Below are 57,671 nucleotides of genomic sequence, written 5' to 3' on the forward strand. Positions count from 1 at the left end.
TGGGGCTGACAAACAGCGCGGATGAGATCATCCGCGACCGGCCCATGCTAAACCGGGAGCGAAATCACAACCTCCGGGTGCGGTACTACATCATCGGGAAGATTCTCTCACTCTCGACCTTCTCACTCATCCAGTGCGTGATCTATCTGCTCATTGGCAATGCGGTGTTGGAGCTCCGGGAGATGTTTGTCGTTCACTTGTTCTGGATGTTCATGACTTCCCTCACTGGGGTCTGCCTGGGGCTGCTTGTCTCCACCCTCGTGCACGACATCCGCACGGCGCTGAACATCATCCCTCTGCTGCTCATCCCCCAGATCATTCTCGGCGGGGCATTGATCAAGTACGAGGAAATGAACCGCAACCTGGATTTCGTGTACTCCATCCGCCAATGGTCGGCCAAGGGTGAGGACAAGGACACCTCCGAGGCCAGCAAACTCAAGGTTCCGCTGATCTGCCAGATCATGCCCCTGCGCTGGTCGTATGAGAGCGCGATCATCTCCCAGGCCAGGCTCAATCCGCTCAGCCGCGCCCAGTCCATGCTGGAGGACAGAATTCAGGGCCTCATCAACCTGCCCCGGCACATCCCTATGACCGAGGAGCAGCGGGCGGATCTGGATTTAACAAAGCAGGCTCTGGCCGTAGTCTCAGGATTGCAGGATGTGGACGCCTCTGGAGTCAGCAGCCGGCTGCGACGCATCCAGGAAAGCGTCTCGAGAGGCCACCTCTCTCCCGAAGACATGAAGCTGAAGAAAGGCGTCAGCGCGGAAGAGATCTACGTAAACCGCAAGGTGCTGGATCTGGTGACCAAGGCGGAAATGGAACGTGAAGACTACCGCCGCACCGCCAGCCCCAACGTGTTTTTCGGCACTGTAAAGACCTACCCCCTCTTCGAACCCTCGGCCGCAGCCCCAGGATCGGAGGAAGAAGAACGGGCCACAGGCACCGTCCTGGGTGAATCCCGGGTGAGCAGCGCCACCGCAACCACTGGCAACAACAGTCGCAAGGTAAAGCCCTGGTGGCAGGAGTTGCGGGTCCCCACTCTCTGGATGAACTTCATCGTCATGATGGTCACCCTTGTCATGGTGATTGCCGTGCTGGACGTTTCCCTACGACGCCAGCTCTCCCGGGTATGATGACCGGCTGATCCCCATGGCTTCAGGCCATTTTGCAGCTTGTCAGTGACAACCCCGGCATCCTTCTGTATTTCCTCGGGCTGACAGATGCCTTCCTTGTCACCCTATCAAGATGCCATTCCCTTTCTCTGGCTGGGCGGATTCGCGCTCTGCCTGGGACTGCATCTCTTTCTTCACCCCCTCGCAAAGGTGTTTCGCCAGGCACTTCATTGGCTGGGCAGACACCCCGCCCCGTTGCTGTGGCTCACCGCGAGCCTCACCTTTTCCCGCTTCTGGGAACATCGGCTGGGCATGCAGGGAGAAACCATCGAGGCAACTTCGGAAGGGTGGACCATGGAAATGGCCCCCTGGCCCCACATTTTTCTGCATGGCCTGGCCAACGCATGGCAGCAGTTTGGCCTCCTATTCCACCGGGTGCTGGCGTTCCCCTCCTTTTGGCCAGGCCATTGGGCAGATGCGACCCTGCAGGCGTTGATTTGCGCCTTTACCCAGGTGTGGTTTGGCTGCTACCTCATCAACACCCGCAATATTTTCACCGAAGAGGGCCTCTCCCTTCGTCAGACCTTGATCCGGTGGCCAAATGTGATTGCGCTTGCCGCCTGTCAGTGGCCTTGGTGGTGGATCCAAAAACAACCCGGACCGGAGTGGAACTTTGCCAAACAATGGCTCCTTCCCGAGTACCTGCTCTTCCTGGCTCCCCTACCCCTGGCCATAGCCACCTTGCGCGGCAGCTTCTTCCATGTAGGAGAACTAACCCTCCAATGGTGGCTGCAACGCGGGAAGTTGCTGGCATCGTTTTCCGTCACCGCGCTTCCCATCCTCGCCCTTCTCCACTTTTGTTTAGGGGTTCTTCCTGATCAGATTTTGGGAAACTGGCTTATGGCAAGATTTCTCATGGAAGCGGTTCTCGTCGCCACCATCCATTTGTGGCTTTTCGTCAGCGCTGCCTTGCTTCTCCTGTGGGGTGGGTATGTTGATGATGCTCCCGTTTCCCTCGAAGAAGCATGACCCCTGGCGAGTCCGTCACCAACCAGATCGCACGACGCAGCAAGTCGAACCTCGCGTTCGCCCTGTCAACGTTGTCACGGACCCGGAAGCGGGACATGATGACCTTCTATGCATTCTGCCGGGTGGTGGATGACATTGGAGACGAAGACACTGCTGGAGTGGAAGTGCGGCGGCAATTGCTTCAGGAATGGCGTGACGGCCTGACGCAAGGGTTCCCCCATCCTGACGACCTCCAGAGCGAGATCGCAGAACTGCCCAAGCGTTATCCGATCGATCGCGCCATGATGGCAGAAATCATCGACGGGGTGGCCAGCGATCTGGACCATCGGTTCTATGAAACCCATGAGGAGGTCCTGGCCTACTGCTACAAGGTGGCCTGTGTGGTGGGTCTGGTGAGCATCGAAATTTTTGGCTACACGAACCCTGCGTGCAAAAACTACGCTGTGGCGCTGGGTTATGCCCTGCAACTCACCAACATCATCCGCGATGTCGGCGAGGACGCCCGCAACGGCCGCATTTACCTCCCTTTGGAAGACTTGAGACGCTTCAAAGTCACAGAGCGCCAGATTCTGGAAGGACGTCCTCCGGCGAGTTTTGAAGCGCTCATGGAGCATCAGTACCAAAAGGCAATGCACTTCTACGCGGAAGCCGAGAGGCTCCTTCCGGAGGAGGACCGGCACCGCATGCTCGCCGCAGAAATGATGGCCCAGGTGTACAGCGAGATTCTCCAGAAGATCCGCAAACACCGGTTTCAGGTCTTTGGTCGCCGCATTGGATTGAGCAAGCTTCGCAAGTTCGCCATTTTGGGTGCCTACACGGCCCGTGGCTTTATGCGAGCAGTCTGAGTCACCCCTTTCGGGGCTGGAGCTCAGATGTGCTGGTGAATAGACCTTGGGAATATCTCGTCAGAAGCGTCCCCCCAATCTTGGATTTGCACTGACCAGCCCCCGCCTTGGCGGAAACTTCGGATTCCCAAAGCACTTGCAACTCCGTCGATTTGAACCACCTTTTTTCGTCATGAAAACGCCCACTCAGCCCGGTCTCACCCCCCTTTTTGTGGCCGCGGCCCTTCTCATCACACCTGTCAGCCAAAGCCTCGCGGCAGACCGCGCCCCCTCCCAACCGCCCGAGAAACTCGGTTCCCGAATCGTCAATTTTTTCAAGGGTTTGGTGGACCGTGACGAGTCACCGCCCACCTACAACGAGTATCCGCCCACCCGCCCCCCCTATCCACCGCAAGGACAAGGTCGGCAGCCCCGGCGTTACAATTTGGATGCTCCACCGCCAATCCCAGGTGGCTCCGGCGAATATGAGCGGGAAAACTACAGCCAGCCAGAACGCCCGACGCCTCGCCCTCGCACCAATGCCGCCCCTACCCCTGATGAAGAGTATGATCCGCCGATGAGCCGGCAGGGCCCCAGCTCAGGCCCGCGGACGCAACAGGATCTTCCCTACGAGTCCCCACCGTCAGAACCTGCAACGCCTACACGGCAGAAGCCGGCGGAGCCACCGTCCCGCCGCCAGGAGCCTTCTCCATCGCTGGGTAAAACGCAGGCACCCAAGAACAACGCGCCCACAGGTCAAAAACCAAATGAGAGCCCTTCGAAGCCTGCTAGCGGCAATCACTCTCCAGTCACCACGACTTCCAACTCGCCCGTGATGACTCCAGACAGCACGCCAACGCCAGAGCCACGCCGCCAGGAGCCCGTCGCAGACGAGCCGAACACCACCGCAAACTTGAAACCCTCCACGCCAAGCCCGGCCGCCTCAGGCGCACCGCTGGTGGGATCCAAGACCGCCAAGCCAGGTCGCGTGAAGAGCCCTTACCCGCCTTACAATGAGTTGGACGTGACTGGCCTCTCCAGCGGATCACTGGCAATGGACCCCACGACTCAGAAGGTGTTTCGCGTGCCCTGAGTCGTAGTTCCTACAACTGCTGCACTGACCTGATCAATTGTGGTGGCTCTTATTTTTGGATGCCCGCCTTTGGCAGGAGGATGCCGCAGGCCAGCTATGAAAGCCCCGCAATACACCGCCGGTTTGTAGGGATTTGTCCAATCAGGCCCTCAAACAAGCAAACCTTTGCACGGCGTAACTTGCCTGCTAAGACAGCGCGATGCCAGAACGCTCCCGTACCCACCTTCTACTAATCCCCTCCTTCAACACGGGCCCAAAGCTCGTGGAGACGGTGAAGGGAGCGTTGGAAGAATGGTCACCAGTGTGGGTGGTGGTGGATGGCAGCACCGACGACAGTGAGAAGGCGGTGGAGGCGCTCCTGCCCGAGCACGAAGGCGACCTCAGGATTCTCAAACTGCCGGTAAACTCCGGCAAAGGATCGGCCGTGTTGCAGGGCACGACAGAGGCAGTGGCCCAAGGCTACACCCATGTGCTGACCATGGATGCCGACGGGCAGCATGCCTCCGGCTCGATCAGGAAATTCATGGAGGCTTCCCAGAGCAAGCCGGAGACGGTCGTGTTGGGCTTGCCCCAGTTCGACAGCAGCGCCCCCCTCATCCGCCTGCGTGGCCGGCGGATCGCGAACTGGTGGGCCCGACTGGAGACGATGTCAGATTTGGGTGACTGCCTCTTCGGATTTCGCGTGTATCCTGCAGCACCGCTCATACAGGTCATGCAAAAGACCCGCTGGGCCCGCCGCTTTGACTTCGACCCGGAGGTGGCCATGCGCCTAATTTGGAGAGGTCACCCTCCGCTCAATGTCCCCGCTCCGTGCCGATATTTCACCAAAGCCGAAGGCGGAGTGTCCCACTTCAACTACTACCGGGACAACGTGCTGCTCACCTGGATGTTCACCCGGCTCTTCTTAGGCTTTCTGTTAAGACTTCCAAAGTTGCTTGGAAGGAAGCTCCGTAGTAATTAGTTCTTATGAGATTTCCCGCGACGCTGCTTAGATTCTATATGGGTGCCGGTATGGCGCTGATCCTCGCCGCCTGCTCTTCGACGCCGGTCAGCCTGGACTACCAGCCAGGACTGAGCCAAGGCCCCGTCGGACCTCGTCGCGTGGCTGCTGGCCGCTTCGCCGACTTGCGCAACGATCACCCCTACTATTTGGGAACCGTCAAAACGCCAATTGGGACACCGATCGAAAACATCATGGCCAATGTGCCGGTGGCAGAACTGGTGAGGAACGCTTTCGCGCACGGTTTGAGCGCACGTAAAATGTTGGTTTCCCACACCACCGCACCGTACATGATCACCGGGGAGATCCTCGAATTGCGCTGCGATCAGGTCGTCAGACCTGCAGCATATGTGAAGATCCGCGTGAACGTGGTGCGGTCTGGGGGCGGTCAGGTGCTTTTCAGCCGTGTCTACTCGGGTGAGCGGGAAATGGGGGCCTACATGCCCGGCAGCGGTTCCCCAATTCCTGTGTTGCGGGAGTTGATGTCCCGTGCCCTGCAGGATGTGATTGACCGGGCACTGGATGACAGCGCCCTGCGGTCACGGCTCAAGTCCCCAGCGTCAGGCAGCTACGGTACTGATCTGCTATAATCGCCCCTCGTTGACCCCGCTTCCTCCAGCCCCGGCTCCAGCGCCTCCCCCCCTTGTGGCGAGGCGGCCGGATGCTCATCCACTTAAGGTGGTCGCCCGGAACATTTCAGGGCGATATGGCACACCGTTCGACCGTCACTTTGCCTACTGGAAGGTGCAGATGGATCCGCTCTACCAAGGGGTCGGCGGGCTGCTTGCAGGCTCGTCATTGCCTGTATTGGACGTGGGTTGCGGAACCGGTCTGCTTTGCTTTTATCTCCTCGAACGCGGTGCGCTGGGTCCGCTGCATGGGTTGGACTTCGATCCTCACAAGATCGCTGCGGCGAGGAAGGCCGCCGAGGCCTTGCCCAACCCCCCTGTGTTCCATCAGGGGGATGCTCGGGATCCCTGGCCCGACATCTCCGGTCACGTCTGTCTCCTGGATGTACTGCACTACCTGCCCGCCGATGCTCAGGCCCCCTTGCTTACCTCCGCAGCCCGTCATGTGGCCTCCAATGGGCGACTGGTGATTCGTACGGGCTTAAAGGCAGACCACTGGCGCTACCGCGTCACCCTCATGACAGACAGGCTCATGAACCGCCTGAATCTCATGAAATCACCGCCCCTCTCCTATCCAGAGCAAGGGCAGTTGGAAGCAGTGCTGCATGAAGCAGGCCTACAATTGATCTCGGCGAGATCCCTCCACGAGGGCACCCCCTTCAACAACCACTTGCTCATCTTTGGGCGGAACCCGCAGGAGAGCAGTGCGGCCTAGCGGCGTTGGCGGACATTCTTCCCGCCCCCCTGGCTGACCAGATTCCCTTCGCGGTCCAGAACGGATTGTGTCCACTCCATGACACCATCCCGGGGAAACACTGCACGGGTCACCATGCTGTACCCCGTAAGATCATTGGTGGCAGTCCAGATAAAAGTCTTCGTCGCGGCGTCGTAGGTTCCCTCTGCCACGCTTGGCGAGTCCGTGTCCTTCGCCACGATCTGGGAATGAAACTTAGCCGTCAGCTCATCAAACTTCATGATCATGGAGCTGTACACCGGTGACTGCGTGGCGGAATCGATCGTGACGCTGCTGTCACGCATCAATTGGGTGCGTGACGAATTCCAGTTGCAGATCATTTTCACTCGAGAGTTGGCCTGGCCGTTGATTGTGCCTGACCACTCTCCGACATAGAGGTCCAGCGGCCCTTGGGCACTCGCCCGGGGCGCAGCAGTCACAGCAGGGGGTGACACCGGGACCGCAACAGCGGTTTTGGCAGGTCTGGCAACAGCATCCTCAGTCACCGCAAGGGCTTTCACCGGAACAATCTCGCCTCCCGTGAAAGTTGCGCGGAAAGCCATCAGCCTCGTCTCTTCGCCAACGGGCCGGGCAAACAAAATCCAGCGACTTTGATGGGATTCGCAGTGACGGACGAGTGGCTCACCGCTCGTCGCAGCATCAGAGAGTGGATCTTCTATTTCCACGGTGAAGGCCGCGCTTGGCAGAGGCATTTGCCACTTCCAGCGCACAACCATGGCACCACCCACCACGCGCTGGGGCTCCGGTGTGGCCGCCAATGGCAAAGTCGGCAGGCTGGAAAAGGTACCGCCCGCTTCTTGCATGGTTTTGACCAGCAGTCCCCACTTTTCGTCTGGCCAGTAGAGATCCAAGACCCGACCCACATAGGCGGGAGGTCGGGAGAGATCCGGACGCACATGGTTCACCACCCGCCAGAAGAGCGAGCTGGGCACGCGCCCCTCCACCACCTGCAGGCTCCCACCCTGAAAACGAACCGGCTGCCCAGGCTGAGCGACCAAAGAAGGGCGGCTGGCAACCGGCAGGATGAAAACCGAGTGGTGCAGTCGCCCCCCTGCCCCCTGTAGCAAATGGCCCGACACCGCCGTGGCTTGTTGCAGGCCCGTCTCCCACTGGTGCTCCAGTTCCTTGCCTGCCTGACTCCCTTGCAGACTCGCCAGCACTCCGGCTGTCCGTCCTTCCATGGGGGCGCGAAGCAATCGCGTCAAGGTAAGCCCCTCCTTCAGCGACTTTCCGGGCGGGCACCAAGCTCCCAATGCCGCAGCGATCTGGAACTTCGCCCCATGCGCCTGAGCCACCATTCGCAACGTCAACCCCGGCTCCCTCACGCCGCCCCCCGCAGGCATCGGCACCACCTGCCCACCGGCGGAATCAAAATGAGGGCTCACCGTCCCAGCGCCGACTGGCAGCAAAAAACCTTCGTCCACGATCACTTCGCCACCGCCCGTGGATCGCCAGCGCTCCAGTTCCTGGTTGAAAGCGGGTTCACTAAACTGCGCACCTTTCTCCACCAGTTGGGTAGCACTTTCCACCACCACAAGGCGGCAGACCAACACAGGGACATCGTCATAAGAGGGAGGTCCCGCAGGAGCCATTGCCGCAGTTACCGGCTCCTGGACTTGCAAGCCCCCCCATACCGCCGCCAAGATTGCACCTTTAAGGACCGGCCAGCGATGGGAGTGAGTGACGCGACACGGAGAAATCATGGAAGTTATGGATAAGCTACAGTTAACACAGAACGGGTTCCCGTTCCTGTCGTCAAATGCAAAGCGCAATGCCGCAAGGACGTGTTCTGCCACCACTCCATCGCACCTGCTGAGCCGTTAGCGCTTGATCCGCACACTCCGCCCACCCTCGTTGATCGCCTCTTCACCACTTGAGTGGGTGAGAACCTGACGCCACTCCATCACCCCCTCCAGAGGGAACATGGCTGTAGTGACCATGCGGCTGCCGGTGCGCTTGTCCACTGAGCTCCACGTGAAGGTCCGCTTGATGGCATCCCATTCACCATCGGCGATCGCCGGAGGCGTCCTGGTGGTGGGCACCATGCGTGACTTGAAGGCCCCGGTCACCGGATCACGGCTCAAGATCGTGGTGTTCAGGATGGGCCGGGAATAGCCTGGCTCCATGTCGATCTTGGTATCACGGGTCAGTTCCTGCCGCTTTTCATCCCACATGCAGCTGAGGCGCATGCGAGCGTTGGGGCGACCATAGATCGTGCCCTGCCACTCTCCTACATAGAGCTGGAGCGCTTGAGCGGCTGGCACCGGAGCCATGGGAGGAGCCTCAGGAAGCGGGGGGGGACCTTTGGGCTCGGGCAGCGGGGCCACGGGTGCCGGAGCGGGGATTGCTGGGGCGGTGGACATGCCCGCGGGCGGAGCATCTGCAACCGCAACAGCACGGGAAGGTTCAACATTTGCCGCTTCCTCAAACTGTGGTCGAAATGCAAGCAGATAGGTCACGTTGCCAGCCAGTCGGGCGAAGACTGTCCACCGATGTTGATGAGATTCACACAATGCCGGAAGTGAGATGCCAAACTGGTCTCCAGTGACCTTCGTGCCGCCGCTCTCAGAGGTCATGGTGGGGCAGTCCAACTTCAGCAAATAGCCTTGCGACGGCAGCTCGCTGGCGAGGGAAATACTGACGTTCATCTGCGGGGAGTTCAGCTTGATGGAAGGTTTTTCCGCCGAGAGCCGGGCATCCGGCAGGTTGGCCCAAGCGGTGCCCGCCTGCTTGGTCAGATCCGTGAAGGTCTGCCATTCGGCATCGCTCCAAAAAAGCTCCAGGATACCTCCCCCCATCACCTTGGGACGGATGATGTCCGGCCGGGTGTTCTTGATATAGCTCCAGAAAGTGCTTGAGGGCACCGCTCCCCCGACCATCCGCAAGTCGGCTGACTTGTACTGCTTGGGCAATCCGGGCTGATCGATCCATGATGGCCGGGAGGAAATGGGATTCAGGAAGACTGTACAGTAGCGCCCTGACCCTGCACCTGACTGGCACACCAGGGCCGTCACCGTCTGCAACGCACTATTCCAGGCATGCTGCACTTCTGGACCCTGCTGGCAGGGCACTTCGGTGAGTTTGGGCCCCAAGCTGCTCACAGGAGCCGAGCCGGCCACCATCGCGGGATTGTCCAATGTGGCGAGGCTGTCCTTGAGTGAATGGCCCGACATCGCCCAAATGCTGAGCTTCACCTCGGAATGGAATCCATCTGCCGAACGGCTGGACTTTAGGCGGATCGCCGGGCCAGGAGACCGGTTGTCCTGGGTTCCCATCATGAGAGCCCGCCCGCCCGCACCACTGAAATTCGGATCTATGGCTTGGGCGCCTTCAGGAAGGATGAACCCCTTGTCCACCACCACATCGACAGAGCCCCCCGTACGCCACTGCTGCAACCGGGTGGAAAAATCTGCTTCAGAAAGCTGCGCGCCATGTTCGACAAGCGGACGCCGGCTCTCCAGGATGACCATGCGGTAGATGATGACCGGGATGTCATCGAAGGACGGCCCCGTCTGGGTGCCTCCTCGATAGGCCTGGGCCTGCAACATTCCGCCCCCGGAAAGCAACACCAACCCCAGACACAATACAACACGGCGGAGAAACTCCCCGGAGGCGAATCTTCCTAGGGCAAGAGATCGGGTCAGCTTCATGCAAGAAACGACCGCAAATGAGCGATGCCAGACCCTGCCGTCAAACGCTATTCAGTACAATCGGCACCGCCCGCAGGTAATCTGAGCCTGAGCCCCACCGCTGCCCACCCTGTGAATAGTCAGGCAGCTTCTCGCCAGGCCGTCTGGCCCGCTCCATTCAATCGCTCAGCAATGACGGAGATGCTCTGTCGCACAAACCACAGCTTCCCCACCACCGGGCCATTGAGCACGAAGGGATAGGAATTGGGGTGCCCCAGCGCTCGAGACATCTCGTTGGTCAGCAGACTGAGCTTCACCCACGCATTGATATCCTCCAGGAAGAAGCGCGCCTCCCGCTTGGGCACTCGCGTGCCCAGTACCTTGAGATCAAATTTCTGAATCGCGAACGGCAACTGTCCGCCTTCCAGCCCATAAGTGCGCGCCACATGCACGCCTTCATGGAGGTGGAGGAAATGCGCAAAGGTCTCCGCCCAGTCTTCCCAGGGGTGCGCGGATGCATAGGGGGTGATGCAATCCTGGTTCCAGTCGAGCCTCGCCCCGCCTCCGTAGTACTCAGTGAGACTGCCACCGTAGTCCACTTGCTCGTCTCCGAAGCGCTCCCTGAACCCAGCCAGCCACGTGGGGTCTGAAGCCAGCACGTCCCAGTAGTAGTGGGCCAGTTCATGGCGCATGTGTCCCGCCAAAGTCCGAAACTCCTCCCCCAACTGCTGCCTGACCCGTTCGCGAGAAGCGGCGTCGGCCTCATCCACGTTCAAGGTGATGACGCCGTTCTCATGCCCGGTGATGACGGGGGCCTCGCCAGGGGCCGTTTGCAGAAAATCGAAGCACACCCCTTCTGGAGCCACCAACTGGGACACCAGAGGTATGCCCAACCGCTGCAGCTGCGAAGCCACCCGCCGCTTGGCGGCCTCCGCCTGGGCCCATTTGGCATCATTACCGGAGATGTTGATGTCTGGGTAGGTGCGGGTAAGCAAGCAAGACTGGCATTGGTTGACCGATTCCCCGGCAGGAATCATCCAGTTGCAGCCGAGAACACCGCCGCGGTGCTCGCAAGCGCGGTAGCGCCGCTGTTTCAGCGCAGCGTCGCCGCTCCGGTAGTTTCCTGAAGAAGCATCTTGCGTGAACGAATGGACCCTCCCCGTCTCCGGCACATACCCCAGCAACCGTCCGCATCCGACACAAACGGTGTTCTCGAAAAAGACGATGGTGCCACACTCACAAGTGGAGGGAACCGCAGCAGGCCGCTTGGGGAAATTGAAGAAAAGCATGCCAGCCCAAGGGCACAGGACATACCAACACCCCGCCACAAAATCCCATCGCTCAGCGTGAAGCGATTGTGAGAAAGGGCTCGCTACCGCTCAAAACAAAAAACATGCAGAATGCACTTTCCTCACCTCCCACAGCAGGAAAATCGCACGAGGCGAATGAACTCTGATGGAACCAGCGAAAAGTCTTACCTGTACCACAGGGATTTACCCGCCAGAGACGGCGCAAGCTCTGACGGGCAAAAATCCTGGACGGATAACTAATAAGCCGACTGTTGTGGCAGGCTCCCGGCACCAAGCGCGATTCCGCCAATGAAGAAGGGAATCGCAAGCAATGACTTGAGGAAGGGACCCTTGGCCTCAGCCCAATGCATGATCACAAACACCAAGCCCACAAACGGGATAAAGATGGAGCCCAACCCCCAGAGCACGGATTTCTGAAAGGCCAAGATGAGCAGTTTAATACCGTAGATGACGGAGATGATGAACCCGATACCGATGAGAACGAAGCTGACGATTTCCATGGTGGATAGACTGAAGGTTGAGATTGCTAGAGAATGACGCCAACCGTCACCCTGTCGCCAAACTGCGACGCAACACCTTAGAATAACCTCTCACGAGTGAGCAAGCGGGATGTGGAAAAATCTGGCGGACGGCTACTCCTCGCTCACATCGTCGCCCTGACGTTGCACTCCACTTTCATAAACACCATGGAATCTCCAGCTGCTAAACCAAAACCGCAAGATTCACCTGCCCGTTTCGTTCTGGGGCGAATGAAATTTTCTGCTTCGCTTGTCATCCTTTTCTGTGCAGCCACTGTCGCCGCGTCAGCGGCAGACAAGCCGCGCAACGTGCTCCTCATCATGGCGGACGACTTAAACACTTCGCTGGGATGCTATGGGCATCCTCTGGTGAAATCCCCCAACATTGACCGGCTGGCCAAACAGGGCGTCCGATTCGAGACGACGTATTGCCAGTTTCCCCTGTGCAGCCCGAGCCGGACTTCCCTGCTCACCGGGCGAAAGCCCACCGCCACCGGCGTCCTGATCAATCCGGGGAGAAAGGCGAATACAGATGAACCCAACGTGCATCCTCACTTCCGGGACAAGTTTCCTGACACGGTGACACTGCCTCAATTGTTCAAAAACGCTGGCTTCTTTACCGCCCGGGTGGGCAAGCTATACCACTACGGCGTACCCGGCGAGATCGGCACCAGTGGGCTGGACGATCCACCATCCTGGCAGCAAGTCATCAATCCCCGTGGGGTGGACAAGGAGGTGGAAGACGAGATTCACACCATCGCGCCCCCCAACGCCAAGGGTTCGGGTCGATTCGGGGGCACCTTGAGCTGGCTCTCCGTCGCGAACGACCGGGGAGAACACACCGATGGCATTGGGGCGGCAGAAGGCATCAAACTTCTGGAGGCCCACAAGGACAAGCCATTCTTCCTGGCCGTGGGCTTCTACCGCCCCCATACGCCCTATGTGGCACCGAAGAAATACTTCGACCTGTATCCCCTGGACCAGATCCCCCTACCCTCCACCCCGGCAGGGTTCGCGGAACAAACTCCCAAGCCAGCCATCACCACGAAGAAGAATGAACAGGAGATGACCGACCAGCAACGCCAAGAGGCCATCCAGGCGTACTATGCCGCCACCAGCTACATGGATGCCCAGGTGGGGCGGCTGCTGGACGCAGTGGAACGCCTGGACCTGGCCAAGAACACCGTCATCGTGTTCACCAGCGACCACGGCTACCACTTGGGAGAATACGGGATGTGGCAAAAGCAAAGCCTCTTTGAGCAGTCTGCCCGGGTGCCTTTCATCATCTCCGCACCAGGCGCAGCCCGCAATGGCACAGCGATCGAGACGCCCACGGAACTGCTCGACCTCTATCCCACGCTGGCAGATCTGTTTGCGCTCCAAGCCCCCGCTTACCTTGATGGCAAAAGCCTTGCTCCCCTGCTGGACGGCACGGCGGTTTCCGTCAAGTCTGCCGCCTTCACAGAAGTGCGGCGGGGCAAAATGACCGGCTACGCCGTGCGAACCTTTATGTACCGCTATATCGAGTGGGGCAAAAATGGGGCGGATGGCGTGCAACTGTATGACATGGAAGGCGACCCCCAACAGACTCGTAATCTGGCAGGTGATCCAAAATACTCTGAAGCCAGGGCTGAGATGCATGGTATGATCCAGGAGAACTGGCCTGAGTAGGCTCCTCTTTGACCATCTTAACGCTGCCAAACACCCCAGAGCCCGGACGGGACCTCCGCTCGCTGGCAATCCGCGTCTCAGAGTCAACGGGTAACGAAAGCGACACTTTCGCCATCTTGCCTGTTGCTCCAGACGAGGCACAAATTTTGCTACCATGAGTTCGGCGTCTTTCCCTTCAGCATGATGTCGTTTCCCCCTCCTCTCTGGACACCATTGCGGTTGTGGTTGCGTCAGCATCGCTCGTTTTTCCTCTGGCTGGCCCTCGTGGGATTCATGGCAGGATTCTTCGTGTTCCGTTACGGAGAGCTACAGATTGCCTGGTTCGCAGCGCTTGGCGTGCTACCCCTCTTGGTATCTTACCGGAAGCGGGTGGGCCACATCCTGGTCTCCCAGCCCCTTCCTGCGGTGGTGTTGGGGGGAGCCGCAGTCATGCTCGTGACCTCCATCCTCATGCTGGATGATCCCCTTCCAGATCGCTGGCAGGTTCTGGCCGCGCTTTTGAATCTGGTGCTGCTCGCGGCATTCTTTGCCATCCCGACACTGGCCATCGCCCGCCGCAAGTTCCGCCTCTCCCGCATGCTCAAGACCGTGGTTGTAGTGGCCGCCGCCGCCACGCTTTTGAGCTTCATCGTGCACTATGGCATCCGGCAGGCCGTTTTCCCGGTCGAGCGGTTCAAGAACGTGCTGGTGTACTCGGACGGGTTAAACCCCGTGCTCACAGGGCTTTCCTGCGGCTTCGCCGGTGTGTTGTCATTGGGCTTGGCCCGGCGTGCAGAAACAAAAAGGGGCTTCTGGGTCTGGTGGGCCACCTCGCTCATTCTTATGGCCGGGGTCTTCTATTCTGCCAGCCGCAGCGCCATGATCGCAACCGTGGGGGGAACGCTGGTCATGGTCCTTACTGGCCCAAAATACAAACGCTGGCTTCTGGCTGCGCCCCTCATCTTGGTGGCGATGTTCTACGGCACGGGTCTGATTGGGGCAAGCACGGGCCCCCTCGGCCCAGTGGTGGACCTCGTCAAACGGGGTGACTCTGGCCGCATGGCCATCTACAGCGCCATCAGCAAGCGCATGGTGGAGCCGGCCCATGTGTTTCTTGGACATGGTCTCTGGGCTGCCGAATCTCTCCCCCCAGAAGAGGCCGGTTCGCTGGCCTTCCACGCGCACAGCATGTATGCCTCCACGTTTTACCACAGCGGTCTTCTGGGGGCTGTCTGGCTCTTTGCGGTGCTGGGACTGGGGCTGGAACGGGCGTGGTCCGTCTGGTGGCGCTCTGGCGATGCCGTCTGGCTGGCTTTGCTGGCATTCGGCATGGTGGGGCTCATCTGTGATGGCACCATGCCGTTTCGGGTCATGACCATCACTCGCATTGAACCCGTATTGATCCTTTTCCCCCTCGCTGTCTCCAGCGCCATGGCCACCACCCTGGAGCGGAACCGACGGCGGGAAGAGTACCGGCAGACTCCGCCAGTGGCCGTGTCATCGCTGGTGGATGAAGCTGTGCCCATTCCGGTGCGTATCCAGGTGGATCGGAAGGGCTGAGCCTTTCGCCCACTTCGCTCACGTCACACCTGTCGAGACCGCCCAGACCCGGCACTCATTCATCATCCGCCAAGCGGTCTCGACAGACTGGAAAAAGGCATCTAAAATGGGAGGCCGCTCATGCCTCCCCCAACCTCCTTGTCCCCCGAGGTCATCGCGAGCCTGCCACCGCCGGTATGGCTCGTGTCCACGGATGCTCCCACTGCGATCAGGGACACTCTCTTGAGCTTGCAGCATCATTTCTGCGTCCAGGACCTCCCCGTTTTGATCCAGCAAGTGCTTAACCGGGAAGCACGATCCTCCACTGCCACGGAAGCGGGGGTGGCATTCCCTCACGCTCGCACCACCACGGTCACGGCCCCTGTGCTCGCAGCCGGTCTGTCGCTACAGGGCATTCCCTTCGGGAACGGCATGTTGGTGCACCTCATTTTGGCCGTGGCTATCCCGCCAGATCATACCAAGGAGTATCTGGACTTGATCGCCCATCTGGTCAGGCAGGTCCGGCTGCATACGATGGAGGAATTGCTCCGTATCCGTACCGCATCCGAATTCCGGCAGGTGCTGGCGCTGTAACGGTGGTCGGCCGCAAGCCCCGCCCCATCAATGAACCCGTGTCGATGTCAGCAAAGCATCCTTCAGCCGTGAGCCGGGCAGAGCGGTCGCTGCTCCGACTCCGCTGGTTCTTGGGAAGATCACAGCACGTCCTCAGACAGGCCCCTCCCTTGATTGCAGCGGTCCTCGTTGGCATTTTGGCGGCCGTTATTTCAATAGGGTTCCGCCATGCGATAACCTGGCTGAATCATCTGACCACCGGGCATGGAGGGTCGATCATGGAAGCGATGTCGGCACTGCCGTCGTGGCAGCGCCTGCTGCTGCTGACCATGGGGGGACTGATGGCCGGCTTCGTCCTTCAGTGGGGCACTCGGTGGAAACGCCAGGAATCTACCACAGACTACATGGAGGCGATCGCGTTGGGCGACGGGAACATCCCCATCCGCGCCAGTTTGATGAAATCACTTTCCGCACTGGTTTCAATCGCGTCCGGTGCCTCCATAGGCCGGGAAGGGCCTCTGGTCCAGCTGGCTGCCATGGCGGCGTCCACTCTGGGCCGCCTTTGGAAGTCTGGCATGGCACAACGCCGGCTTCTGGTGGCATGCGGAGCAGCCGCGGGCATCGCTTCCGCTTACAATGCCCCTCTGACAGGCGCAATGTTCGTCGCAGAGGTGGTGCTGGGGACCCTGGCATTTGAAACGCTGGGCCCGCTGCTGTTCTCCTCCGTGGTGGCCACCGCGACCGTGCGGCACGTCTTTGGCGAGGCAGCCCTTTACCAGGTGGAGGTGCTCAATGCTGGTGGAGCCACAGCCCTTCCGGCGCACCTTGGGGTGGGGATCGCAGCAGGGGCAGTCGGACCGTTGTTTCTCGTTGTCCTGCGCTGGGGCACCCGCTTGTTTGTGATCGCAGAGTGGCCCGTTCCTCTGCGTCTTGCCGTCGGAGGATTCATGGTGGGCCTTCTGGCAGCCTGGCATCCCCAAGTGTGCGGGAATGGGTCTCATCTACTCAATGACATGCTGCACGCCCCACCAGAGCTGGGGTTGCTGGTCGTTTACGCGCTGCTCAAACTCACGGCAACAGTCACTACATTCTCCTCAGGGGCCGTGGGAGGCGTGTTTACCCCCACCTTGTTTCTTGGTGCGGCGCTGGGCCAGATTTGTCACGTCGCTATCCATGCCGCTTTTCCTGGGCTGGCCGTTCCTGCCGGTGCCTTGGCCATCGTGGGCATGGGAGCGTTTCTCGCTGCCACCACACATGCACCTGTGACCGCCATATTGATGGTGTTTGAGATGACCTTGGACTATCCCTTGGTGCTCCCTCTCATGCTCGCCTGCGTTGTGGCTCACGGCATCAGTTGCAGTTTGAATCCGGTTTCCATTTATAGTGATTCTCTGGCTCGGAAGGCCGCACAGTCGTCCCTCCCGCCATGGCACCGGATCAACATCGGGCAACTGGTGAGGACCCACCAGATGGAGGTCATGGAAAGCACCCCTTTCGCCCAGGTCGTCCGATGCTTTTCCCGGTCCAGCATCACGGAATTGCCAGTCCTGAATCTGTCCCGTCAGATACGGGGCATCATCCGGCTGCACGATCTCAAGAATCACCTGAACAGCCCGGAACTGGAATCTTTGATTCTGGCAGAGGATATCTGTACTCCGCCTGCACGGGTACTCGACGCTCACGACTCCCTCACCGTTGCACTGGAGGCATTCGCCCGGCACGATGGCGAATGCCTGCCGGTCGAAGGTGATGGGCCTGCAGGCAGGGAATATCTCGGACTGCTGACAAAGACCGATGTGCTCCTGGCCCTGGCCGAGCGAACCTCCGGCGCTGAGCATGCGCGACAGCTAAGCTGAGACCGAGATGAAATGACGAGGGGAGGAAACGGCCGCTGCCATCTCCTCCCCTGGTGCGCGATCGACTGATCGACCTGATTTACTTCACCGGAGGCGCCGCCGGCATGGTGGCCATTGGCAGATGAGGCACGGGATTGGCCTGAAGATAGCCTTCTACATCACCCGTTACCACCACCTGGCCCCACATGATCATGGCATGGCCAGGGAAGGTGCAAACGAACTCATAGTTGCCCTCCTTGTCAGGAGCCTTGAGTTGTAGCTTCTCCTTCTGGCCAGGTTCCAGCATGTGAGTGGCGTCCAGGATTTTGAAGTTCTTGGGCAGATAAGCGCGTCCCTTCTTGTCTTTGTCGTTCGGGGACATCGTCATGGCAGCCATGCCGATGTTCAGATGCTGATCCGGCTCCACCACCACCAGGTTGTGGGGCATCACGTCCGTGTTCTCAAAGAGAATCTCGAACGGCTTGCCCTTCTCCACGACGATGCGCTGGGTGTCGAAGCGCAGCTGCTCATGCACCGTCTTGATGACGAAGACACTCACACCGAGACTGCGCAATTCTTTGCGCAAGCCGCTGTTCCCTGCGAGCGAAGCAAGCTCCATGCCGAGCTGGTTCAGCTCCACAAAGTCCTGATCTGCGCGCCGTTTGGCATCCACCGATTTTGCATAGTTCAGCACCCCTTGGGCGAGATCCCCGGCGGAAGCCTTGTCCCAACTGGTCCGGGGCAGTTGCATCATCGCCCCCGCCACGGCCGCCCGCTCACGACCTTCCTTCAACTCGTTCGCCAGCACCTTGAAGCTCGCCTCAGCATTCTGAGCCCCCGTCAATGGGAGGGCCAGGATGGCGGCTTTACGCACCGGGCCTTTAGTTTTGACATCGGCCAGCAAGGCCGTGAGTTGAGGATAGAAGGCGGCACGCACTGCCGGATCCGTCACCAGAGCAAGCCCTGAGACCACCGCGAGGCGTGACTTCCCGTCAGCCGAGGCTGCCCAGACATCATCTGCTTTGCGATCCTTCATGATCAGAGTCGCCCACGCTGCACGACTCACGGCAGGCATGCGTGCGTTTTTAGCAAGCTCCGTGACCTGCGGGATCACCTTTTCCAACCGGGCCGCCGGGGTGGCCACCAGCATCTTGCCGAGTTCAGTCGCGACTGCCGCGTCTGCACCATCCTTGCCATCCAGCGTCTTGATCGCTGTGACGAGTTCCGCCACCGGATCCGAATTGCGAAGGCGGGCCAGCTCTTTCAGGAACCGGTCACGCTTGGCAAGGTCGTAACTCTTGCGCTGAAGCTTCGCCACCAACACCGCTTCCACCTCCGGCTGAGCTTCGAGTTCCTTGTCATCCATGCGCGTGATGAGGGCCGCAAGCACCGCAGGCTCTGCTGGCAACACCTTCTCCTTGGAGAGCGACTGTAGCTGACGGAGGGTCTCCTTCACACAGTAGTCGAGGTAGTAGTCAGTATCATGCTTGAGGACGTCATAGGCAACTTCAAGCGCCTTGGGAACATCTGGACCATTGAAGAAGCTGGCAGCGCGCACCGCTTCCAGCCGCACACGGGGGCTGGGATCGTTGGCGGCAGCCTTCAGTAGTGCCAGAGCGTTCGGAATGCGATCACGCTGGTAGCACACCACACGCACAGCCTGGGCTCGCGCACGGGGTTCTGGTGACTTCAAAACGGTGGCGATCAATTCTGGGTTCACCACATTGTGCCACTGGTGCACCCACAGACCTTCGAGAATGTGGTGGGCATCCTCCACTTTGTTTGGGTCGAACTGCTTCACCCACTTCTGGGTCGCAGCGATGACCTCTGCCGTGGCGTGTTTGTGCAGCTCGATCTTGGTGCGGGTCCGCACGTCGTTCTCCGGCTCTTTGAGGAGGTCGAGCAGCTTCTCCACCGGCTCGCCATCGATCTTCTTGGGCTCCAGCAGCGGACGGCCTTCGTAAGTCACCCGGTAAATGCGGCCATGGATGTTGTCGCGGTTGGGGTCACGCAGGTGGTGCTGCATGTGACCGATGATCGAGTTGCTCCAATCACTGAAGAACAGGGAGCCATCGGGTGCCACAGCCGCCGCACTCGGGCGGAACTTCTCATTGTCCTTCGGAGAGGTCTCCACCAGCGTGGTGAGCTTCTCGCCGTTCCAGTCATACTCGATGTTCTCGCCCTTCAACCCGGAGCCTTCCTCAGTCACCTTCACACGGAAGATGCCCTGAATGCTGATAACATTGAGGTTCAGGAAATTATCCTTGAACCCCTCTGGGAAATGGCGGCTGCTCAGGATGGTCGTGCCAGCGCAGGGGCGGGACGGGCGGTTCCAGAACTGCTGGTAGTTGGAGTGTTTGCCTTCGCTCAGGAATCCGCTGAAACCAGGGCCGTAGTAGTTGGCATTCCCGGTGGCATCCGTGATGATGTCGTTGCCCCAGTAGTCGAACACGCGACCATGTGGGTTGGCGAAGCCGTAGGCGGCGTAGCGCTCGAACTTCCCAGTCTGGGGTTCGTAACGATAGATGGCCCCATCTGAGTTGCGCACCGGACCGGCTGCGGTCTCCAGTTGGGTGCGGTGGAACACCCCATCTGAACAATACACAGCACCGCCGGGCTCATAGCACATGGAGTTGGTTTCGTGGTGCGAGTCGGAGGCGCAGAGGCCAGTGAGCACACGCTCCGTCTTGTCGCCGCGGCCGTCACCGTCCGTGTCACGGACGAAGAGCAGATCCGGAGACTTCATCACCAGCACGCCGTCCTTGTAAAACTGGAACCCCGTGGGGCAATTCAGATTGTCCAGGAAGGGGGTGCACTTGTCCGCCTTGCCATCATGGTTGGTGTCTTCAAAGACAAGCAGGCTGTCTCCCTTTGGGCTGGTGGGCGTCCGCTCAGGGTAATTCGGCCAGACGGCCACCCAGAGGCGGCCCTTGGTGTCGAAGGCCATCTGCACGGGCTTGACCAGCTCCGGGAACATTTTTTCATCCGCAAAGAGCTGAACCTTGATGCCCGGAGGCATCTTCATCTTGCTGATTGATTCCTCACCGCTCAGGAAGGTGTGCTTGCCGTCCGGCAGATCACCGGGCTTGTTGGTCGTCACTGGCGTCACAGACGGCAGGTTGGAGTCGTCCACCTTTGCGTCCTGGCCCTTGGCGAGCGCCCAGATGACCTTGTCCCGGTTCGCGGTCATCACGTCACGCACACTCATCTCCTCCTGCATCACCTTGTAGTTGGAGACGTAAGGGGCAGGAGCGTTGCGATCACTGATGAACCCTCCTTTGCCCGGCTGGTAGGCGAGGGCAGAACGGCCACCATACACATTGTAGCCGTCCACCGTGCGGTAGCGATTGTGCCAGGCTTCGTTGCGGTCCACCACGGCTGCACGCAGCTTTTCCAATCCATCCAGAGCTGGTGCTTTTTCTCCAAAGAGCGCCTCAAAGAACGCAGGAGCGAGCGCCCTGTAACCCTCGTCCTTCAGGTGGATGCCGTTGAACGTGAGCGGGCTCTTGGACTCCGCATAAAGCTTCTGGGAGATCTTGTAGAGATCCACGAACTGGACGCCTTCCGCAGCCGCCACTTCAGACATGGCTGCCGTGTAGTTCTGGATGTTCGTGTTGTTCTCACCCGGATCGGGCACGTTGGGATCAGCCTGCTTCTCCGCAGCGATGGGAGATACCAGCACAATCCGAGGCGATCCCTTGCCACTGTAGTTCTGAGCCTTGGCATCCTTGAGGAACTTTTCCAGGTTCTTCTTGAATGCGTCGATGCCTTCATACCCTTTAAACGACTCGTTGAAGCCGTAGAAAGCCAGGATCACATCCGTACCCGTCTTGCCCAGCCACTCATCCCGTGTGCCAAAGTTGTCCACGCGGTGCCAGGTGTTCACCTCATCACCGCCGAACGAGAGGTTGCGCATCACAAGATTGTCCTCTTTGAACCGGCTGTAAATCAGTGTCTCCAGCCAGCCAAAGTGCTGCATGCGATCTGCGAGCGTATTGCCTAGGATGCTGATGTGATCGCCGGGCTTGAGTTCCAGCCGGGCGGGTGCCTGGGCATGCAGCCCTCCGGCCATCGCCAGGGTGAGCAGTGTGGTGAACAACGTGGGTTTCATGAACTTGAGTAAGGAAGACTCCGGCACTTGCCGGACACATTTTACGGATTTCGCAGCACTATTAGTTCAGTAGATTCCAAAGAGACAACATAGCCGCCCGGCCCCATCCTAAACGAGGCTGCTCGGGAATGGAGCGGACGACGGTTCTGGGACTGGAATTTCCTGCGCACATGGAGGGAATGGCTCTGAAGGAGAACACGCCCCCGGCTCTTTTCCCAACCCGGTTCGCGGGCATGAAAAAGGGCGACGAGAGCTTTAATGGCACCCGTCGCCCGGATTGGGACAAGAATCTTGCCGTCGGGGGCTACCCCCCAAAGAGACGGCGGTCAGGCAGGATCAGTTTGCCGCGGCTTCAAGAACCTCACTTTCGTAGGGCTCGTCTAGGTTCACGTCTTCCACCGCATGACTGGGGTCCACATTGCCACTGCGGAACTGCAGGTGATAGAGGCGCTGGTAGAGCTCGCAGCGCTGGAGCAGGTCGTGATGCGGCCCAACATCCAACACGTAACCTTTGTCCATGACCACGATCTTGTCGGCCTCCAGCACGGTGGAGAGACGGTGGGCGATGGCGATAACGGTCTTCCCCTTGGCCAGGGTCTCAATGGCCTCCTGGATGATCTTCTCGCTCTCGGTATCCAGCGCCGCCGTGGCCTCATCCAAAAGGAGAATCGGGGCATTGCGCAGGATGGCGCGAGCGATGGAGATGCGCTGTTTCTGACCACCGGAAAGCTTGTTCCCGCTGTCACCCACGATCGTGTGGTAGCCATGCTCCTGATCCTGCACAAAGTCGTGCACGTGGGCCTTCTTGGCCGCCTCAATGATCTCGGTGTCGGTGGCGTTCAGACGGCCATAGCGGATGTTGGCCTCAATGGTGTCGTGGAAGAGGAAGGTGTCCTGGCTCACCACACTGACGTTGTTGCGCAGGGATTCCTGAGTCACCGAGCGCAGGTCGTGGCCATCCAGGCAGATGGACCCGGTGTCGGGATCATAGAAGCGCAAAAGCAGGGAGAACAACGTGCTCTTGCCAGCGCCACTGGGACCGACCAGGGCATAGAACTGACCGGGCTCCAACTCGAGATTGACTCCCTGCACGGCAGGCTGGAGTTCCCCCTCCTTGACCTTGTGAAGCTTGGTCTTCTTCTTCTTTTTCTTCTTTTCGACCTCCTCGGGTGTCGGCACGTAGGCGTACGGAGAAGCCTTCTTCTCCTGGGCCCGATAGGTGAAGGAGACGTCGTGGAAACTCAGGGCACCCTTGGCGTTCTTGAGCTTTTTGGCATCGGGAGCGTCCTTGATATCCGGCTCTCTCTCCATGATCTCGAAGAGACTGCTCGTAGCCACTACCGTTTTCTGCATGAGGAGCTGGATGCGGCTGAGGGCCTTGGCATGCGGATAAATCTGGGTCAGCGCCATCGCGATGACGAGGAACTCCTTGGCCCCCATGCCACGCTGGGAGGCATAAACCAGGCCCGCAGCAAGCCCCAGGGAGGCGGTCGTCTCCACAATGGGGCCCACGATTTCCAGCGCCTTCGTCCAACGGATGATCAGTTCCTGCATGCGCAGGGCCGCACGCTTGAACTTGGACATCTCATAGTCTTCACGGGCATGGGACTTCACCACGCGGATGCCAGCAAAGGTCTCATGCATGGTAACCATGAGCATGCCAGCCTCCTCCTCTTCCTTGGCACCCGCCTTGCGCACCTTGCGCCCGACCGCCATCACCGGCCCGATGCAGAGAGGAAACACGATGAGGGAGGCGACTGTGAAGAACCAGTCGTAGTAAAGCAATGCGGCGAAAATGGCGAGGATGGCCGCAGGACGCTGCACCAGGTCCTGCGAGAGCGTCACAACGTTCTGCTGGGCCACGCGGGCCTGGTTGAACACCACCTGAATGAGGTCACCCACTTTCGCATGGGTGTAGAAACTCAAAGACTGCCGGAGCAGCGAGGCAAACACCTCGTTTCGCAGATCGTAGAGCACCCGGTTTCCCACCCACATCAGACAGTAGTTGGAGAAGTAGGTCAGCATGCCCCGTATAAAAATGAGCAGCGGGATGAGTGCGGCGAAGAAGACGATCAGGGGGATCTCCTGGGGCTGCTCTTCCGGCACACCCACCATGATGGGGAGGCCCGTGGCAGCCAGCATCTCTATATTGGGCTGGGAACCGTCCACCTTGTCTGGGAACCAGTGACTGACCCACTTTGCAGGATCCACCTGGCCCATGAAGGGAATATGAGGCTTCTCCATCGCCTCTCCGGGGAGCACCACAGAGAAGATGATTTGGAACCCAATAATCATCACGGCGTTGAACAAGCCAGAGATGATCCCGAAGAATGCTCCCGCCAGGAACCTCCCTCGGTAGGGCTTCATGTAACTGAAAAGCTTGCCGTAGGCCTTGGTCGCAACGCGAATCACTTCGCGTGTGCTCATTTGGGAAAGCTGTTTGCGGCTGATCTTGTGAGAATCGGACATCGGGGAAGTTGCAGTCTCACTGCCTCCGGGGAGCCAGGGAGTTGAGCATCGCCCCTCCCTCCGCGTAATCAAGAGATAAGCGTATCCACCGCCTGAAGCACCGCCCGGGCGGAAATTGCAGCCATTTCTCCCCCTTTAGCCTTGGGCTTGAACACCTTTTGAGGCAACTCCCCAGCTGGAGTGAGCACCACAGAGTGCTCATGGCGCGCGCGCCAGTGGAAGGGATTGGTGGGACCGAACAGGGCCACTTGGGGCCGGTGCTGCAAGGCAGAGAGGTGCATGGCCATGCTGTCCACACCCACAATCACCTGGCTTCCGGCGATGAGTGCTGCCGTTTCCAGAAGCGAGCAACTGCCGGTGAGGTCAACCACGGGCGTGCGGAGGGCAGTTTTTAAACGAGCCAAGTGGCTCTTTTCCAGGCCGTCACCCGAACCGGTCAGCAGCACATGCAAACCGTGTCCGTCATGCAAATGGGCAGCCACTTCTGCCCAGCGGTCATCCAGCCAGAACTTTTCTTCCCGGGCGGTTCCTGGGTGAATGATGGCGTAGCGGGCGTCGCGTGGCACGCCCAGATCTGCCAGCCTGCTCCGCATGCTTTCCCGCAGGGCATGAGCAGTGATCAGGGCGGGGCCAGGTTCCGGATGCGTCGCCGGGTCAGGGGCATGCTCGCCCAGCTGGCCCAGGAGTTCATTCACCAGCGCCAGATGAAAGTCCACGGTATGGAGGTCCCTTACTGAAGCCTCGCTCAGGTGCGTGTAGGCCATGCGACGCAGCCGATGACCCGCGAACTTCGCATACCCGAGGCGATGAACAGCCCGGGAGAGCTGAACGATCAGCGCAGCGCGATCAGTGCCTGTGAAATCCAGCACCGCCTCCCACTCCCCGGCCAGAGCAGAGCCCCAAGTCTCCAGATTCGCCCTTCCTGACCGGTAGGGGATGATCCTGTCAACCCCCGGCACACATTCAGCGAGGGCCGTAACCTGCATGGGCACGAGCAGCACGATCTCCGCATGAGGGCGGGCCGCCCGCAACGCCTGCACAGCTGGCGCGGTGAGGATGAAGTCACCGATGCGCTTGAGCTGGATCAAAAGATATCGTGCGGAAGACATGTGAGCGCGTGGCGAATGCGCAAAACACCATAGAAGCGGGTTGGGAGAATTTCAGTTTCAACTTTCAAGTTTTCAGCACCAGAACGTGATCCCCATTCCGGCTCCTCATTGCTACCTGCCGCCCACCAGGGTGGCGGGCTCCAGCGTTTTTGACCATCGAGAGCACGAAATGGCTCAACCAGAACTCCAATCTGTTGAACTGTGCCCCGGGGGGGGTCAGCGGTGGATTTCCCCTGCGGTCTCTTGCGTGTGGAGGAACGCTTGCACGACCGATGAAGAAAGGGTGGCCCCAGAGGCAAGGGATCGCGGAACGATCATCGTCGAGTTAATGACCCGGGTCGCTCCGGGGTTGGGCGTTAAAATGCGAGCCCCGTGCAGCACCCCAGGGGTGTGGCAAGGATCGCCGGGAGCGGTCGAACAGTTGTTTACCACAACGATGCGGGGCCGATGTTCCTGCCAGTCTTCCAGAAGGGTGAGATCGTCGGCGAGCAGCTTCTCCTGGCCAGACATCATCGGGTTGTGCTCCGCCAGAAATTCCTGCGGCGTGAGTCCCCTGCCCTCGGCACAACGGCTGTAGTCGGCGATGCAAAACTCGCTCCGCACAGAGGTTGGCTCATAACCCAGCATCAAGAACGAGCGGGCTGGTGCTCCATCCAGATGCAGCCGCGTGGTGTTCTGCTGGTCAAACCGTCCCATGGAGACATACTCCAGCGGCTCGCCAAACTGTTGCCCGTAAAGGCGTGAAAGAGCCTCCTTCAAGGTGACCATGTGTTGGCGCAGCCCCAAAGATTCAGTGCATTGCGGAAAAACCACCACACAGAATCCCGGTTCACGGAAATCTCTCCTGAAAACCCGGTCCGCCACCGACTGCGCGACATCTGGTGTGATGGCGGAGTCTTCCTGATCGATCCAATAGGAAAGGGAAAGCGGAGACATCATGCTCAAGCCTGGCCTGAGGCAGCCGCTTCCGCCCCGCTACTTCCTTTTTCTTCAACCCGGGCGATAAGCCACAGCACATCTGAGAGACGGTTCAGGTAGCGCACAATGTCCGCATTCGGCACGGCCTCAGGGGTGCCCTCCAGCAGCACCACACAGCGTTCTGCCCGCCTACAGACCGTGCGGGCCACATCCGCGTGAGCTCCCCCCAACGATCCTGCGGCCCCGGGCAGCGCCCAGCCATGGAACTTCAACGCCCCGGCCATTTCCAGATCGCTGACCAGCACATCCAGATAGTCCACGGAATCTGCGTTCACCCGCTGAGGATGGCTGGCCGCATAGCGCTCTTCTTCCCCGGGGGGAGTTGCCAGTTCGCCCATCAGAGCGATGAGTGTGAGCTGGATCTTGTGCACCTCACGGGTCGAATAGTCCGTCTTCCCCGTCACTCGTACCAGCCCCAAAGCCGCATTCAGTTCATCGACACACCCGATCACATCAATGCGTGGATAGCTCTTTTTTACACGACATCCAAAGAGAAGGTCGGTTTCTCCGGAGTCTCCCCGGCGGGTGGTGATGGACATGGGAAGTGGCGGGGTGGACGATTCGGGACACCTTGGGCGCTCTCGATGAACTCAAGTCGCGAGGAAGTGAAAAGTAAAAGAGTGAAAAGTGAAAAGTCCAGCGCGAGCTGCCCTACACTTTTCACTTTTCACTCTCAACTTTTCACTTCACACCAACACCTCCCGAATCACCCGGCCATGCACATCTGTGAGCCGGTAGTCGCGACCGCCGAAGCGGTAGCGAAGTTTTTCGTGATCAAAGCCGGCGAGGTGGAGAACCGTCGCCCACAGGTCGTACACGCTGGTGACGTTTTCGACGGCGTGATAGCCAAGTTCATCAGTTGCTCCATAGATCGTGCCGCCTCTGACCCCACCACCTGCAAGCCAGATGCTGAAGCCGTACGGATTGTGATCCCGGCCATCGCTGCCCTGGGAAAACGGTGTGCGGCCGAACTCGCCTGCCCAGATGATGAGCGTTTCATCGAACAGCCCTCGCGATTTGAGGTCCTTGATGAGGCCGGCCAGAGGCTGGTCCACTTGATAGGCCATGGCCCCGTGACCTTCAAAGATCTTGCCGTGCTGATCCCAGGGGTTGGGTGCGTTGCCCGCGCCAATGCCCTTGTTGAGGCAGGTAAGTTCGATGAACCTCACGCCGCGCTCCACCAGACGGCGGGCGAGCAGGCACTGCTTGGCATAGCCGGATTTTTCCTTGTCGGCAGAATCCAGACCGTATAATTTCTTCGTCGCTTCGGACTCATCGGAAAGGTCGCACAGCCCTGGCACCGCACTCTGCATGCGATAGGCCATCTCGTAGTTGCGGATGGCCGCCTCCACCTGCGCATCCTGCTGGGTCGTTTCCAGGAACCGGTGGTCCAGCTTGCTGATGAGGCCAAGGCGACGGCGCTGGGCGGCGTCCAGTTCCCGGGGTTTGATGTTGCTGAGCGGCTCATCCGCATCGGGATTGATAAAGGAGGCCTGGTTCACCGCAGGCAGGAATCCGCTGCCAAACAGGCCCACGCCACCATGGGGCACATTGCCATGGCTGAGGACCACAAATCCCGGCAGGTCGTTGGCTTCACTGCCCAGACCGTAGGTGAACCACGCCCCTGCACTGGGGAATCCGCTGAAAGGCTGGGTGCAATGGAAGAAATAGTTGCCCTGGGCGTGCTCGTTGACCTTGCTGGTCATGGAGCGGATCACCGCCAGATCATCCGCACACTCCCCGATGCAGGGGAACATGCTGCTCACAGGAATGCCGCTCTGGCCATAGCGCTTGAACTCAAACGGGCTTGCCATGATGTTCCCGTTGTTGTTGAACATCGTAGGCTTCACCGGCACCGGCATGGGCTGGCCATGACGCTTGGCGAGCTCCGGCTTCGGATCAAAGGAGTCCACATGCGAGACCCCGCCGCTCATGTAGGCAAAGATGATGCTCTTCACCTTGGGCCGGTAGCCGGAAGGGCGGGCGGCAAAGGGATCCGCCAGCCCCGCGTAACTGCGTTCCGCCATGAGCGCCGAGAGAGCCGTCATGCCAAACCCCGTCGAGGCACGGGCGAGCATCTGACGACGGGAGAAGAGTTGTGGGGACATCAGGGGTTAGAGGAGATGAAGGTTAAACCACAGAGGCACAGAGGAATGAATGAGTTGCCGGGCTATCTCAGATAAATGAACTCCTTCAGAGCAAAGACCGCCTGCAGGTAGTCCTTCCACACCGCTTCAGTGTCCTCTCCAGCGAAGTAATCTTTCGCCACCCACTGTTCCTCCTGCGTGGGCGGGCGCCCCAGGGCGGTGTTGTACACAGCGGTGACCTTGGCTTCCAGGGTTGCTCCGGCTTCGGGTCGGGCCATCTGACGGGACCAGACGAGGGCCAGATCGATGACGAAGCGGTCGTTCATCATGGTCAGACTCTGGGCGGGGATGTTGGTGGCATCGCGCTGACCGCGCGTGGTGGTGGGCTTGGGCCGGTCAAACACCTCCAGGAAGGCATGGGGAGCGGTCCGGCGTTCGCGCAGGTAGAGGCTGCGACGCTTTTGGGCATCGCCCACCGGCTCGCCGTAAAGGGTTTCATTCAATGCTCCGGAAACCCGGAGCATGGCATCGCGGATCATCTCCGCCTCCAGACGACGAACCCTGGCGCGGCTGAACCACTGGTTTGCAGCGTCTCGTTTCACGGTTTCCGCCGGGGCCTCGCTGCTCTGCTGCCAGGTCTGCGAGGCGAGGAGGAAGCGGATCATTTGTTTGACCGAACCGCCCTCTTCCTCGAACCGTGTCGCCAGATAGTCCAGCAGTTCCGGATGAGTCGGCTTGTCGCCGAGGCGGCCGAAATTGTCCACCGTCCCCACGAGCCCCTGGCCGAAGAGCCAGTACCAGATGCGGTTGACCATAACGCGGTCAAGCAGCGGGTTCTCCTGATGAGTCATGGCCGCGGCGAGGTGACGGCGACCGCTTCCCGGCTCCTCACAATTCGCGCCGCCCAGGGCGCTCAAAAACCCGCGCGGCACCGGATCTGCCAGTTTGAGGTGATCTCCACGAACCATCAACGCTGCATTGTAGCCATCTGCCTCTACCGGCCCCGGGGCACGCTGAGGAACGGGCACCTCCGCCTCCAGCTTGCGATACTGCCGCACCAGCTCCGCCAGTTTGGGAGATGCCTCGACCGTCACCGGTAACAGGCCCCGGCGCACAAAGTCATTCAGATAGGCCATCTGCTCGGGACTGATGCGATCCTCTTTCCAGGCGACGACTGCGTCTTCCAGAGATCTGCCCATGAGTTGAGCCAGCCCATGAGCATCTGCGGGAGCGGGCTGCCCAAAGATGCCCGTCAAAGCCAGCGGCAGTTCCCTGGGCGGATCATTCACCCCCGGTTTGTTGAGGACGATGCCCGCCACGCCGAACCATGAACGTCCGTCGTGCTCTTTTAGCTTTTGACCTTTCTTGGGAGCCTGGGTGGTCGGGGGTTGCGGGCGGGTTGAGTCATCCCGCGTGCCGAGTTCCACGTACGCCTGCGCCCCCTTCCGGTAGCTGGTGTCCAGCTTGAGCCAGCGCAGGGGCTCAGCAGCCGGACGATACTGCGGGTAGGTGTTATTGTTTCCTAGAGGGTAGTTGTCCACCATGACGCGCACACCGCCCCCTTCATCACCCGTGAGCTGCAGACTGAGGGCCTCCGCATCCATCTTGAAGAAAGGAGACACCAGCAGGCCCGCGTGGCGGGCGGACGACAGGGAACTATATACCCCGGCAGGCAGCAACCCGTTCACCACCGCATCCCCATCGACCTGCACCATGAACTCCCCTGCCCGCGCAGGCTGGGTCGGCAGGCCTGTCCCTTTCCGGAACCAGCGGGAGTAGTCATCCCCTTGGGACACGTCCCAGAGGGCAGTGAAATTCTCCGCATTGAAGCGGCGGCGCTCATCCAGATCCTGGGACCAGGCAGCGGCCAGGTCGCTCCAGACCTTGTTAAATGACTTTCCTTGGCGGTCCTTCAGCTTTGACAAGGGATAGAGGGCGTCGCTCGCATTCTTCGCCGCACTGGAGAGCGCATCCCTCCAAGCATTGCGGGTTGGGTTCTCCTCATCCTCCTTCTCTGCGAGCTTGAGGGCCTTCCTAAGCCTCTCGAACTCCGACCTCTCCTCATCCGACATGGCTGCCTGGAGTTCTTCTTCAGGCACGGCAATGGTGCCAGCCAGGAAAGAAGCGGCCACTTCTGCGGGCGACAACGCCCGATCATAGAGGCGGGCTTCGTCGATCTCCCCAGCCAGCAGAGAGTTCCCACCTCCCAGATGCCGCTTGCCCAGCAGAAGGTGAGCGCCACCGGGACCATAAGTCTGAATCTCCGCTTCTGCCTTGTAGGGCTGGCCGTAGGGCACACCGTTGCGGTAAAGCGTCACGAGATTGTCGGCACCGTACGTGATCGCGAGGTGCACGAACTGGTCCTTGGGAGCCATCTCCACAGGACCGCCCACATCCTTCGTGCGGCGGTGGAAATCACTTCCCGAGATCCATTCCCGGGGCTCTTTCTCACCGAAGACGATCCCATCAAACACATCTCCTCTTTCGGATTCGATCGAGACCACCCCCCCGCCTCGCTGTTCGGTGTTGTCGAGACGGACCCAGGCCTCCAGCGATCTGGCCCGGATGGCTTTTCCCAGCGGGGCCGTTCTGACATAAGCGTCCTGTCCGTTGAGCACGAGCCGGCCATTGCGCACCACCGCACCGCCCACCAGTTCCCCATCCAGTCCGCCGATCTGGTCGTGGGCATCCCCTTCAAAGTTCCAACAGGCCATCGGGTCCGGAACTCGGGAATCCTTCACCACGCTCCCTTTTCGTGCCAGGGCAACGGCGCGGGCACGTGATCTTAGATCCGCGAGCGCGGCCTCTATTTCTCCTCGAGCTCCAGCATTGCCTTCCAGACCGGCCGGATTGAGCAACTGGGCCGGCAGCGTCTCTGCGGACTTCAGCCACAACTCCGCCAGCTCAGCCTTGATCTGGCCCTTCAGCCGGGTCAGCTCCTCACGGTGCACATCGAGCTTGGCAGGAGGATCCAGCACGACCTGCGCCGGGCGCGTGCTGGCGAGGATGCCGTACAGAGCGTAAAAGTCCTTCTGGCTGATGGCATCAAACTTGTGATCGTGGCAGCGCGCACAACTCACCGTCAATCCCAGAAAGGTCTTGGAGAGCACATCGATCTGGTTGTCCACCGTCTTCACCTGTTCATCCAACGAGTCCACCGGCTGGAAACCGTGCTCCATGAGCCGGAGATTGGCGGCACCCAGCAGCGCCTCATTTACGCCCTGCGCTTCATTCCAGCGGGGTTCTAGAAGATCACCCGCAATGTGCTCCTGCACGAGCCGGCGGTAGGGCAGGTCCGAGTTGAAGGCACGAACCAGATAGTCCCGGTACATCCAGGCACCCGGGATGGCCGGATCCCCCTCACTGCCGTGGGTCTCGGCATAGCGCATGAGGTCCATCCAGTGACGCGCCCAAGTTTCACCGAAAGAGGGCAGCTCAAGGTAATAATCGATCAGTCGCCCCCAGGCATCCGGCGAGGTGTCAGCCACAAACTTCTCCACCTCCTCCGGCTTGGGAGGCAGTCCCGTGAGGGCAAAGCTGAGGCGACGGATCAACAGGCGGCGGTCCGCGGTCGGCGCTGGCTGCAGGCCATGCTCTGCGAGCCGGGCCTGAATGAACCGGTCCACCGGATGCCCGGCCGCCCCTGCCGGGGGCACCACGTGGCGGTTGACTGGCTGAAAACTCCACCATTGCTTACGCAGAGCAAAGATCTGCTCCCACGACACCGGTTGAGCCCCTTCCGCCACCGCGGGCTTCTCACGGGGATCCGGCGCGCCCATGTTCACCCATTCCACAAAGTGTTTGAGGGCAGACGCATCCAGCTTTGCGCCGTCTTTGGGCATGTGCAGGTCCGGATCCTTGTGAGTGTGCGCCAGCGTCTGAATCAGCAGGCTGTTTTGAGCATCACCGGGGATCAACGACGGGCCGTTCTCCCCGCCCTTGTGAAGACCCTCCCGGGAGTCCACCACCAGCCCGCCCTTCTTCTTGCTGCCCGCATGGCAGTCATAGCACTCCGCTACCAGCACCGGGCGAATATGCGCTTCAAAATAGTCGCGCCCTTCCGGGGTGATCTCGGCAGCCCGGGCAGAGGCTGACCCCGGCCAGAGGGGAAGAGAGGTCGCAAGAAGGACGGAGGCGATGGAAGTGACCTTGTTCATGGTTCTCCAGGTGAAGTACAGACTCCGGCTCAACCAAAATAGTTCAGTGCCGCCTCACGGGCGGCCTCCATCATGACGGCTCCAAACTCTGCGAACCGATGCGTTGGAATTCGGGCGGAAGGACCTGCAATCGTAATCGCAGCCACCGGGTAGCCATGGCGGTCCTTCACCGATGCCGCCACGCAGTGGATGCCCTCAAAGTGCTCCCCCTCGTCCACTGCATAACCCGCAGCCTGAATTCGCCTGCACTCATCCAGCAGCCCCTTCTTGGTGGTGATGCTGCGGGCCGTGTGTCTCTCGAGTTTCAGTTCCTGGATGATCTTTGCCTGCTCCCCTGTCGGGAGACTCGCCAGCAGGGCCTTGCCGGGCGCGCAACAGTGCAAGGGCGGGCGGGACCCGAGATCCACGATGTACTTGAACGGATGCGTGGAGGGCAACTGCTCCACCATGACGCTCTCGTTTCCGGCCAGACAACACAACTGCACCGTCTCACCCGTACGGCGAAGCACCTCACGCATCGGGGCCAGACAGCACTCCACCAAGGCCCGCCCCTCGTGCTTGGGCTGGGCAAGAAGGAGCAGTTTTCGCGTCAAACTGAAGCGACGCGACGGCTCCTCTCGCCGCACATAGCCGGACTCTTCCAGGACTCCGGTCAGACGGAAAATGGAGGCGGGAGAGAGACTGAGCGCGCTGCTAAGTTCTGAGAGAGTGGCCCCTTCCTCCCGGCAGGCCAGAAATTCCAGAATATTCAACCCTCGCTGGAGCGCAGGAGCTTGAGATTCGGATCCTGCAGGCTCAAGGGCCACACCCGGCACCTGGGGAGAGTCCTGCGCCCCCGCTCTGGTGGAAGCGCGGGAGGCAGACGCAGTAGAGCGAGATCCGTTTTTCATAGACGTAAATCATTACGCAGATGAAAAACACTTCTTGCAAGCTTTAAGCGCCGCCACCGAATTGCCGCACATGGCGCTTTGAAATCGCTGGCGACGTGGCATTTTGCATTCCCCTATCCAAAAAACCCTGGAAAAAGCCATGGACCACCTTGAAGTGACGGTCACCCCGAACTATCTCGCGCCATCGGAAGTCGGCGAATTGCTTCATGCACTGACGAACCAGATCATCTGGGACGAGCGCATGAAGTCCCGCAAGACAGCCTGCTTTGGCCAGACCTACGACGACTCCGGGATTGCCTATGAAGAGGTGCCTATGCACGCTCTCCTCGCACCCCTCTGCCAGAAGCTCACCGCCACACTCGGTTTCGCCCCGACGAACTGTCTCATCAATTACTACGAGAATGGACGCTCCAGCATGGGGTTTCACTCTGACGCCACCTACAATCTCGCCGACGACACCGGCGTCGCCATCATCTCACTTGGAGCGGAACGAGTCCTGACCTTCCGGAGCAAATCGACACCGAATCTGGAGCATGCATTTGCGCTTCCATCTGGCTCACTGCTTTACATGACGCAGGCCACCCAGGCCCACTGGATGCACGCGATCAAGAAGACTGACACCGATGATGCCCGCATCAGCCTGACCTTCCGCCACATCCTGAAGCCCGCTGAGCTGGCAGCGAGGCAAACTGCAGCCAGATAATCAGGAAACAACTACGACCATCTCAATTCACAAAAAATGCCGGCGGACTTCCATCCGCCGACATCCAAGAGGTTTCTCCGGCCAGAACGCTCTACTTTTTGCCGCTCACCAGGCGGAAGCCCAGAAGCAGGATCAAGGAGCCAATGATGGCGATGCCCAGGCTGCGGAAGTCGAAGGCGTTGACGCTGCCCCACCCAAAGAGGGTCGAGCCCAGCCATCCGCCGACAATACCGCCAGCAATGCCCAGAATGGACGTCAGGAAACAGCCGCCCTTTTGGTCGCCCGGCATGATAAGCTTGGCGAGTGCGCCTGCGATGAGGCCGAGAATGATCCAGGAAAGAATGCCCATAGAGGTATGCAGTTGGAGGTTATGCTTGTTTGGTTGGATGTGGTTTCACTGATTGATCCACGCCGCCGGCGCCTGAACCCGTGGGTCTGGAAATGATTGCGCCATGCAACTTCTGATGCCATTTTCCCCCGAATGTTCATTTGTCATTCGAGGCAAGGCTTCAGAGCGTGTTCCTGGGTACGCTGAGAAATGCCGCAGCCGTAAGTACCAAGAAGACAAAGCACAGAATTTTTGCCACCCACGCTGCTGCTCCGGCAATGCCGGCAAAGCCGATGACCGCGGCAACAACCGCGATGATCAGGAAGAGCAGCGCATAGGGTAACATGGGGAAGAGACTGGGTAAGCTGTGTTTCACGGCTGTCCGAGGGAGTGAGAGTTTAAAAATGCGACCTGTTAGCCAGGGACGTCCAGTTTGGTTGAAGAGGTGCCCAGCCCTTCCACGTTGGAGGTTTGGACAGGCTTGATGGCGGGGTCCGCCGCCTCATGGTTGATACCAGGCGTGAACCAGCCGCCGTTGGCAATGTAGCTTAGGTCCTTGTCGTCCTGAAACGCCTGCTCCAACAAATGCTGCAGGACCTCCGCCACTTCACCCAGCTTCAAACAGCGGGCAAAGGCCCGCGCCGTGCCAAATCCCGCAATTTCATAGTGGGCAATGCGTTGCGCATTGGAAATGAGCGAAGCATCAAGCGTTGCGGAGTCACCCCAATCGGAAGCGGTGTCCTTGGCCTCACGAACCAGCCCTTTCATCGCCTCACAGGTCACCCCTGCGGCTGGCACCTCGAGGAGCTGGCAGGCGTGTGTCAGCTCTTCAGCGTTTCGCAGCACCCTGTCGGAAATCTCACTCAACTTGTCTTTCAAATGCGAGGAAGTCGCTTTCGCCACCATCTCCGGAAGTTGCGAACCGTATTGCTTTTCAGCATCGTGCAAATCACGGAGCTGTTCGCACAATAGGTCCTTCAAGTTGAAGAGGGGCCGGGGAATCTGGATGGGAGTCATTACGAGTGGAATCAAAAGGGGTTTGACCCCAAAAGGTGCATTCCTCATGCCACCCACCCGACATGAAACACAACTCACTCACGATGAACCCTTAACACCCTTCATGACCCCCACAACACCCCGCTCCCTCCTGGAAAACATAGACCATTTTGCAAGGTATCCTGCCGTCTGCGATGCTTTTTGCAAGGCGGGGAAAACACCGCTTGCAGAATCAGGGTGGGAGGCGTGACACTGACGCGGGTCTCATGCGGTTTAAAAGACAGCCAACCAAGGGTTTTATCGCCTTCGTCGCGGGTGCGATGGCGGTCACCTCCCTCATCTTCACGGCCGTCACCTGGTCCAAGATGAACGCCAGCATTGATGCCAGCCAGCATGCGATGCTGATGAAGGCGGGCTGGGAACGAACCTTCTCTGCCATCAAAGACGCCGAAACGGGCCAGAGGGGTTTCCAGATCACGGGAGATGAAACTTACCTCGCCCCGTTCCTAAAAAGTGTGGTGGCCGTGCCCAGAGATCTGGATGAACTGATGGCGGCCGACCACACCGAGTCTGTGTCCAGCACAGATGTGACCAGCATTCGACAGTTGGTCGAGGAGATGTTCGCCGAACTGCGCGACGCCATCAGCATCCGCAAGAGAGAAGGCCCCGGACCGGCCCAGGAATTTATCTCCGCTGGCAACGGAAAACGCATCATGGACGAGCTCCGCCAGCGGGTCGAGGCAGTCACGTCCCGACTAGATGGCATCATCATTCAAAAGAATGCTGTGATGAGGTCAGACCAGAAATGGGGCCTGATCAGCGCAACCGCATCCGGCGTCGTAGCCCTGGGAGCGGGAGCTCTGGCCTTGATGCTCTTCCGGGAGTCCCTCAAGCAACTGCGCCGGGAGGAGCGGCTCGCCGCGGCGAAAGTGCGGGCAGAGCAATCCGAAAAGGAGAAGAGCATCTTCCTGGCGACGATGAGCCATGAGATCCGCACCCCAATGAATGCGATCTTGGGGTTCAGCGAACTGCTGGCCAATGAGGCGCAGTCAGAGCAGGAGAAACGCCATGCGGAAACCATCCTGGTCAGCGGAAGGGCTCTGTTGCAGATCATCAACGACATTTTGGACCTCTCCAAGATCGAGGCGGGCATGTTGCAGATTTCCTCGGACCCCTGTGATGTGCGGGACGTGGTGCGCTTCGTGCAGCAGATGTTTGCCCGGCAGGCCATTGAGCGAGGCCTGGAACTGCACGCAGAAATCTCCCCAAGTGTGCCCAACTCCCTGCTGATCGACAGTATCCGGCTCCGGCAGATCCTGGTGAATGTCGTGGGAAACTCGCTCAAGTTCACTGAACGTGGCGGAGTGACCGTGCGCTTGCACGGTGAACGAGGCACCGAACACCGCAGCCGCATGCTTTTGACGGTGGAGGTGGAAGACACCGGCATAGGCATCCCCCGCGAGATGCAGGCGGAAGTTTTCCGGCCCTTTGTTCAAGTGAATGGAGGAACGAAATCCCAAACCCGCGGCACCGGGCTGGGTCTCGCCATCGTGAAACGACTCTCCGACCTCATGGGAGGCCGCATCCTGCTGGACAGCCAGCCAGGTCGCGGCACGCTCTTTCGCTTTGAGTTTCCTCATGTCGAGATCTCGGCGCGCCTCCCAGAAAGCCAGACCAAGGAGCATCTCTCGATTGATTTCAACAAACTCCGGCCCTCCAAGATCCTGGCCGTGGATGACAATCCTACGAACCGCAGTCTGGTGGCCGACATTTTCGCCAGTACTCATCATAAAATCCTCCTCGCCGCCAGCGGGGCAGAGGCCGTCAAGACGGCCGCGGCGGAGAGACCAGACGTGGTGCTGATGGACATCCGCATGCCAGAAATGGACGGTCGGGAGGCCATGCGCCTCATCCGCCAGCAACCTGACCTGGAGTTGCTGCCGCTGGTCGCGGTCACGGCCTCAAGCCTGTCACAAGAAGAGCAGGCACTCCGCCGCTCATTCGACGGCTACATCCGCAAGCCCTTCTCCCATGCAGAGCTTTATCGTGAACTGGCGCAGTTCATTCCGCATCACTCTACCATGGATTCCCTCCTGGGTGTCCCGAAAGTGGCCAAACCTGCCTCCGTCGAGATCGCCGGCCGCTGGCGGGAACTGCTGCCACGCTTGAAGGAGTTGGAAAAGACTGTGTGGCCGGGCGTCGTGCAGGGCATGGTAATGTCTGATGTGCAAAGTTTTTCCAACCAGCTTGCAGGTCTCGCGCGATCCTCCTCATGTCCCCCGCTGGAAGTGTATGCTCAGAAGTTGATAGAAGCCGCCGAGGCCTTTGCCCTGGCTGCGCTGGAAAATCAACTTTCGCAATTTCCGACCCTTACCGCCCAATTGACATCTGCATCCGTATCTGACTCCGACTCCGCCTCTCCAGCATGACTCCCACAGTCTTTAAGGACACCATCCTGATCATCGACGACCAGGAACAAAATCTTCAAATCGTAGGAACCATCCTCTCCATGATGGACTACGACATCATTCCCGCACTGAGTGGGGAGCAAGCTTTCAAGCGCCTGGGCGTACGCAAGCCGGACCTCATCCTGCTGGATGTGATGATGCCGGAAATGGACGGTCTGGAGGTCTGCCGCCGCTTGCAGGCCAACCCTGACTGGTCTGGCATCCCGGTTATTTTCCTCTCCGCCGCCGATGACAAGAACCTCATCGTGCAAGCACTGGAGACCGGCGGAGTGGACTATGTCACAAAGCCCTTTAACCGTGCGGAGCTCCTTTCCCGAGTACGCACCCATCTGGCGCTCAAACACGCCCGGGATGACCTGCGCCTGCTGGCCGAGGACAAGGATGAGCTCCTTGGCATCCTGGCGCATGACTTGAAGAACCACCTTGCGGGCATGAAGCTCAGCACGAAGCTGCTTCAAGACCGTGTGTCTGAACTGCCCCCGCGCAGCGCCCGGCTGGTGGACAACATCCACGACTCCACGGAGCGCATGCTCGTGTTCGTGAAAGAGTTCCTTGCCAACCAACTGGCGGAGAACTTGAAGGTGGATCCGGCCCCGATTGACCTGAAAGAGATCCTCACCTCTGTGGGAGCCCGTCACGAACCCATCGCGGCTGCCAAGCAGATTAACATCGTCCTCGAGCTGGCCTCGCGTCCCGTGACGATCAAAGGCGACCACGAAATGCTGGAGCAAGCCCTGGAGAACGTGGTTTCCAATGCCATCAAGTTCTCGCCAGTGGGCACCACCATCACTCTGCGGGCCAAGACGGGAACCACCGGATTTGCCGTGTGTGAGGTGGCAGATCAGGGACCGGGATTCACAGAGGACGACATGTCCCGAATGTTCCGGCGCTATGGTCGGCTGAGCGCCCGGCCCACGGGCGGCGAGCCTTCCACAGGGCTGGGACTCTCCATCGTAAAACGCCTCATCGAACGCATGGGCGGCACGATCCGGATGGTCAGCGGTCCCGGGGAGGGAGCCGTATTTTCCCTCCAGCTCCCTCTGGCTATTCCCGAAACTCTGGAGCAATCTCCCGAAGCCCAATCTTCCACCGCCAAACTGGCCCGATAATAAGCAGAGAGACAATCACACATGGACATCCTCGTCATTGATGATGAAAAGCTCATCCGCGAAGCCACGATGCAGATTGTGGAGGACGCGGGCCATTATGCGGAAAGTGCCCAGGACAGCGCCACGGCCCTGGAAGCCATTAAGGAGTCCACGTTCGATCTGGTCCTGCTCGATGTGAACTTGGGTCGTGAATACGGCCTGGACATTCTGGACGAGATCCTGAAGCGGAACCCGCAACTGCCCGTGGTCGTCTTCACTGCGGCCGCCAATATCAGTCTGGCTGTGGAAGCCATGCGCCGCGGGGCTCTGGACTTTCTGGAGAAACCCTTTACCGGCACCCAACTGGGCCTGGTGATCACCCGTGCGCAGAAGCACCGCAAACTGGCCGAGCGCGTAGTGGAACTGCAGACCCAGGTGGCGAGCCACAGTCCGGAGCCGGTGTTCGACTCCTCCAATGCAGCAGTGAAGGACACCCTGGACGTGCTATTTCGCGCCGCCCCCACTCCCGCATCCATCCTTATCCTGGGTGAGAGCGGCACGGGCAAAAGCGTAGTGGCTCGGGCGGTGCATCAGCGGAGTGACCGGGCAAACAAACCCTTTATTACCGTGAACTGCCCCAGCCTCTCCAAGGAGTTGCTGGAGAGTGAACTCTTTGGCCATACCCGCGGGTCTTTCACCGGCGCAGTGAAAGACCAGTGGGGCAAGGTGAAGGCCGCAGAAGGCGGAACCCTTTTCCTGGACGAAATCGGTGAACTGCCCCTGGAGATCCAGCCCAAGCTGCTGCGGCTTTTGCAGGATCGCGAGTACGAGCGGCTGGGGGAAAACACCATCCGGCAGGCCAATGTCCGGATCATCGCCGCGACCAACCGTGACCTCGCAAAGGCGGTGGGAGATGGCACCTTCCGTGAAGACCTCTACTATCGCCTGAATGTTATCACCGTCACCATGCCACCGCTGCGCCAGAGACAGCAGGACGTGATGCGATTCTCCGAGGAGTACCTAAAGTTTTTCGCCAAACAGTGTGCCCGCCCCCTTCCGGCCTTTTCAGAGGAGGCGCGTCGGCGGGTCATGGCCTACCCCTGGCCAGGTAATCTCCGTGAACTGCGCAACGTCATTGAACGTGTCGTCATTCTGGCCGCGAGCCGCGAAATCAAAGCCACTGACCTTCCCCCTTCGCTGAATGGCAGCGCCGCTGCGGAATCCTCCGCAGATGGCCCCAACAAAGGCGACTGGGTAAGTCTGGAAGATCTGGAGGCCGCCCACATCAAAGCCATCTTGAGCAGAACTCATAGCCTTGCAGAGGCCGCATCCGTGCTTGGCATCGATCAAGCCACCCTGTATCGCAAGCGCAAGAAGCTAGGGCTGGATTCAGAGTAATCCCGTGGGTAGATTGACAGACACCTCGAACTCCCGCCGCGGATTTCGAGGTTGTTTTCTTTAAGGGGGGAGCCCCTTGGGCTTGATCGTGTGTCGATCAGTCATGCCCCCTTCCGCAGAGAAGAAACCCTGCTCATTACACTGATGGGAGCACCGGATGTTCATGCATTCTGCAAACGAAAAACGGCCTTGGGCGATGCAGGATGCAACCTGAGCAGTGCCCCCCTCGCAAGACTGAAGAACACTTCTCGTTGGAAATCAACGCCTTACACCATGCCAACCGAGGTGGCATATCCCTTGCGACTTGGGGTGTCGCTATGAATACCACTCCTTCTGTCATCAAGTTCCCCTCTCCCACCCCAGTCGTGAAGCGCCCATTCGCAAAAGCTGCGATTCTGATGGGCACCCTAGCAATCGCTGGCGGAATGGTCTCGTGCAACACGATGGCCGGGCTGGGGCGTGACACCCAAAAAGTAGGCAACAAGATCGAGGAGAAGGCTCACGAAGTCGCCCGCTGATCTTGTTTGTACAACGGCCCCCTGGCATCAAAAAAACCCACTTATTGCACCCATGATCCCGGCCCCAGCCCTTGTCCTGTACCCTGACAATATCCGCCGCGACGTACGGCACGCCAGGCATCGACTGACCCGGCTGACCAATCACCGGTTGCTCGATCACATGCGGCCCATCGCCCGAACCATTGCAGCCATCACCCGTGAGACGTTGACTGGAGTGGCCCGCCCGGCTTCATGGGTTTCCTCGCACCCACTCGCCGCAACTGGTCTGGCAGCGGGTGCAGGCTTTCTCGTCGCCGCAGCCATTCGCACGCGGCCTCAACAGACGAACGGCTGATTCCGTTCCAGCATGTCCCCCCTGATGCAGCCCCCCCTAAACTCCGACCCGGAGAAAACTTCCGCGGGCGTGACCGGCACATTGCGGCGCCTCCTCGCTGCAGCCGTGATGTACCTGGAGGCCCGGTTCCGCCTTGCCTGCATGGAGGGCGGAGGAGCATTCAAGCTGCTGGCTGCGGTGATCGTGGCGGCGCTGACCAGTTTGCTCTTCGCGTCCATCGCCTATGTCCTCCTCATGTTTGCCGTGGTGGGCTGGGTGGCCGCTCACTGGTGGCAAGGTGAACTGGCCCCCGCAGCGGCTGTCGTGGCCGCAGCCCATCTCCTGGGAGCAGCAGCACTGGCGCTATGGGCGATTCGGACCCTTTCCACCTCCAGCAAAACGCTCTTCCACGCCACCAGGCATGAATTCCAACAAGACAAATTATGGCTCACCAGCTCCCAGCCGAACTCCAGAAACTAAGGCGTCAACTTGAAGCCAGCCGGTGGGAACTGCGCTGCGCGGTGGACGATCTGGAGCATTCTTTGAACCTCCCGTCCCGCGCCCGCGAAGCCATCGCCTCCCACCCGATGCGATACGCCCTGTATGCCCTCGCAGGAGGAGCGCTGGCCAGCAGGGTGATCCCGATGGTGTTCCGTATGGCCCGGCCCACTATGAGTGCCAAGATGCTGCGCACGATGCTCCAGGCAGTGGTCCCTCTGGCTGCACCTTATGTCCTGCAGAGACTGTCACAGGTGAGCTCCACCCCGTCCCTCCCTGCTCCTGGTGCCCCGGCAGCCAGCAGTTGACGATTGCCGGACGTCAGATTTTCTGCGACACTGGTCCTCCCCTAGCGCCGTGAACCCACCTGAACCGCTTCCCAAGAAGAAACGGCGGCTGCGCCGATTTCTCCTCGGGAGCCTTGTGTTCCTGCTCCTCCTTGCTGGCGGGGTGTGGCTGGGCCGCCAGTGGATTGGTGACATCCTGGCGGCTGAGGCAAACTCGCGTCTGGCAGACGCCGGCGTGTTCATGAGCTGGGAGGATGCCAACTGGGTCCCCGGTCCCGGCGTCAGTCTCACCAACGTGACTCTTTATCGTGACGCAGCCAAAACGGATGCTGCCGTCAAAGTTTCCCACCTCCGTCTTGTGAAAGACAGCCCGGGCTGGCGCAACTGGAACGCGGGAAGGTTCACCACCAGGAAATCCCACCTGGAATTGCTGGAGGGCGAGACACGCATGCAGGTGGAGAACTTCGGCATCGACCTGAACCTGCGACAGGGCAGGGTGGAACTGGTAAATGCCCAAGGCCTCATGGAGGGGTGGGCTGCCCATATCACCGGAGAATATGCCTGGACACCCAAAGCAGAACTTCCCCCGGAGGAGCAGGCCAAACAACCGCCGCGGGAGAAGGGACAGGCTCTGCGGTCTGCCCTGCGATTCCGATGGCTGGCCCCGACCCAGAAATATATCAAGATCGTTTCCGCGAACCAGCCGCCCGTGGCCAGGCTCGACTTCCGCAAAGCCCAGCCCGAAGGCCGGGTCCAGATGAACCTCGAACTTAGCGGTGGCGACTTCACCTGGAGGGGGCTCCACCTTACTGAGGCCGCGGCCAAGATCGATACCGCAGCCGAGGGAGATCCGTGGTCGAGGATCGAGATTCCTCTGCTCAGATTAGCCAGCGGCGGCGGTGCCGCGACCATGTCGGGGCATGTGGATCCAGGTCGGGAGCACATCGTGATCAAGCAGCTAGACTCTTCACTGGACCTGCCTGCGGTGGTTCGTCAGCTCTCCCCGAATGCGGTGCATCTGCAAAAACTTCGCTCTGAGGGCGTCTGGAAGCTAACCGGCACCGGCCTCCTGCCGTTTTCGGATCCCGGTGCCCTGGAGTGGCACGGGCGGCTCGAATTGGAAGGCCATTTGGCGTGGTCATTGGACTCTGGGACCATCCATCTTGACGACTTGCGGTCCAATCTGGAGCTGAAAGATCGCCGGGCCTCGCTCAAGGAGGTAAAGGCCAGGCTCTGGGGAGGGAGCCTTACCACTGACGAACTCGATCTGGACTACTCTCAGCCCGCCACGAGCTTCAAGACCAGCGCCAGGCTGTCAGGAGCAAGCTTGGACGTGGTGATGCGGAGCTTCGGCAGCAACGAACCCCGCCAGGGCTCGGTGACGGGCACTTTTTCAGGCGGGGGGGTGATGACTCCGTCCGGGGTGAACGGTTCTGGCTCCATCGTTATCACTCAGGCACGTTTCTATCAGGTCCCCTTCCTCGGGGCCCTGCACCTGTTGATCAACCCTCTGCAACCCGACTTTGGCAAAGATGTGGCCTCCCGCCTGGACGCCCGCTATCACATGGGTGGAGGGAGCCTGGTCTTCGAGCAACTCGACCTGTCCAGCAGTGCGACCAAAGTGGACGCCAAAGGCTCGATCAATCTGGAGTCCAAGTATGCCCAGTTCGAAGCGCAAGCCCGCCTCAAAGGTCTGGTGCTGAAACTGGCCACTGGTGCCTTCAGCGAACTGCTCACTTTCGAAGGATCGGGCACGCTACCCGACCTCAAATGGCAGCTAAAGTTTGCACCCGGGACTCAGATTGTGAAAGGGACGGTGGACGCCGCCACTGGCATCCTCAAAGAAGGGGCCAAGATGGGGGTCGAAGGGGTGAAGGTAGGCGCGGGTGCCGCTGAAGGCATCCTCGAAGGGACGGGGAAGGCCGCCAAGGAGATCTTTAAACTACCAGGGCGTTTGATCCCCGGCAGGAAGTAGCCTGCATTCACCTCCTCTGGCGCGAGCAGGCCCTACACCTTCACCGAGCCGGGAGTGGCAGACCCCATTTCAAACATGAACCGCTGGCCGCGGGAGATCTGGTCGTGGATGACGTACCACAAAAGGAAGGCCAGCACCAGGGACACCAGCTTCGCCTCCCAGTCGCGGGTGAACCAGAGTTTAACCCTGGCGAACGTGGCTTTGACATCTGCGATGGTCACCCCTTCCTGTTTTCCAGGCTTGGTTTCCTCCTCATCATCGTCGCCAAACATGAGGATCTGCTGAAGTCGCGTGCGGAGTTCATTGGCCTCCAGATCGTGCTCCAGCTTGCCTTTGTAGCAGAGCGACAGGGCACCAGTTTCCTCACTCACGACCAAGGCGATGGCATCCGTTTCCTCAGAGATGCCAATGCCAGCGCGATGCCGGAGGCCGACACTGCGATCGTTCAGATCCTTTTGGGTAACGGGAAATACACAGCCAGCGGCGATGATCCGCCCTTGGTCCACGATCATGCCACCATCATGCAAAGGCGTCTTGGGATGAAAGATCGTCCCCACCAGTTCCAGCGACATCCTGGCATCCATGCCCACGCCGCTCTCAGCATAGGGCTTGAGTTCGATGCCCCGCTGAAGGGCAAACAGCGCCCCACAGCGCTTGTGGGAAAGGCTGACCATGGCCTCGATCAACTGGTCCACACTGGCCTCTTCGGTGGCATTGAATGAGAAAAACCGGTGCGAGCCCAGTTCAGCCAGCACACGCCTCAACTCCGGCTGGAACAGCACCACCAGACCCACCGCCAGGAAAACGGAGAAACGCTCCAGCAGCCAGTTCATCACCTGAAGTTCCAGCAACTGGGAAATCAGTGTGAGCCCCAGAAGCAGGACGAGCAAGCCGGTGAGGATGCGAGCACCACGTGTGGCACGCAGGAACCTGTAGCCATGATAAAGCAGGACGGCGAGAATCAGAATCTCCACCCCGTCTCTCCAGTGATCCTGGATGAAATTCCACATGGTTGGGGGAAACTAACGTGCAGCTCCGCCCGGCGCAAATGATTTGCTGCCAGCGTCCTACGGCAAAACACAGCGGTAGCCATGCTGCCGCAGCCAGGCGAGGAGTTTTGCCAGCACTTGAGGGGCCAGCCGCCCCCCCGCACCATCATCCCGCCCCTCGTGCATAAGCAGAATGGCTCCCGGCTGCACTCCGGAGGTGAGACGACTGAGAATAACCTCCTGATCTTTGATCACCCCGTCCCGCCCCCGCGCACTCCATCCCGCAAGGCGCAGCCCTCTCCTTTCCACCTCGGCCTGCACCAAGGGGTTCTTGAATCCCGCTGGCGCACGGAACCATCGTGGAGAATCACCATCAGACAGTTCGGTCAGTACCTGCTGACACCCCCCCACCTCACTGGCCACGCGTGAGGGGCCGAATGCCCAGAACCAGCACTGCACATGGTGCAGCGTATGATTTCCCACCGTGTGCCCCCGTCGCAGTACCTCCCCCACGAGTTCCGGATGGTTGCGCGCACGGGCACCGATGAAAAAGAACGTGGCCCGGGCCCCATACTGGTCCAGCAAGTCCAGCAAAAGCGGGGTGTCCACGGGATCGGGGCCGTCATCAATGGTCAGCCAGACCTCCTTGGCATCTTCATCATACGGGCGCTCCGGTCGCCCCTGCCGCGCCTCCTTCAGGGTGCAAACTACCTCCCCCAGCCAGTTACAGGCGGGCCAGAGGGTGGGCACCAGCCAGAGGGCATGCGCACTCATCAGGATCGCCAGTGCCAGCCAGCCATACCCCACCAGGAGCATGACCAGCGCCACCACGGGAGCCACTGCGTTCCATAGGATGACGCCCCGTCGGAGCTGACAACGCAAATTCTTCACCACTTCCACCATGCCTCTGGCTGGACAGTGCACAAGCAGCGGCTTGCGCCAAAATTGAACCAAAACAATTCATCGCCATGAACCGCGACCAATGCTAACCATTGCCCATGAGCTTGTTCGTCGTCTATCTGAGCACCCAGGAGCAGCCGAAGATCCTTCGCGCTTTGAAGGCGGTGCCGGAGGAAGATCGTTTTGAGTTCATCGTCGAGGCCGGTGAAAATGTTGTGTTGCCCAAGTCTGACATCATTTGCTGGGAGGAGTACGCCGAGGGACAGACCGCCGCCATTCTATCCCGCGAGGCGATGCTCGCCAAACGGGCACAGGCCATGCGTCACGACGAAGGAGAGAACCCCTAAACACCTGTTTGGACAAGAGCGCCGGGGGTGTTGCAAGACATTTTGACTCTGGACAAGGCGCGAAGAGGTCTTGAATCGAGATTCACCACCGCTGATCAACGCAGTTACCGTCAGCCTACGATTTCTTGGGCTGCTCCTTCACGACCTCTCCACCAGACGGCAGGCAGATTTTGTCACGTACCTGCTCAAATGAGCGCCCTTGACCGGAGGCGTGGATGAAGAGCTTCTGCTGACGACGCTTCAGGTTCTTCAGCACCGCCTCCATCTGCTCATCATCCACCTCATCCTGGAAATCGGAGAACCAATAGAGAGCGTCGGCATCGCGAACTTCACGGATTAGCAGTGAGACCCAGGCATACTTGATCCCCTGACTCTTGATGAAGTAGGTCTCACCCCGGCTGGCCAGCACATCGTAAACTTCCTTTTCTGGGATCGGATCGGGCTCGTTTTTCTTCTTGGGCGGAGGCGGCGGCATGCCCGGCTTTGGCGCGACCTGGTGACTCTTGCGCCAGAAGACCTCGAAGCTGCGCTCCTCGTTCTTGGTGCTGGTGCGGGTGGACATGGCATCATCATCCAGACGTACGCCCTTTTCCGGACTTGCCACCCCACAGCCGACATACAGCACAACACGGCTGCCCGCTGCCACGCGATCGAGCTCCTTGATGACCTTCGTGAGGTGCGGGGTCATGGAGCCCGACACATCCATGATGACGGCGATCTTCCGGGCCTTGATGCTCTGCCCAAACATGATGATTGGCTTGAATACGGCCCCGGAGTTGCCCCCCATCCCCTGCCCGGTGCCAAAGCCACCCCCAGCTCCGCTGCTGCCAAATCCTGCACTGCCCATGGCGCCGCCCCCCATGATGCTGCTCAGCTCCGCCACATCCATGGGCTCAGCTGGCATGTCCGGCAGTGCGATCGCGGCATTCGCACTGGTGGAGACCACCTTCTGCATGGGAGTGCTCTTGTTAAGCAGGCTACGCTTCTTCATCTGCACCGCCTTTGAGAGCGCCTGGTTGGCTTCCTGCCCCTGCTTGCTGCCCCCGCCGGGAAGGAAGTCCACCTTCTTTTCGGACTGGACAATGGTCGTCACCATCAGTGCTGCCACTGCCAGGATACCTGCGTGAATAAGAATGCTGAGGATGAGCGAACCCCCTCCCACCTTCCTCCATGATCTGCTAAAAAATCCACGCTTGGGTGCCGGAGGCATCGCCGCGGAGATCATCGGTCGGTGGTCCACAGAAACAACCACCGGCAGCACGGTCGGAGCAGCAGGCACGGGCATCGGAGCTGCCGCAGGGCTGACGACTTCCACCGGCTGGGAGGCTGTCCCGGGTTGCAGGCCGGAGAGGCTTCCCTGAATGACAATCGGAGGCACCGGACCGGAGGCGGAAGGCCGCACGGGCGACGAGTTTGAGTTCTCTGGATTCATGGAAACGGTGGGGAGCGGAATACAAACCCTCCTGGCAAACCACGTCACCACGCCAGGAGATGGCCGAATATTTCAAATGCTATTCCAACTCAGACTCAACGCTCATGACAAGCCCATTCTTAGGCGTTTACATGCATGCAACACCCTAATTAACGGACACTATTTATCCACCCGCTTTGTCCGATTGATACTAACTTATCCACTCCCTACCTCCGGGCCTTTCGGCCGCTGTTAAGTCGATGCTGCAAAAGCACGACCACCGCTGCCTCTTCCGGGCGCATTTGGCGAAGCGAGGCATCAAGCCTCTGCCGGATGCGCTGCGACACCGTGGAGGTGGTGGCCCCGCTGAGATAGGAGTCCAGGATGCCGGGATGGATGTAACACTTCCGGCAAACCGCAGGAGTATTCCCCAGCATGGCGGCAACGGATTCCACGGCGGTGAGGATGTTCTTCTTCACCTGGGACTCTGATGTGCAAGCCTTCATTTCCCGGAGGGCGATTGCCGCCAGGACCGTACCGGCCCAGGTGCGGAAGTCCTTGGCAGTGTATTCTCCACCAGTGATCTTGCGCAGGTAGTCATTGACCTCCTGAGCTCCCATATCCACCACTGCGCCGTCCTTGTCCTCGTACGCGAAGAGCTCCTGCCCTGGCATCTCCTGGCAGAGCCGGACCACAGCGGCCAGCCGACGGTCCTGGAGAGTTACGTCATGAAAAAAAGTTGTCCGGCATGTCCTCTCCCCATCGGCCGATTCGTCATTCCACTGAAGCCCCGGCCCCCAAACACAGGAGGGATCCATCCAGACATGAGCACCCGAAGCAACGACCTGCCCGCCCGGAACACCATCGCCATCCACCCTGAGCCGCGAAGGCACCGGGTGGTCTCCCGTCAGTCCTGGCTAAAGGCTCGCCTGGCACTGCTGGAGGAGGAGAAAGACCTCACCCACCGACGGGACCGGTTGAATGCAAAACGCCGTGAACTGCCTTGGGTGCGGGTGGAGAAATCTTATGTCTTTGAAGGCCCCGATGGCAGAATCACTCTGGCAGATCTGTTTGGCGGGCGCAGCCAACTCATCGTGCAACACTTCATGATGGGCCCTGGCTGGGTGGAGGGGTGCGTGGGTTGTTCCTTCCTGGCAGACCATATCGATGGCGCCCGCGTGCACCTGGAAAATCACGGAGTCACCGTCGCCGCCATCTCCAGAGCGCCCTGGCCGGAAATCGCCCCTTTCAAAGCCCGCATGGGCTGGCAGTTCCCGTGGGTCTCCTCCTGCCACAGCGAATTCAACTTCGACTACCAGGTCTCTTTCACCGCGGAGGACCGTGCCCAGGGCGTGGTGGAGTACAACTATCACCCCTCCCCGTACATGATCGAGGAGCTGGGGGGCACCAGCGTCTTCTACAAGGGCCCGGACCATGTGGTGTACCATACCTACTCCTGCTATGCGCGCGGAGACGAACTGCTGCTCAACACCTACAACTTTCTGGACCTCACCCCTCTGGGGCGCAATGAAAACGGCCCCTCCTTCGACCTGACCGACTGGGTGCGGCACCATGACAGGTACGAGGAAACTCAACACGGCGCAGCTTGCGCCTGTGGAGGCACTCGCGAAGGAGGGAACCCAGCATGAAAACGCCCCCCCCTCCACACCCCGCCGCCCCCGCGGGGATGGCGAGCTCTGGCCTGGCTGGGCCCCGGCGCGCTGCTCATCCTGATGCCCAAGTGCCCGGCCTCCATGGCAGGTTACATCGCGGTGCTCACCGGTCTGGGCGTCTCGCTGTCCACCGCGGCCCAGGTCAGATTCGGTGTGATCACCCTCTGCGTGGCAGCACTCGCTATTCTGGTGATCAAGCGAGTCCGTCGGCTCGCCCACCGACGCGGACCTGCCTGCTGTACGGGTTGAATTCGCTCGCCCGCCGATCCAGAATATCTCAACATGCTCCGCGAGACACGGAAGCAGCCCACCCCGCCCCCACTCCTCCTTTCTCTCAAATCTTATGAACTCCAACTCCCCCGTCCACAACGAATCCCAGTACCTGCTCCTCTTTCGCGGCACGCATTGGGACAAAGGTCTGGCCCCGGAAGAACTGCAACGCGTGATGTCTGAGTGGATGGCCTGGTTTGACCGCATCTCTGCCTCTGGCAAGATGGTGGGGGCCAACCCTCTGCACCCGGAAGGGCGCATCCTCACCGGCAAAAAAGGACACCAGATCGCAGACGGTCCATTTGCGGAGTCGAAGGAGACCATTGCTGGTTATTTCCTCATCAGCGTGGACACCCTGGAGGAGGCGGTGGCCCTCGGGCAACAGTGCCCGGCTCTGGAATATGGCATGCAAGTGGAGGTGCGCCCGGTGGCCGCGGCCTGCCCACCCAGCATCGTCGCCAAGGAGTTGGCAGCGGCCGCAGCAGCAGCCTGATTCAAATGCCACCTCATTTGCAACCCTCGCATGCAATTGACCCGTCACACCGACGAGACAGACCAGGACCAGGCACCGCTGCCGGACGGCCCGCCCCCGCGGGAGATCCCCCGGCTGGCGGAGCACCTGTTCCGCCGGGAGTCGGGACGCCTGGTCTCCATGCTCACGGGCATCTTTGGGGTGGAGCACCTTCAACTGGCGGAGGACGTCGTCCAGGAGGCCCTGGCCCGTGCCCTGCGCACCTGGCCCTACTACGGTGTGCCCTCGAACCCCACCGCCTGGTTGATGCAGACTGCCAAGCACCTGGCCCTGGACGTGGTGCGGCGCAACAAGATGGCGGCGGACAAGCAGCCGCAGATCATCGCGGCCACAGATCTTTGGTCAGGCGGCAACTCGGAGGAGACGCCGCCGATGTTCGAGGACGAGATCAAGGATCAGGTGCTGCGCCTCATGTTCGTGTGCTGCCATCCGGAGATACCCCCGGACGCCCAGGCAGCCCTGGCGCTGAAGACGCTCTGCGGATTTGGTGTCACAGAAATTGCGCGTGCCTTCCTTGCGACAGATGCCGCCATCGCCAAGCGTCTCACCCGGGCCCGGCAACTCATCCAGGATCTGAAGATCCCCTTTGAGATCCCTTCTGGACAGGAGCTCAAACCCCGCCTGGATGGCGTCCTGCAAATTCTATACCTCCTGTTCAACGAAGGGTACAAAGCCTCCAGCGGAGAGCATCTCGTGCGCGAGGATCTCTGCAATGAGGCAATCCGTCTGACCAGCCTCCTCGCGGGTCACCCGTCCGCTAATCTCCCGCGCACTCATGCGCTTCTCTCCCTCATGCTGCTGAACACCGCCCGGCTCTCCGCCCGCCTGGACGGAGCCGGGAACATTCTGCGCCTGCAGGAGCAGAATCGCGCCACCTGGGACCAGATGATGATCGCCCGAGGCCTGGTGCATCTGTCCCGATCTGCTTCTGGCACAGAGTTGAGCGAGTACCATCTACAGGCTGGCATCGCCGCCTGTCACGCCACAGCGAGAGACTTTTCTTCCACAGACTGGCCCCGCATCCTGGATCACTACGACCGCTGGGTGGCCATGAGCGACTCTCCGATTGTTGCCTTGAACCGCGCGGTGGCGGTGGCTCATGTGGACGGCCCGGCAGAGGGGCTCCGGGCGGTGCAGCAGATGAAACACCGGGACCAGCTCGACTCCTATTTTCTGCTGGATGCCGTGCTGGGTGACCTTGAGTACCAGCTGGGCCGCATGCAGGCGGCCGCCGGACACTTCCGCAGAGCACTGGGCAAGGCAGACCTCCCCTCAGAAAGGGAGTTCATCTCCCGGAGGCTCCGGGAGTGCGGCGTGGGAGCGTGACCTAGGTGCCCATCCCGCTCTTCAGCACCGCCGCCAGCTCACGGATACGTGATTCCTCAATCCCACGTCGCTGCATCTGCCGCTCGCTCCAGTGCAGCACGAGGGTGCGCACATGGGGCTGTAGGAAGGCCATCGGCAGCAGCAGAAAGCGCCTTGGGTCCAGCCGGGTGGTAAAAAACTCCGGAAGAATCCCGGCACAACAACCGCTCTCCACCACGGCCCGAACTTGCAGAAATGACTGGCAGGCCACGACAGGCTCCCATGTGACCCCGCTCTCCAGCAGCGCCTCTGTCACCATGTGATGAAACGTGCCTCCCGCCACCTGCAAGGCCAAAGGAAGGCGGGCGGTGTCTTCCAATCGCGGCCGTTCCGGCAATCTCACCTGCCTGGCCAGCGCCACGGGGACGGCCAGGAGATAGCGGGCACGGGCCAGCTTCAGGCGCAACTGGTCTTCCGGCACAGCATTTTCCCGAACCAGGGCAAAATCCAGCCGCCCGTCTCGAACCCGGCTCACCAGCTCCGCACTGCGCCAAGTCTCAAGATGCAACCGGGCATGGGAGAACTGTTTGAGAAGTTCGGGCATTCGTGGGCACACGAGCCACTCCATCAGGCTCGACGTGGTACCGAATGAGAACGTCCGCAACTGGCCGACTTGCTCCAGCCGGAAATCATCCAGCGCGCGCGGAGATGCTGGCGGATCAGCGCCGCCAGTCGGAGCCCCTCGGCCGAAATGGCAATCGACTTGCCCCGTCGATGAGTCAGCTCCACGCCGAAGAACGCCTCCAGGTCCCGGATCTGTCGGCTGAGCTGGCTCTGCTTCACCGGATCACCCGCTGCCGCCTGGCTGATATTGCCCGCCTCCACCACGCACAGAAACCCATGCAGGCGGTCCAGGGAGAGGCCGTGTCGGGAGAGCAGATCCTCAAACATGATCACGCAATGATATATCCTGCATTATCCTCACTACAACATCGTGTTTTCAGGGAGCACTCTGAGTTCGTCATGAAACACGAACTTCTCCTCCAGCCCCCTCCCCTTCATCACGCAGGCTACGACTTCATTGGCGACATCCACGGTCAGCACGGCAAGCTGCTGCAACTGCTGCACAAGCTGGGCTATGAAGAGCTCAACGGCATCCACCGCCATCCGGAGGGAAGGATCCCGGTGTTCCTGGGTGATCTGCTGGATCGTGGACCGGATGTCCGCGGATTGGTCCACCGGGTCAGGACCATGGTGGAGGCAGACGCCGCATTCTGCATTCTTGGCAATCATGAGTACAACTTCATCCTTCTGCACACTCCTGACCGGCAGGGAGGATGGCTGCGCCCGCGGACAAAAGAAAACCTGCGCCAGTGCGAGGCCACTCACCGTGCCTTCGCTGGGTACGAGGAAGAACTGACCGGTCACCTGCACTGGATGAAAGGTCTCCCTCTCGCGCTGGATCTGGGAAAGTGCCGGGCCATCCACGCCTGCTGGGACGACGCCCTGCTAAACCGTGTGGCCCATCATACGCTGCGCGATGCCGAATTTCTCCTGGCCTGCGGAAACCGCACCACGGAGGTGCATGCCGCCATGGAGATCCTTGCCAAGGGGCCGGAGCTTGCCCTCCCGCAGCATCTGGCGATCCTGGACAAGAAGGGCATCAAGCGGCGAAATATGCGCGCCCGCTGGTGGAATCTAAAAGGCCTGACCAAACTGGCAGATCTCGCCATGCCACCGGGCACCCTGGTGGGCGACATGCCTGTTCAGGACGAGGAGCTGCGTCTTTTACCAAACTATCCGGCTGAGGCACCCCCAGTCTTCTTCGGACACTACTGGATGCCTCCGGCAGGCCCCAAAGCTCCGCTGGCGCCCAACCTCGCCTGCCTGGACTACGGGGCCGGGCTCGGCGGTCCGCTCACCGCGTATCGCTGGAACGGCGAAGATATTCTGGACGCCGTCAACTTCGTGCAAACTGACTATCCAGTGGAAACAAGGGCCGCCGCATGAGGTTTCAGGGCGCAAGGGGCTGATGCTCCAGGCGGCGGAAGCGGGTTACGCCCACGGCGGAGGCAGCTGAATAGCGTTCCAGCATGGTTTGCTGGCGACTCTCGGCGGTGATGACCAGATTGCCGTTGGGGGTCTGTTTCAACGCCTGGCCGATGCTGTACACCATGAAGACGCCGCCCCGGGTGGTGACCAGACTTGCAATTCCTCGAACCACGGCTTCACTCTCTTCGCCCCCGTCTGCGACTCCGGCAATCTCCACGATCTCCCCGGGGGAGTCGTAGGTCTCGGCATAGCCGTACTTCTTGCCTTTTGCAGCCAGGGTGCGGTTGTAGATGTTCCTGGCAATCGTGCGCGCCTTGGCGATACTGATGGTATCGCAGTCACCCGTGGAGGTGGTTGCCGCCACCCCGGTCAGCAGGGCCACCAGCGGCAAGAAACGCTCCAGAGGTGAGGTGACTTGGGCAGCATCGCCATATGGCTGCACCTGGGAGTTGATGTTGATGCGTCCCGCTGTGCTGGTACCATGCGGGGCTAACATGCCTCTGGCCCGCTCAGGCACCTCCACAGGGACCGTAAACAAGTCCATAAAGGCCCAGTCAGGCACCATCGCGGCCGAGTCTTCGTTGGGCTGTAGACGCAAGGTGCGCCATGGCACCCCGGCTCCTCCTCCACTCTCCATTCCCGTGTGGATATAACCAAGTTCGCCCATAGAATCGACCTGCCCGCTGGAGTTGCCCGTGGAGCCGGCGGGAGGCGGCATGTAGAGGCTGGCATCTGTGATCACTCCGCTGGCATCCGTGTCCTGCCTGGGGGTCGTGGTGGATGCCTTGCCCAGGGTGCGGATGGCCACCCCTCCCTCCGTGCCGTCGTTCTTCCTGCCGAAGCTGTTTCCATAATCCCGCTTTTTCCAGTCGTTACGATGCGTGTTCACGCGCGGGTCATCCACTTCGATGGAGTGGATATCCTTCTCAGCCACCCCAGGACCATCCAACGTACAGGCTGCCGCCCCACCCAGCGGTGCCACGTCGAGGCGCCGGATGCGAGCGATGGCAGCGCGTAGATTGACCGTGGTCGGCCGGGCACCAGTCATCCTCACCGTGGAAGTACGGGTGATGCTGGCGTAGCCTCCCGCGGTCAGGATGGCATTGCCCCCCTCGATCTCCGCCGTGGTGATGTCCGTCTCTCCGGGCGCACCACTTAACTCTGCCCCGGAAGCGGTGAGGAAGAGGCTCATCTTCGTCAGATCAATCTGATCCAGCCCAAAGTTCGCGGGCAGATGAATCTCCAGTTTGTACTTGGCCTGATAAGTATTGTCGCGGCTGCCGGAGGCCGCCACCCATAGCCCCATCTCAGTGATCTTCGGTGCCCGGGTGACGCCAATGAAGGCAATGTCAGAAGAAGCAACCTCCTTCAACTGGAAACGACCGCCCGCCGCCTGATCGCCACGAAGGGGCACCACCGCCTTGGTCACATCCTCCCCGACCGACTCCTTTGACCGCACATAGTTGATGATATTGAGCGAGAGCTGGGTGAGCCGTTCGGGCTTGTTCGCATAGTATTTGGCCTGAAAGCTGGAGTCAGGCGCTACGGGCCAGTCGGTCCGTTTGAGGTAGGAGTTCAGAAGGTCGATCGTGTCTGCCAGTTTGGCAGCGTCGGTGTGGGCAATGGGATCCCAGATTTCAGTGGCCCCGTCTTTCTTGATGTCGATGAACGGCCGCCCGGCAGCCTTGGCCTTGTCGGTCGTGAGAACAATGCGAGGTTCGTTGAAAAACGTCGTGTCCGGCTCGTGGTTGTAATGGGTGACCTCGAACTTGGCGCGGTTCAGCACCGTGGTGAAGTTGCCAGCCCCATCATCCAGATCCCGCAGCTCACGGGTGGAGTTGAAGAAGCGCTTCACCGTGCTGTAGTCATAGGGGTCCGGTGCGATGGCAGTGTGCATCCGGTCCACCATGTCCACCGTCATGCCGCACGTGGCGAGGGACAAAAGATTGATGCTGGCAGGATGACTGGTGCCGAGAGGGCTCTTCACGCCTGTCTCTCCGTTGGAGCCATTACGCTTCCAGGCTGTGTTGAGGTTGATCTTGCTGGACTCATCGTCCGCCCACCAGGCAAAGCGACCCACGATGGGGTTCGCGGAATTCGTCAGTACGGGTGACTCAGACTCATCCAGCGTGCCATCCTGTCGCAGATAGATCCAGCGCAGCGGCAGGGTTGCCACGGGGCTGGTGCTGTCCTCAGGGTCTGTCCGTTGGTCCGTGATAACATGAGTCACCGGACTCTGATCATTGAAGGTCTGGACATTGAGATTGGCGGGTGCAAGCGGGTTATCAGGCGCAAGCGCCAGGGCGGTCATTCCCGGCAGGCCGGAGTGCAGCGGCAACCGCCTCCCCAGCCTGATCAAGGAAGAGCCGCTGGCATCCTCCAAAGGGAGAATCAAGGCCCCGGGCTGACTTGCCCAGACCCTCGCGCCATCCGTGGTGTGCTTCCTCAGCACCCCTGTCACCATGTTCACCCCCATCTGGGAGTACCCCTGGGCACATGCCCGGTCCAGGTGGGCACTGGAAGCAGCAGTCTCATGCCGCACCATGTGTGCGAACCCCAGCACCATGATGGTGATGAGGGCGAGGAGGATGACAGTGATCACCAGGGCCATGCCCCGGCGGGTACGACCACCGCGACCATATAGCCGACCAGAAGGAAGAAGGGGCGTCATGGTGCGCTTTCCAGATGAACTTTGAGCGTCTGGGAAGACATGCCTACCACTATGCGGCTCAGGCTGACGTTGGTCTGCAGGGTCTCCACGCAGTGGGCCGCGGTGGCACTCCGGGCGACTGCGGCCTTGATCGTCGCCGCCATGGGCGCCGTGAGGAGTGAGGCCGACCGTGAATCCAGCACTACAACTGACACCTCCACCGCGGTAGGCAGTACCGGGGCAGAGCGAGTAACATTGGCAACAGTGCCCGTGGACTCGTGAACCTGATCTGCATAGCCCACCCGGGAATCGTACCCACCAGCGCCCACTCCCGGCTGGGTGATGGCGTTGCCCGACGCGTCCAGGCAACGCACCCACAACCCAACAACGTTCTCTGCAAACAGCCCCCGGTAGGAATTCGCCGCATCCGCCGGAGCGGAGGAGTTCAGCACCGCCTCCGTCACCCAGGAAAGCTGGCTGTACACCAGATGATCGCCCGCTCCGGGATTCAGAAAGATCCGGCACAAGGAGGCCCGCGGCGTGGGGGAAGAGTCATCCCAGCGGACGAAGTACCCGATCTCTGCCATGTTTCCGTGAACCGTGGAAGTGGCGAGCGGAGCCTGCCAGAACACCGCCTGAGGCTGCCGGTACTGGGCGGGCACTCCTGCGGGATTCACCACGAACTGCAAGTCCGGCGTGTTGCCGGTGGATCGGGAGTCCACCGGCAGCGCCGCTGAGCGCAACTCCCGACCGATGAAATCCACCAGCGCACGACCATTCTGGCTGCGCTCCGTGCGGCCCTGGCCCTGTGACCAAGTGTTGCTCACCATGCCGGCCACCTGCACCAGCAGCACGACAATGAGGCTCAGCACCGCCGAGGCCACCATCACCTCAACGAGCGAATATGCATGGAGGCTATTTCTCTTTTGCGAGGGAAACATGGATGATTCGTGGGGCGCGCTCAGGCTCCAGGTTGAAGGTCCATTTCAGGGTGGCCAAACACGCATCTGTCCCCACATCAGGGATGCCCCCCCTGCCCGCAGAGGCGGACGTCGGGACCGGAATCGGGCTGAAACTCACCTTGCAGACATAGAGGGCCTGCTCGTCCTCCGCAGCCACCGTGCCTGCCTCAGTGAACCGGAACTCCACCGTTTGCGAGAGGATGCTGGGATAGGGCCGGGAACGCAATTCTCCCACGGCCACAGACATCATCCTAGGGAGCTGGGAGTTGAAACCACTCTCCCGCTCCGTCTTCATCAGCAGCGGCAGCAATCCCACCACTGCCAGCAAAGAAAAGCCAATGATGGCGATCGCAAGCGCAACCTCCACGAGACTGAAGCCCCCTTTTCTGGGTGAAATCCTGCGCAGGCTCATGGACGCTCCACTTTGGTTTTACCCGTGGCACCAAGCAGCACCACACGATAGTAGTTTGACGGAACTCCGCCCTCTGCCTGGCTGAACTGCACCTTGCCGCCAGACACGGTGCCCTCCACCAGCCGGAACTGGGCCGCATCCTCCGGATTCAACAGCCCGCCACCAGGCAGGAAGATCCGAGCAGCATACGTGTCGGCGGGCAGGCTCGAATTTGAGCCATAGGCGACCGGTGCACCATGGGTGCCGCCATCCGCAAACGGAAAGGGCTGGGGACTGTTGGCGAAGAAGGTGGCATCCGCT

Annotated in this window: 51 protein-coding genes (2 of these 51 running past the window's edge); 26 read left to right on the forward strand and 25 right to left on the reverse strand. The window is 60.2% G+C overall.

The genetic code is table 11. The features are described from left to right. The 7 genes from VSP_RS22795 to VSP_RS36890 form a co-directional block, all read left to right on the forward strand. Window positions 1-1,133, forward strand: partial view of an ABC transporter permease gene (locus VSP_RS22795; protein WP_081452666.1) — the final stretch only. It extends 2,647 nt beyond the left edge of the window; the window shows 1,133 of its 3,780 coding nt (coding positions 2,648-3,780); its start codon lies beyond the left edge, outside the window; its stop codon occupies window positions 1,131-1,133. A gap of 87 nt (window positions 1,134-1,220) precedes the next feature. Continuing rightward, a complete protein-coding gene (locus VSP_RS22800) occupies window positions 1,221-2,141 on the forward strand; it encodes a hypothetical protein (RefSeq protein ID WP_009963597.1) in 921 nt (306 codons plus the stop codon). Continuing rightward, window positions 2,138-2,986: a phytoene/squalene synthase family protein gene (locus VSP_RS22805; RefSeq protein ID WP_009963599.1), complete on the forward strand. Its 849-nt coding sequence runs from the start codon at window positions 2,138-2,140 to the stop codon at window positions 2,984-2,986. The genes VSP_RS22800 and VSP_RS22805 overlap by 4 nt, the downstream gene beginning before the upstream one ends. A 172-nt stretch (window positions 2,987-3,158) precedes the next feature. Next, on the forward strand, window positions 3,159-4,058 hold the full coding sequence (locus tag VSP_RS22810; protein WP_029190685.1) for a hypothetical protein: 900 nt from the start codon (window positions 3,159-3,161) through the stop codon (window positions 4,056-4,058). Between the two features lie 199 nt (window positions 4,059-4,257). Continuing rightward, the gene (locus tag VSP_RS22815) at window positions 4,258-5,019 is read left to right on the forward strand and encodes a glycosyltransferase family 2 protein (protein WP_009963600.1); all 762 of its coding nucleotides are present in this window, start codon (window positions 4,258-4,260) and stop codon (window positions 5,017-5,019) included. A gap of 5 nt (window positions 5,020-5,024) precedes the next feature. Continuing rightward, complete coding sequence (locus tag VSP_RS22820; RefSeq protein ID WP_157211008.1) at window positions 5,025-5,648, forward strand: YajG family lipoprotein; 624 nt, start codon at window positions 5,025-5,027, stop codon at window positions 5,646-5,648. 10 nt (window positions 5,649-5,658) lie between these two features. Continuing rightward, window positions 5,659-6,402 carry a class I SAM-dependent methyltransferase gene (locus tag VSP_RS36890; protein ID WP_198141215.1) on the forward strand — a complete coding sequence of 248 codons (744 nt, stop codon included), beginning with the start codon at window positions 5,659-5,661 and terminating at the stop codon, window positions 6,400-6,402. Here the strand turns inward: VSP_RS36890 and VSP_RS22830 are convergent. From VSP_RS22830 to VSP_RS22845, 4 genes are all read right to left on the reverse strand, one after another. After that, entirely contained in the window at window positions 6,399-8,144 is a 1,746-nt protein-coding gene (locus tag VSP_RS22830) for a hypothetical protein (protein WP_157211009.1), read from the reverse strand. The two genes, VSP_RS36890 and VSP_RS22830, sit on opposite strands and share 4 nt — an antisense overlap. A 117-nt stretch (window positions 8,145-8,261) precedes the next feature. After that, window positions 8,262-10,091 (reverse strand): hypothetical protein, encoded by a 1,830-nt coding sequence (locus tag VSP_RS22835; protein ID WP_157211010.1) that lies wholly within the window; start codon window positions 10,089-10,091, stop codon window positions 8,262-8,264. Between the two features lie 119 nt (window positions 10,092-10,210). Further along, window positions 10,211-11,359 (reverse strand): zinc-binding metallopeptidase family protein, encoded by a 1,149-nt coding sequence (locus VSP_RS36895; protein WP_009963604.1) that lies wholly within the window; start codon window positions 11,357-11,359, stop codon window positions 10,211-10,213. A 257-nt stretch (window positions 11,360-11,616) separates the two neighbouring features. After that, window positions 11,617-11,880, reverse strand: coding sequence for a hypothetical protein (locus tag VSP_RS22845; RefSeq protein ID WP_009963606.1), 264 nt, complete (start codon window positions 11,878-11,880; stop codon window positions 11,617-11,619). Between the two features lie 249 nt (window positions 11,881-12,129). On the opposite strand from VSP_RS22845, the gene VSP_RS22850 reads away from it, so the two are divergent. From VSP_RS22850 to VSP_RS36905, 4 genes are all read left to right on the forward strand, one after another. After that, window positions 12,130-13,569, forward strand: a complete 1,440-nt coding sequence (locus tag VSP_RS22850; RefSeq protein WP_009963607.1) for a sulfatase — start codon at window positions 12,130-12,132, stop codon at window positions 13,567-13,569. A gap of 180 nt (window positions 13,570-13,749) precedes the next feature. Beyond that, window positions 13,750-15,108 carry an O-antigen ligase family protein gene (locus VSP_RS22855; RefSeq protein ID WP_157211012.1) on the forward strand — a complete coding sequence of 453 codons (1,359 nt, stop codon included), beginning with the start codon at window positions 13,750-13,752 and terminating at the stop codon, window positions 15,106-15,108. Window positions 15,109-15,228: 120 nt separating this feature from the next. Continuing rightward, entirely contained in the window at window positions 15,229-15,681 is a 453-nt protein-coding gene (locus tag VSP_RS39865) for a PTS sugar transporter subunit IIA (RefSeq protein ID WP_009963609.1), read from the forward strand. 44 nt (window positions 15,682-15,725) lie between these two features. Further along, window positions 15,726-17,516 carry a ClcB-like voltage-gated chloride channel protein gene (locus VSP_RS36905; RefSeq protein WP_044134787.1) on the forward strand — a complete coding sequence of 597 codons (1,791 nt, stop codon included), beginning with the start codon at window positions 15,726-15,728 and terminating at the stop codon, window positions 17,514-17,516. A gap of 79 nt (window positions 17,517-17,595) precedes the next feature. Here the strand turns inward: VSP_RS36905 and VSP_RS22870 are convergent, their stop codons facing one another. The 8 genes from VSP_RS22870 to VSP_RS22905 form a co-directional block, all read right to left on the reverse strand. Then, window positions 17,596-21,606, reverse strand: coding sequence for a PVC-type heme-binding CxxCH protein (locus VSP_RS22870; protein WP_009963611.1), 4,011 nt, complete (start codon window positions 21,604-21,606; stop codon window positions 17,596-17,598). 336 nt (window positions 21,607-21,942) lie between these two features. After that, window positions 21,943-24,033, reverse strand: coding sequence for an ABC transporter ATP-binding protein (locus tag VSP_RS39870; RefSeq protein ID WP_198141217.1), 2,091 nt, complete (start codon window positions 24,031-24,033; stop codon window positions 21,943-21,945). Between the two features lie 110 nt (window positions 24,034-24,143). Next, window positions 24,144-25,184: a glycosyltransferase family 9 protein gene (locus VSP_RS22880; RefSeq protein ID WP_009963613.1), complete on the reverse strand. Its 1,041-nt coding sequence runs from the start codon at window positions 25,182-25,184 to the stop codon at window positions 24,144-24,146. A gap of 216 nt (window positions 25,185-25,400) precedes the next feature. After that, window positions 25,401-26,123 carry a hypothetical protein gene (locus VSP_RS39875; protein ID WP_053332373.1) on the reverse strand — a complete coding sequence of 241 codons (723 nt, stop codon included), beginning with the start codon at window positions 26,121-26,123 and terminating at the stop codon, window positions 25,401-25,403. 2 nt (window positions 26,124-26,125) lie between these two features. Further along, window positions 26,126-26,701 (reverse strand): cob(I)yrinic acid a,c-diamide adenosyltransferase, encoded by a 576-nt coding sequence (locus VSP_RS22890; RefSeq protein ID WP_009963615.1) that lies wholly within the window; start codon window positions 26,699-26,701, stop codon window positions 26,126-26,128. Between the two features lie 147 nt (window positions 26,702-26,848). Then, the gene (locus VSP_RS22895) at window positions 26,849-28,270 is read right to left on the reverse strand and encodes a DUF1501 domain-containing protein (RefSeq protein WP_009963616.1); all 1,422 of its coding nucleotides are present in this window, start codon (window positions 28,268-28,270) and stop codon (window positions 26,849-26,851) included. A 62-nt stretch (window positions 28,271-28,332) separates the two neighbouring features. Beyond that, window positions 28,333-32,406: a DUF1553 domain-containing protein gene (locus VSP_RS39880; RefSeq protein WP_009963617.1), complete on the reverse strand. Its 4,074-nt coding sequence runs from the start codon at window positions 32,404-32,406 to the stop codon at window positions 28,333-28,335. Window positions 32,407-32,435: 29 nt separating this feature from the next. Further along, a complete protein-coding gene (locus tag VSP_RS22905; RefSeq protein ID WP_009963619.1) occupies window positions 32,436-33,296 on the reverse strand; it encodes an IclR family transcriptional regulator in 861 nt (286 codons plus the stop codon). Window positions 33,297-33,435: 139 nt separating this feature from the next. On the opposite strand from VSP_RS22905, the gene VSP_RS22910 reads away from it, so the two are divergent. Beyond that, the gene (locus VSP_RS22910; RefSeq protein ID WP_009963621.1) at window positions 33,436-33,999 is read left to right on the forward strand and encodes an alpha-ketoglutarate-dependent dioxygenase AlkB; all 564 of its coding nucleotides are present in this window, start codon (window positions 33,436-33,438) and stop codon (window positions 33,997-33,999) included. Between the two features lie 91 nt (window positions 34,000-34,090). Here VSP_RS22910 and VSP_RS22915 read toward each other — a convergent pair whose 3' ends face one another. The 3 genes from VSP_RS22915 to VSP_RS36925 form a co-directional block, all read right to left on the reverse strand. Then, window positions 34,091-34,348, reverse strand: a complete 258-nt coding sequence (locus tag VSP_RS22915; protein ID WP_009963622.1) for a GlsB/YeaQ/YmgE family stress response membrane protein — start codon at window positions 34,346-34,348, stop codon at window positions 34,091-34,093. A 160-nt stretch (window positions 34,349-34,508) separates the two neighbouring features. Beyond that, a complete protein-coding gene (locus VSP_RS41245; RefSeq protein ID WP_009963623.1) occupies window positions 34,509-34,673 on the reverse strand; it encodes a DUF1328 family protein in 165 nt (54 codons plus the stop codon). Between the two features lie 68 nt (window positions 34,674-34,741). Further along, entirely contained in the window at window positions 34,742-35,344 is a 603-nt protein-coding gene (locus VSP_RS36925) for a ferritin-like domain-containing protein (RefSeq protein WP_009963624.1), read from the reverse strand. Window positions 35,345-35,589: 245 nt separating this feature from the next. Between VSP_RS36925 and VSP_RS36930 the strand changes: the two genes are divergently transcribed. The 8 genes from VSP_RS36930 (at window position 35,590) to VSP_RS22965 (ending at window position 43,868) form a co-directional block, all read left to right on the forward strand. Then, window positions 35,590-37,752 carry an ATP-binding protein gene (locus VSP_RS36930; RefSeq protein ID WP_198141218.1) on the forward strand — a complete coding sequence of 721 codons (2,163 nt, stop codon included), beginning with the start codon at window positions 35,590-35,592 and terminating at the stop codon, window positions 37,750-37,752. After that, window positions 37,749-38,900 (forward strand): hybrid sensor histidine kinase/response regulator, encoded by a 1,152-nt coding sequence (locus VSP_RS22935; RefSeq protein ID WP_009963626.1) that lies wholly within the window; start codon window positions 37,749-37,751, stop codon window positions 38,898-38,900. The genes VSP_RS36930 and VSP_RS22935 overlap by 4 nt, the downstream gene beginning before the upstream one ends. A gap of 21 nt (window positions 38,901-38,921) precedes the next feature. Then, complete coding sequence (locus VSP_RS22940; protein ID WP_009963627.1) at window positions 38,922-40,277, forward strand: sigma-54-dependent transcriptional regulator; 1,356 nt, start codon at window positions 38,922-38,924, stop codon at window positions 40,275-40,277. 365 nt (window positions 40,278-40,642) lie between these two features. Beyond that, entirely contained in the window at window positions 40,643-40,795 is a 153-nt protein-coding gene (locus VSP_RS42520; protein ID WP_198141219.1) for an entericidin A/B family lipoprotein, read from the forward strand. A 52-nt stretch (window positions 40,796-40,847) separates the two neighbouring features. Next, window positions 40,848-41,129: a hypothetical protein gene (locus VSP_RS22950; RefSeq protein ID WP_009963631.1), complete on the forward strand. Its 282-nt coding sequence runs from the start codon at window positions 40,848-40,850 to the stop codon at window positions 41,127-41,129. A gap of 24 nt (window positions 41,130-41,153) precedes the next feature. Next, window positions 41,154-41,588 (forward strand): phage holin family protein, encoded by a 435-nt coding sequence (locus VSP_RS22955; protein ID WP_157211013.1) that lies wholly within the window; start codon window positions 41,154-41,156, stop codon window positions 41,586-41,588. Further along, a complete protein-coding gene (locus tag VSP_RS22960; protein ID WP_009963633.1) occupies window positions 41,552-41,914 on the forward strand; it encodes a hypothetical protein in 363 nt (120 codons plus the stop codon). The genes VSP_RS22955 and VSP_RS22960 overlap by 37 nt, the downstream gene beginning before the upstream one ends. 49 nt (window positions 41,915-41,963) lie before the next feature. Then, on the forward strand, window positions 41,964-43,868 hold the full coding sequence (locus VSP_RS22965; protein WP_009963635.1) for an AsmA family protein: 1,905 nt from the start codon (window positions 41,964-41,966) through the stop codon (window positions 43,866-43,868). A 32-nt stretch (window positions 43,869-43,900) separates the two neighbouring features. Here the strand turns inward: VSP_RS22965 and cdaA are convergent, their stop codons facing one another. After that, window positions 43,901-44,878, reverse strand: a complete 978-nt coding sequence (cdaA, locus tag VSP_RS36940; protein ID WP_009963637.1) for a diadenylate cyclase CdaA — start codon at window positions 44,876-44,878, stop codon at window positions 43,901-43,903. A 57-nt stretch (window positions 44,879-44,935) separates the two neighbouring features. Next, window positions 44,936-45,781 (reverse strand): polysaccharide deacetylase family protein, encoded by an 846-nt coding sequence (locus tag VSP_RS36945; protein ID WP_157211014.1) that lies wholly within the window; start codon window positions 45,779-45,781, stop codon window positions 44,936-44,938. 74 nt (window positions 45,782-45,855) lie between these two features. On the opposite strand from VSP_RS36945, the gene VSP_RS22980 reads away from it, so the two are divergent. Next, complete coding sequence (locus VSP_RS22980) at window positions 45,856-46,104, forward strand: hypothetical protein (RefSeq protein WP_009963639.1); 249 nt, start codon at window positions 45,856-45,858, stop codon at window positions 46,102-46,104. 115 nt (window positions 46,105-46,219) lie between these two features. On the opposite strand, the gene VSP_RS43165 is transcribed toward VSP_RS22980, so the two are convergent. Next, window positions 46,220-47,536: a hypothetical protein gene (locus VSP_RS43165; protein ID WP_009963640.1), complete on the reverse strand. Its 1,317-nt coding sequence runs from the start codon at window positions 47,534-47,536 to the stop codon at window positions 46,220-46,222. A gap of 206 nt (window positions 47,537-47,742) precedes the next feature. Then, window positions 47,743-48,333: a DNA topoisomerase IB gene (locus VSP_RS36950; protein WP_081452672.1), complete on the reverse strand. Its 591-nt coding sequence runs from the start codon at window positions 48,331-48,333 to the stop codon at window positions 47,743-47,745. A 6-nt stretch (window positions 48,334-48,339) separates the two neighbouring features. On the opposite strand from VSP_RS36950, the gene VSP_RS36955 reads away from it, so the two are divergent. The 4 genes from VSP_RS36955 (at window position 48,340) to VSP_RS23010 (ending at window position 51,316) form a co-directional block, all read left to right on the forward strand. After that, entirely contained in the window at window positions 48,340-49,164 is an 825-nt protein-coding gene (locus VSP_RS36955) for a DUF899 domain-containing protein (RefSeq protein WP_009963643.1), read from the forward strand. Window positions 49,165-49,248: 84 nt separating this feature from the next. Continuing rightward, the gene (locus VSP_RS36960) at window positions 49,249-49,437 is read left to right on the forward strand and encodes a hypothetical protein (RefSeq protein WP_009963645.1); all 189 of its coding nucleotides are present in this window, start codon (window positions 49,249-49,251) and stop codon (window positions 49,435-49,437) included. Between the two features lie 94 nt (window positions 49,438-49,531). Beyond that, window positions 49,532-49,951, forward strand: coding sequence for a YciI family protein (locus VSP_RS23005; protein ID WP_009963646.1), 420 nt, complete (start codon window positions 49,532-49,534; stop codon window positions 49,949-49,951). Window positions 49,952-49,981: 30 nt separating this feature from the next. Continuing rightward, the gene (locus VSP_RS23010) at window positions 49,982-51,316 is read left to right on the forward strand and encodes an RNA polymerase sigma factor (RefSeq protein ID WP_009963647.1); all 1,335 of its coding nucleotides are present in this window, start codon (window positions 49,982-49,984) and stop codon (window positions 51,314-51,316) included. A gap of 1 nt (window position 51,317) precedes the next feature. Here VSP_RS23010 and VSP_RS23015 read toward each other — a convergent pair whose 3' ends face one another. Then, on the reverse strand, window positions 51,318-51,899 hold the full coding sequence (locus VSP_RS23015; protein WP_029190689.1) for a substrate-binding domain-containing protein: 582 nt from the start codon (window positions 51,897-51,899) through the stop codon (window positions 51,318-51,320). A gap of 23 nt (window positions 51,900-51,922) precedes the next feature. Continuing rightward, entirely contained in the window at window positions 51,923-52,246 is a 324-nt protein-coding gene (locus VSP_RS23020; RefSeq protein WP_009963649.1) for a helix-turn-helix domain-containing protein, read from the reverse strand. Window positions 52,247-52,318: 72 nt separating this feature from the next. Between VSP_RS23020 and VSP_RS36965 the strand changes: the two genes are divergently transcribed. Beyond that, on the forward strand, window positions 52,319-53,305 hold the full coding sequence (locus VSP_RS36965) for a metallophosphoesterase (RefSeq protein ID WP_009963650.1): 987 nt from the start codon (window positions 52,319-52,321) through the stop codon (window positions 53,303-53,305). Between the two features lie 4 nt (window positions 53,306-53,309). Here VSP_RS36965 and vccA read toward each other — a convergent pair whose 3' ends face one another. The 4 genes in view from vccA to VSP_RS23045 are tightly spaced (each overlapping or abutting the next) and all read right to left on the reverse strand, a layout consistent with a single transcriptional unit that may run on beyond the window. Continuing rightward, window positions 53,310-56,018, reverse strand: a complete 2,709-nt coding sequence (vccA, locus tag VSP_RS23030; protein WP_081452674.1) for a Verru_Chthon cassette protein A — start codon at window positions 56,016-56,018, stop codon at window positions 53,310-53,312. Further along, complete coding sequence (locus VSP_RS23035; protein ID WP_157211016.1) at window positions 56,015-56,938, reverse strand: hypothetical protein; 924 nt, start codon at window positions 56,936-56,938, stop codon at window positions 56,015-56,017. Before VSP_RS23035 ends, vccA begins: the two co-directional genes overlap by 4 nt. Beyond that, window positions 56,913-57,371, reverse strand: a complete 459-nt coding sequence (locus VSP_RS23040) for a type IV pilus modification PilV family protein (protein WP_009963653.1) — start codon at window positions 57,369-57,371, stop codon at window positions 56,913-56,915. Before VSP_RS23040 ends, VSP_RS23035 begins: the two co-directional genes overlap by 26 nt. Next, window positions 57,368-57,671: the 3' portion of a prepilin-type N-terminal cleavage/methylation domain-containing protein gene (locus VSP_RS23045; protein WP_081452675.1), read on the reverse strand. Its footprint extends 377 nt past the window's final position; the window shows 304 of its 681 coding nt (coding positions 378-681); its start codon lies off the right edge, out of view — the gene reads right to left on this strand; it ends in the stop codon at window positions 57,368-57,370. The genes VSP_RS23040 and VSP_RS23045 overlap by 4 nt, the downstream gene beginning before the upstream one ends.

This window comes from Verrucomicrobium spinosum DSM 4136 = JCM 18804 (genome assembly GCF_000172155.1).
In the GTDB taxonomy this organism is placed as follows: domain Bacteria; phylum Verrucomicrobiota; class Verrucomicrobiia; order Verrucomicrobiales; family Verrucomicrobiaceae; genus Verrucomicrobium; species Verrucomicrobium spinosum.

Bases quoted from the DNA above. Each gene is read 5' to 3' on its own strand.
- VSP_RS39880 (WP_009963617.1), bottom strand. From the start codon at position 32,406: ATGAACAAGGTCACTTCCATCGCCTCCGTCCTTCTTGCGACCTCTCTT.
- VSP_RS22915 (WP_009963622.1), bottom strand. From the start codon at position 34,348: ATGGGCATTCTTTCCTGGATCATTCTCGGCCTCATCGCAGGCGCACTC.
- VSP_RS22910 (WP_009963621.1), top strand. From the start codon at position 33,436: ATGGACCACCTTGAAGTGACGGTCACCCCGAACTATCTCGCGCCATCG.
- VSP_RS22905 (WP_009963619.1), bottom strand. From the start codon at position 33,296: ATGAAAAACGGATCTCGCTCTACTGCGTCTGCCTCCCGCGCTTCCACC.
- VSP_RS22880 (WP_009963613.1), bottom strand. From the start codon at position 25,184: ATGTCTTCCGCACGATATCTTTTGATCCAGCTCAAGCGCATCGGTGAC.
- VSP_RS36955 (WP_009963643.1), top strand. From the start codon at position 48,340: ATGAGCACCCGAAGCAACGACCTGCCCGCCCGGAACACCATCGCCATC.
- VSP_RS22895 (WP_009963616.1), bottom strand. From the start codon at position 28,270: ATGTCCCCACAACTCTTCTCCCGTCGTCAGATGCTCGCCCGTGCCTCG.
- cdaA (WP_009963637.1), bottom strand. From the start codon at position 44,878: ATGTGGAATTTCATCCAGGATCACTGGAGAGACGGGGTGGAGATTCTG.
- VSP_RS22820 (WP_157211008.1), top strand. From the start codon at position 5,025: ATGAGATTTCCCGCGACGCTGCTTAGATTCTATATGGGTGCCGGTATG.
- VSP_RS22835 (WP_157211010.1), bottom strand. From the start codon at position 10,091: ATGAAGCTGACCCGATCTCTTGCCCTAGGAAGATTCGCCTCCGGGGAG.
- VSP_RS36965 (WP_009963650.1), top strand. From the start codon at position 52,319: ATGAAACACGAACTTCTCCTCCAGCCCCCTCCCCTTCATCACGCAGGC.
- VSP_RS22870 (WP_009963611.1), bottom strand. From the start codon at position 21,606: ATGAAACCCACGTTGTTCACCACACTGCTCACCCTGGCGATGGCCGGA.
- VSP_RS36925 (WP_009963624.1), bottom strand. From the start codon at position 35,344: ATGACTCCCATCCAGATTCCCCGGCCCCTCTTCAACTTGAAGGACCTA.
- VSP_RS22890 (WP_009963615.1), bottom strand. From the start codon at position 26,701: ATGTCCATCACCACCCGCCGGGGAGACTCCGGAGAAACCGACCTTCTC.
- VSP_RS22955 (WP_157211013.1), top strand. From the start codon at position 41,154: ATGCAGCCCCCCCTAAACTCCGACCCGGAGAAAACTTCCGCGGGCGTG.
- vccA (WP_081452674.1), bottom strand. From the start codon at position 56,018: ATGACGCCCCTTCTTCCTTCTGGTCGGCTATATGGTCGCGGTGGTCGT.
- VSP_RS22855 (WP_157211012.1), top strand. From the start codon at position 13,750: ATGATGTCGTTTCCCCCTCCTCTCTGGACACCATTGCGGTTGTGGTTG.
- VSP_RS36930 (WP_198141218.1), top strand. From the start codon at position 35,590: ATGCGGTTTAAAAGACAGCCAACCAAGGGTTTTATCGCCTTCGTCGCG.
- VSP_RS36950 (WP_081452672.1), bottom strand. From the start codon at position 48,333: ATGGATCCCTCCTGTGTTTGGGGGCCGGGGCTTCAGTGGAATGACGAA.
- VSP_RS22805 (WP_009963599.1), top strand. From the start codon at position 2,138: ATGACCCCTGGCGAGTCCGTCACCAACCAGATCGCACGACGCAGCAAG.
- VSP_RS22960 (WP_009963633.1), top strand. From the start codon at position 41,552: ATGGCTCACCAGCTCCCAGCCGAACTCCAGAAACTAAGGCGTCAACTT.
- VSP_RS22845 (WP_009963606.1), bottom strand. From the start codon at position 11,880: ATGGAAATCGTCAGCTTCGTTCTCATCGGTATCGGGTTCATCATCTCC.
- VSP_RS36895 (WP_009963604.1), bottom strand. From the start codon at position 11,359: ATGCTTTTCTTCAATTTCCCCAAGCGGCCTGCTGCGGTTCCCTCCACT.
- VSP_RS22850 (WP_009963607.1), top strand. From the start codon at position 12,130: ATGAAATTTTCTGCTTCGCTTGTCATCCTTTTCTGTGCAGCCACTGTC.
- VSP_RS39870 (WP_198141217.1), bottom strand. From the start codon at position 24,033: ATGAGCACACGCGAAGTGATTCGCGTTGCGACCAAGGCCTACGGCAAG.
- VSP_RS22800 (WP_009963597.1), top strand. From the start codon at position 1,221: ATGCCTTCCTTGTCACCCTATCAAGATGCCATTCCCTTTCTCTGGCTG.
- VSP_RS36960 (WP_009963645.1), top strand. From the start codon at position 49,249: ATGCCCAAGTGCCCGGCCTCCATGGCAGGTTACATCGCGGTGCTCACC.
- VSP_RS22810 (WP_029190685.1), top strand. From the start codon at position 3,159: ATGAAAACGCCCACTCAGCCCGGTCTCACCCCCCTTTTTGTGGCCGCG.
- VSP_RS23015 (WP_029190689.1), bottom strand. From the start codon at position 51,899: ATGCCCGAACTTCTCAAACAGTTCTCCCATGCCCGGTTGCATCTTGAG.
- VSP_RS41245 (WP_009963623.1), bottom strand. From the start codon at position 34,673: ATGTTACCCTATGCGCTGCTCTTCCTGATCATCGCGGTTGTTGCCGCG.
- VSP_RS22940 (WP_009963627.1), top strand. From the start codon at position 38,922: ATGGACATCCTCGTCATTGATGATGAAAAGCTCATCCGCGAAGCCACG.
- VSP_RS22935 (WP_009963626.1), top strand. From the start codon at position 37,749: ATGACTCCCACAGTCTTTAAGGACACCATCCTGATCATCGACGACCAG.
- VSP_RS43165 (WP_009963640.1), bottom strand. From the start codon at position 47,536: ATGAATCCAGAGAACTCAAACTCGTCGCCCGTGCGGCCTTCCGCCTCC.
- VSP_RS23020 (WP_009963649.1), bottom strand. From the start codon at position 52,246: ATGTTTGAGGATCTGCTCTCCCGACACGGCCTCTCCCTGGACCGCCTG.
- VSP_RS39865 (WP_009963609.1), top strand. From the start codon at position 15,229: ATGCCTCCCCCAACCTCCTTGTCCCCCGAGGTCATCGCGAGCCTGCCA.
- VSP_RS36905 (WP_044134787.1), top strand. From the start codon at position 15,726: ATGTCAGCAAAGCATCCTTCAGCCGTGAGCCGGGCAGAGCGGTCGCTG.
- VSP_RS23040 (WP_009963653.1), bottom strand. From the start codon at position 57,371: ATGAGCCTGCGCAGGATTTCACCCAGAAAAGGGGGCTTCAGTCTCGTG.
- VSP_RS22980 (WP_009963639.1), top strand. From the start codon at position 45,856: ATGAGCTTGTTCGTCGTCTATCTGAGCACCCAGGAGCAGCCGAAGATC.
- VSP_RS22950 (WP_009963631.1), top strand. From the start codon at position 40,848: ATGATCCCGGCCCCAGCCCTTGTCCTGTACCCTGACAATATCCGCCGC.
- VSP_RS23035 (WP_157211016.1), bottom strand. From the start codon at position 56,938: ATGTTTCCCTCGCAAAAGAGAAATAGCCTCCATGCATATTCGCTCGTT.
- VSP_RS39875 (WP_053332373.1), bottom strand. From the start codon at position 26,123: ATGATGTCTCCGCTTTCCCTTTCCTATTGGATCGATCAGGAAGACTCC.
- VSP_RS23005 (WP_009963646.1), top strand. From the start codon at position 49,532: ATGAACTCCAACTCCCCCGTCCACAACGAATCCCAGTACCTGCTCCTC.
- VSP_RS23010 (WP_009963647.1), top strand. From the start codon at position 49,982: ATGCAATTGACCCGTCACACCGACGAGACAGACCAGGACCAGGCACCG.
- VSP_RS22830 (WP_157211009.1), bottom strand. From the start codon at position 8,144: ATGATTTCTCCGTGTCGCGTCACTCACTCCCATCGCTGGCCGGTCCTT.
- VSP_RS22815 (WP_009963600.1), top strand. From the start codon at position 4,258: ATGCCAGAACGCTCCCGTACCCACCTTCTACTAATCCCCTCCTTCAAC.